This is a genomic window from Mycobacterium sp. ZZG, assembly GCF_054786995.1.
In genome coordinates, this window is the sequence record NZ_JBTBFV010000047.1 from 1 (window position 1) to 43,436 (window position 43,436).

Below are 43,436 nucleotides of genomic sequence, written 5' to 3' on the forward strand. Positions count from 1 at the left end.
GGATCGTCGCCGCGCCCACCCCTCCAACTCGGCCCGCTCGTCAGTGGTCAAGACAATCTTCGCGGCATGAGGTGTCGGCACAACCCAGTCTAACAACTAGATCGCAATTAATGACTCAGGACACTAGCTCAGTGGCTTCAGCTCCTGCAGGAGGGTCGGGATCAGCTCGCTGACCGTCGGGTGGATGTGCATGGTGCGTGAGATCGCGGTGTACGGCAGTTTCGCGCTCATCACGTCGAGGATCGAATGCACCACCTCGTCACCGCCGACGCCGAGGATCGACGCGCCCAGGATCTCCTCGGTGTCGGCGTCGACCACCACTCTCATGAACCCCTGCGTCTCGCCTTTCTCCACGGCCCGCCCGACCCGGGTCATGGGTCGCTCGCCGACCAACGCGCTTCGGCCCGATCTGCGAACCTCGTCGACGGTCATCCCGGCCCGGCCCAGCGGCGGGTCGATGTAGAGCGCGTACGTGGTGACGCGGTCGCTGACGCGGCGCGGATCACCGTCGAGCAGGTTGGCCGCGACGATCTCGAAGTCGTTGTAGGAGGTGTGGGTGAAGGCGCCACGGCCGTTGCAGTCGCCCAGCGCCCAGATGTTGTCGGCGGTGGTGCGCAGCTGGTCGTCGACCACGATGTAGCCGCGGTGGTCGGTCTGCACGCCCGCCGCCTCCAGGCCGAGGTCGTGGGTATTGGGCCGACGGCCCACCGCCAACAACAGATGGCTGCCCGGGATCGGTGCCGCTCCTGCTCTGGGCGTGACGGTGAACCCGTCCGCCTGCTTGGCGAAGCTGATCGCGTCGGCCCCGACGACGACGTCGATGCCCTCGGCCTCGAGGATCTCCCTGATCGCCGCGGACACGTCTTCGTCCTCACGCGCGCTCAGGCGCGGACCCCGCTCGACGACGGTGACCGCCGCGCCGAACCGACGGTACATCTGGGCGAACTCCAGCGCGATGTAGCTGCCGCCGATGATCACCAGGTGCTCGGGAACGACGTCGAGGTCGAGGATCCCGACGTTGGTGAGGTAGTCGATGTCGGCCAGGCCCGGCATGTCCGGGACGACGGCGCGGCAACCGACGTTGAGGAAAATCCGGTCCGCCTCCAGAAGTTCGTCGCCGACCCGCAGCGTGCGCGGCCCCTCGAAGCGGGCGTGCCCACGTATCAGCGTGCAACCCGTCATGCCTTCGAGCCAGGATTCGACGCTCTCACGGTCCCCGACGCTGATGCGGTCCTTGCGGGCCTTGACCGCGGCCATGTCTACGGTCACGGATGCGGTGCGGATCCCGAAGTCGTTGCCGCGCCGGGCCAGATGCGCCACGTGGGCGCTCGCCACGAGGGTCTTGGTCGGGATGCAGCCGTAGTTCACACAGGTGCCGCCGACGAGCTTGCGTTCGATCACCGCGACGGTTTGCCCGGCAGCGGTGAGCCGGCCGGCCAGCGGCGGGCCGGCCTGCCCGGCGCCGACGATGATCGCGTCGAAATGGCGCTGCTGGCTCACCATTGCCCCTAGACCAGGCTCACCAGGAACGCGACCAGGAGCCCACCGCCGACCGCGAGGACGTCCTCGGTGAACGCGCCGGGCCGGTCGTTGCCGCCCTTGGCCCCGGCCAGCCTGCTGCGCAGCGCCGCGCCGGCGAGAGTGCCGAGGACGGCGCCGACGATCCCCGCGCCGGTGGCGCTGAACGTGTGGAAGAACGCGCTGCCGATGACCGCACCGGAGAACCCGCCGGTGAGCAGGCGGGCGATGAACTGCACGGGCACCTTGCGGCTCGGGGTGCTCGGCAGTTGGTCGGTGACGAGCTCACCGAGCGCGAAGATGGTCAGCACGGTGACGGTCACGGGGTGCGCCATCCATTCCGACCACTTGTCCGCGACGTCGATCCAGCCGAACATCGCGCCCCACGCGACGACCGCGGGGGCCGTCAGCGCACGGGATCCGGCGACGACGCCGATCAACAGGGCCAGCACGAGAACGAGAACCTGCGTCATCGGACCTCCGCACGCCGGGTGGACACCCGGACGCTAACACGGCAGACGGCGCGATGAGCGGTGACGATCAGAAGCGGCAGAAGCGGATGTCCGAAGCCAGAATGGCTTTGGCACCGATCGCGGCCAATTCGTCCATGATCGCGTTGACGTCACGGCGGGGCACCAGGGCGCGCACCGCGACCCAGTCCGGGTCGGCCAGCGGCGCGATGGTCGGCGATTCGAGTCCGGGGGTGACCTCCGTGGCCCGCTCCAGCACCGAACGCGGGCAATCGTAGTCCAGCATCAGATACTGCTGGCCGAACACCACGCCCTGCACGCGGCCCGCCAATTGGTCACGTGCGGAAGCGTTCTCCTCGGCGCCGTCGCGCTCGATCAGCACCGCTTCGGAATCACACAGCGGCTCCCCGAACGCCGCCAGGTTGTGCAGGCCCAGCGTGCGGCCGGACCCGACCACGTCGGCGATCGCGTCGGCGACACCGAGCTGCACCGAGATCTCCACAGCCCCGTCAAGCCGGATCACGGTCGCTTCGATCCCCTTGCCCGCCAGATCTTTTCGCACCAGGTTCGGGAACGCCGTGGCGATCCGCTTGCCCTGCAGATCCTCCACCCGCCAGCGCCGGTCGGCGGGCGCGGCGTAGCGGAAGGTCGACGCGCCGAAGCCCAGCGCCAGCCGCTCGCGCACCGGGGCATCGGATTCGCGCGCCAGGTCGCGGCCGGTGATGCCGAAGTCGAGCTGGCCCGAGCCGACATAGATCGCGATGTCTTTGGGGCGCAGGAAGAAGAACTCCACCTGGTTCACCGGGTCGACGACGGTCAAGTCCTTGGTGTCGGTGCGGCGGCGGTATCCGGCCTCGGCGAGGATCTCGGCCGCGGGCTCGCTGAGGGTGCCCTTGTTGGGGACGGCGACGCGCAGCATGTCACAACTTCCCGTACACGTCGTCGAGAGTGAGCCCGCGGGAGAGCATCAGCACCTGCGTCCAATAGAGCAACTGGCTGATCTCCTCGGCAAGCGCATCGTCGCTCTCGTGTTCGGCGGCCAGCCACACCTCGCCGGCCTCTTCGAGAATCTTTTTGCCGATGCCGTGCACGCCGCCGTCGAGTGCGGCGACGGTTCCGCTGCCTGCCGGACGGGTGCGTGCTCGTTCGCTCAGTTCGGCGAACAGCGCATCGAAGGTCTTCACGTTTGGCGATTGTGTCACGTCGGGGCCGCGTAGCCGCGATCGGCCGGGCTCAGCCGGCCCGGCTCGATCGCCGGCTCAGCCGGCCCGGCTCGATCGCCGGCTCAGCCGGCCCGGCTCGATCGCCGGCTCAGCCGGCCGCGGTCTTGTTCTCGCGCAGGATCTCGCCGTGCATGTCCTCCAGTGAGACGCCCTTGGTCTCCATCACCCACCGCCACACGAACACACCGGACAGCACCGCGCACAGACCGTAGAAGCCGTACGCCAGACCGAGGTGGTCGCGCAGGGCGGGGAAGGTGACGGTGATCAGCCAGTTCGCCGCCCACTGGCCCGCGGCGGCCAGGCCGAGCGCCGCGGCGCGGATCCGGTTGGGGAACATCTCCCCGAGCAGCACCCAGACCACCGGGCCCCACGACATGCCGAACGCGACGACGAACAGATTCGCCGCGATCAGCGCGATGACCCCGGAGGCGCCGGGCAGGCTCGGGGTGCCGTCCGGGTTGACCGTCGCGTTGCCGAAGATCACCGCCATCGTGATCAGCGTGACGGCCATGCCCGACGAGCCGATGAGCAGCAGCGGCTTGCGCCCGATCTTGTCGATCAAGGCGATCGCGATCAACGTGGTGAGCACGTTGATCACCGAGGTGATCACGGTGTAGATCGCCGACTCGTCGGCGCTGAAGCCCACCGCCTGCCACAGCACGTTGCTGTAGTAGAAGATCACATTGATGCCGACGAACTGCTGGAAGATCGACAGGCCGAGGCCGACCCACACGACGCCGTACAAGCCTCCCGTCGGCTTGCGCAGGTCGCGCCAGGACGGCTTGTCCTCACGTTCCAGCGTCTCGCGGATCCGGACGATGGTGATGTCCAGGTTCTTCTGCCCCAGCAACCTTGTCAGAACCCGGCGCGCTTCCGGAATTCTGTGGGAGGCAACGAGATACCGCGGCGATTCCGGGATCGTGAAGGCCAGCGCTCCGTACACCACGGCCGGGACCGCCATGGCCAGGAACATCCAGCGCCAGGCGTCCAACCCGAACCACAGCGGCTCGTTCGGGCCGCCGGCCAGCCATTGCAGGATCCAGTTGACCGCGAACGACGCGAAGATGCCTGTCACTATGGCCAGCTGTTGCAGCGATCCGAGCCGACCGCGAATCCCGGGTGGGGAGGTCTCGGCGATGTAGGCCGGCGCGATCACCGATGCCACCCCGACGCCGATACCGCCGACGATGCGGAACAGCACCACGGTCCACACCTCGTGGGCGAAGCCGGTGCCGAAGGCGCTGACCAGGAACAGCACGGCGGCGATCTTCATCACCGCGATGCGGCCGATGCGGTCGGCGATACGTCCGGCGGTCATCGCGCCGGCGGCGGCACCCAGCAACGCCGAGGCGACCGCGAAGCCCAGTTCGGCGTTGCCGATGCCGAAGTCCTCCTGGATGGAGTCCACCGCACCGTTGATGACCGCGCTGTCGTAGCCGAACAGCAGACCGCCGAGCGCGGCCACCGACGCGATCCGGATCGCGGTCTTGCCGGACGAGAAGTCCTGGCCTTTCTCATAGATCTCCGGGCTCTCCCCGACTGGACCACCGTGACCGGCCATGCGACGACCTTTCCCGCAACGACGCGTGATGAGAATCACATTTAATCACTCGAGACTTCCAGCGGTGGGTGTTCCCGGAAGTACGCGGGACTACGCCTGCGGGGTCGCGCTCAGGCGGTTCGGTCAGGCAGTTCTGCGTCGATCTCGTGATAGATCCGGCGCAGTCCGGCCACGTCGAGGGCGGCCAGTGAGTCGACGTGCCGGCGGCGCAACCCGCCGGGGACCGGCACCTCGTTGGGCACGATGAGCACCGCGCACCCCGCGCGTTCGGCGGCGGCGGCACCGGTCACCGAGTCCTCCACGGCCAGGCACTCCGACGGCGGCAAACCCAGCAGATCGGCGGCGCGCAGATACGGGTCGGGCGCCGGCTTGCCGCTCGGCACTTCGTCGCCGCACACCGTGACCGAGAAGTAGTGCCTGCCGATGCTGTCGAGCGCGCGCTCGGCGAGCTGGCGCGCGGTATTGGTCACCAGCGCCGTCGGCATGCGTTCGGCGGCCAGCGCTTCCAGCATCTCCCGGGCGCCGGGACACCACGGCAGGCCGTCGTCGAACAGGTCGGCGGTGTGGTCGTGCAACCAGCGGATCGACTCGGTCATCGCCACCGGGTCGGGATCCAGGCCCAGTTCGGCGTAGGCGGTCTGCATCGTCTCCTCCGCCGACGCGCCCACCAGCGCGGTCCTGGTCTCACGGCTCAGCACCCCGCCGTAGCTCTCATAGAGCGCCGAAAGTGAGACATCCCACAGCTTTTCGGAATCCACGAGGGTTCCGTCCATGTCCCACAACACCGCTCGCACGCCGACCATTCTGGCATGTGCAGGGGAGGTGACGCCAACCGCCGGATACGCGGACCCGCCGGGGAGCTCCAGCACTGCGCACGCGGCCGGCCTCCGGAAAAGACGCGTAGCGTTCCTGAAACGCTTTGCGCTCCTGCACTTTTGGCGGCTCAGTCCTCCGGATTGTAGCCGAGATTAGGCGCGAGCCAGCGTTCGGCTTCCTGCAGGGTCCAGCCCTTGCGCCTCGCGTAGTCGGCGACCTGATCCTGGGCCAGCCGGCCAACCACGAAGTACTGCGACTGGGGATGCGAGAAGTACCAGCCGCTGACCGCGGCACCGGGCCACATCGCCATCGACTCGGTCAGCTCGATGCCGGTGCGCTCCTTGACGTCCATCAACCTGAAGAGCGTCACCTTCTCGGTGTGCTCCGGGCACGACGGGTAGCCCGGCGCGGGGCGGATCCCCACGTACTTCTCCGCGATGAGCGCGTCGTTGTCCAGCCGCTCGTCGGGCTGATAGCCCCAGAACTCCGTGCGGACCCTCTGGTGCATCCGTTCGGCGAACGCCTCGGCCAGCCGGTCGGCGAGCGATTCCAGCAGGATCGCGCTGTAATCGTCGTTGGCCGCCTTGAATTCGGCGATCTTCTCACCGCTGCCGAGCCCCGCGGTGACGGCGAACGCGCCGATGTAGTCGGCCAGACCGGTGTCTTTCGGCGCGATGAAGTCGCTCTGTGACCGGTTGGGGATACCTTCGCGGTGCTCACCCTGCTGACGCAGATTGTGCAACGTGGTCAGCACCTCGGCGCGGGTGTCGTCGGTGTACACCTCGATATCGTCACCGACGGCGTTGGCCGGGAAGAACCCGATCACCGCGTTGGCTGTCAGCCACTTCTCCTTGATCAGGGTGTCGAGCATCTCCTGGGCGTCGTCGTACAACTTGCGGGCGGCCTCCCCCGACGCCGGATTGTTCAGGATGTCGGGGAAGCGGCCCTTCATCTCCCAGGCGTTGAAGAACGGCTGCCAGTCGATGTACTCGCGCAGTTCGGCGAGGTCGTAGTCGCCGAACTCGCGCACCCCGATTCCCTGGGCGGGCACCGGCGGTGTGTAGCCGTCCCACTCGATCGGCGTCCGGTTCGCGCGCGCCTTCTCCAACGTCACCATCGGCCGCTCGTTCTTCTGGGCGTGCCGTTCGCGCAGGGACGCGTAATCCTTCTCGGTGGCCTCCAGTAGGGCCGGTCGCTGCTTGTCGTCCAGAAGCGCGGCCGCGACGGGCACCGACCGGGAGGCGTCCTTGACCCAGACCACCGGACCGCTGCGGCGCGGCGCCACCTTCACGGCAGTGTGGGCGCGCGAGGTGGTCGCGCCACCGATCAGCAGCGGGATCTCCAGCCCCGCGCGTTCCATCTCGACGGCGAAGTTGACCATCTCGTCCAGCGACGGCGTGATCAGCCCGGACAGCCCGATGATGTCGGCGTCATGTTCCCTGGCCGCGTCCAGAATCTTGCTCGCGGGCACCATCACACCGAGGTCGATCACTTCGAAGTTGTTGCACTGCAGGACTACCCCGACGATGTTCTTGCCGATGTCGTGGACGTCACCCTTGACGGTCGCCATCACGATCGTGCCGTTGGTGTCCTTCGCGGCTCGACCATTGCGTGTCGCTTCGCTCGCCCCGCCGTTGGCTTCCTTCTCGGCCTCGATGAACGGCAGCAGGTACGCGACGGCCTTCTTCATCACGCGCGCGGACTTCACCACCTGGGGCAGGAACATCTTGCCGGAGCCGAACAGGTCACCGACGACGTTCATGCCATCCATCAGCGGGCCCTCGATCACCTCGATCGGCCGTCCCCCGGCGGCGGCGATCTCGGCCCGCAGCTCCTCGGTGTCGTCGTCGACGTGCGCGTCGATGCCCTTGACCAGGGCGTGCGTGATCCGCTCCCGGACCGGCAAGGATCGCCACTCGGCAGCCTGCGGGTCCTCCCCCTTGTCGGACTTGTTGAACCGCTCGGCGATGTCCAGCAGGCGCTCGGCCGCGTCCTCGCGACGGTTGAGCACGACGTCTTCGATGCGCTCGCGAAGTTCCGGGTCGATCGAGTCATACGGCACCAGCGCACCGGCGTTGACGATGCCCATGTCCAGGCCCGCCTTGATGGCGTGGAACAGGAACACCGCGTGGATCGCCTCGCGGACCGGGTTGTTACCCCGGAACGAGAACGACACGTTCGAGATACCGCCGGAGATGTGCACCCCGGGCAGATTCGCCTTGATCCATGCGCACGCCTCGATGAAGTCGATCCCGTACGTGGCGTGCTCCTCGATACCGGTGGCCAGCGCGAAGCAGTTCGGGTCGAAGATGATGTCCTCGGGCGGGAAACCGACCTCCTCGGTCAGGATCCGGTAGGCACGCCCGCAGATCTGGACGCGCCGCTCCAGGTTGTCGGCCTGGCCCTGCTCGTCGAAGGCCATCACCACCACGGCGGCGCCGTACTTGCGGCACAGCCGGGCCTCGCGGATGAACTTCTCCTCGCCCTCCTTCATGGAGATCGAGTTCACGATCGGCTTGCCCTGCACGTTCTTCAGTCCGGCCTCGATGACCTCCCACTTGGAGGAGTCGATCATCACCGGGACGCGGCTGATGTCCGGCTCGGCCGCGATCAACTTGGTGAACCGGTCCATCGCGGCGACGCCGTCGATCATGCCCTCATCCATGTTGATGTCGATGACCTGCGCACCGGCCTCCACCTGCTGCAGGGCCACCGAGAGCGCGGTGTCGTAGTCCTGCGCCTTGATCAGGTTGCGGAATCGGGCCGAACCGGTGATGTTGGTCCGCTCACCGATGTTGACGAACAGGGAGTCGTCGGTGATGTTGAGCGGTTCCAGACCGGACAGCCGGGTGGCCACCGGGATCTGCGGCAGTTCGCGGGGCGCCTTGCCGTCGACCACCTTGGCGATCGCGGCGATGTGCGCCGGCGTCGTCCCGCAGCAGCCGCCGACCAGGTTGACGAAGCCGGCCTCGGCGAAGTCGGCGACGTAGCCGGCCTGGCGCTCGGGGGTCTCGTCGTACTCGGCGAACGCGTTGGGCAGGCCGGCGTTCGGGTAGCAGGAGACGAAGGTGTCCGCGATCCGCGACATCTCGGCGATGTACGGCCTCATCTCCGGCGCGCCCAGCGCGCAGTTGAGCCCGACCGCGAGCGGATGCGCGTGCCTGATCGAGTTCCAGAACGCTTCGGTGACCTGACCGGACAGCGTCCGCCCGGAGGCGTCGGTGATGGTGCCCGAGATGATCACCGGCCAGCGGCGTCCGCGCTCCTCGAACAGCGTCTCGATGGCGAACACCGCGGCCTTGGCGTTGAGCGTGTCGAAGATCGTCTCGACGATGATCAGGTCTGCGCCGCCGTCGACCAGGCCATTCGCTGCCTCCAGGTAGGCGGCGACCAGCTGGTCGTAGGACACGTTGCGGGCACCGGGGTCGTTGACGTCCGGCGAGATCGACGCGGTCCGTGTCGTCGGTCCCAGCGCCCCGGCGACGTAGCGCGGCTTGTCCGGGGTGCTGAACTCGTCACAGGCCGCCCGGGCCAGCGCGGCGCCGGCGAAATTCAGTTCGTAGCTCAGTTCCTCCATGCCGTAGTCGCCGAGCGAGACCGCGTTCGCATTGAAGGTGTTGGTCTCCAGGATGTCGGCACCGGCTTCGAGGTACTCGCGGTGGATCGCCTCGATGATCTGCGGCTGCGTCAGATTGAGCAGGTCGTTGTTGCCCTGCAGGTCGCTCGGCCAGTCCTTGAAGCGCTCGCCGCGATAGCCGGCCTCGTCCGGTCGGTCCCGCTGGATGGCCGTGCCCATCGCCCCGTCGATGACCATGATCCGCCGGCGCAGCGCGGCCGTGAGTTCGTCGGTGCAGTCAGGCCGGATGTTCGGCGTGGGCGCAGTCGGCACGGAGGCGTTCGACCCGGAGATGCTCTGCTCAGAGGCGTTCACGTGCGTTCCTTCCGTAGCGGAAGGCGTCCTTGACTCTGCCGAGCGTGGCGGATACCGAAGGGGACCTGGTCCCCCCAGATAACCGTTGCAACGCCTCTCGACCTCAGAAAGTCTACGACGTCACCCGATCGACGTCTGGACGCCCATCTCGTCGTTGTGGTCGACCCCGACCCGCGTGGCGGTCGCGATGCGCTTGACCGGCAGCGCGTAACCAAGGTTAACCGGGTGGCGCCGACGGAATTTCGCTTCGACTCCGAACCCCGTCGACGACACGGCGCGCAGGTCCGTGCGGTACCCGCGGTTGTTTGCGCCAGTCACACCGCCAGGGTAGTCGGGCACACAACTCCCAGCGCGGGTCGATGCCCGTCATCGAGGGCACGCAAGGCTTACGCTGGCCTGGTGACACCCTCGGATTTCGGCGGTCCGAAGCGATCCGACCTGCCCGACCTGCGCGACACGATCGTCGTCGCGGCGTTCGAGGGCTGGAATGACGCCGGCGACGCGGCCAGCGATGCGCTGGAGCACCTGGACGCGATCTGGGAAGCCGAGACCATCGTCGAGATCGACGACGAGTCGTACTACGACTACCAGGTCAACCGGCCGGTGATTCGCCAGATAGACGGCGTCACCCGCGAGCTGGTGTGGCCGTCGATGCGGATCTCACACTGCCGCCCTCCCGGCAGCGACCGCGACATCGTGCTGATGCACGGCGTCGAACCGAACATGCGCTGGCGCACCTTCTGCGCGGAGTTGCTGACGATCGCCGAGAAGCTCAACGTGCATACCGTTGTCATCCTGGGCGCCCTGCTGGCCGACACGCCCCACACCCGCCCGGTTCCGGTGTCCGGCGCGGCGTATTCGGCGGACTCGGCCAAGACGTTCGGTCTGGAGGAGACCCGCTACGAAGGGCCGACGGGGATCGCCGGGGTGTTTCAGGACGCGTGTGTGCAGGCCGGTATCCCCGCGGTGACGTTCTGGGCCGCGGTTCCGCACTACGTCTCGCAGCCGCCGAATCCGAAGGCCACGGTGGCGCTGCTGCGCCGGGTCGAGGATGTCCTCGACATCGAGGTGCCGCTGGACGACCTGCCCGCTCAGGCCGAGGAATGGGAGCAGGCGGTCACCGAGATGACCTCGGAGGACGACGAGATCGCCGAGTACGTGCAGTCGCTGGAGGAACGCGGCGACGCCGAGGTCGACATGAACGAGGCGCTGGGCAAGATCGACGGCGACGCGCTGGCCGCGGAGTTCGAGCGCTACCTGCGCCGCCGCGGTCCCGGCTTCCGCGGCTGACGCGCCCGGCAGGAAGAGGAGCCTGCGTTAGATGCGCTCGGGCTGAGGCGACTTCCAGGTGCCGTTGAGCGCGTCGGGCTTGGGCCAGTACAGGCGCAGCACCAGCGCGAACGGCCCTTTCGGGGCGGGCAGCCAGTTGGCTTCCTTCTCGATGCCCGGTGATTCGTTCTGGATGTAGAACGTGTATCCGCCGTCGCTGTCGGGCACCAGGCTGGGCAGCATCTCCGAATTGATCAGGTAGCGGTTCATCGGGTTGGGCACGAGCCGGCTGGCCGGCAGTTCGTACATGGTCAGCGACCAGAACGAGTTCACCGGGGGCAGTTGGCCGGACGGGAACCGGAACACGTAGTCGTTCGCGCCCGACAGGGGCTGACCGGTGGAGTCGTTGAACGCGCCCGGATAGATGGCCTCGGCGGCGGTGTTGCCGTAGATGCCGAGGACGGCGCCGGCCATCCGGTACAGATAGTTGCCCTTGAGGTCCTCCCGCGTACCGAAGAACTGCGCCGAACCGACCTCGCCGGTGTCGACCTTGGTCTTCTTGAACGTGTCGAACTCGGTCCAGGCCTCGGCCATGCCGCCCTCGATCGCGGTGCGCATCTCGGGGCTCAAGGTGTCGGCGTCGAAATCGCCGTCCGGGCCCACCCCGATCCGCGCGAAGCGGTCCCGCAGCCCCTCCTCGCCGGGCAGCACCGGCGCGTACCGCAGTGCGAAGTTCAAGATCTCGAAGAACTGCGGCGACGTGCGCTGCTGTTCCGGCGGGAGCGGCGGGACGAAGTCGATCGCCGGTGCCGGCTCCGGCGAGGGCTGGTTGAGGTACACCGACAGCGGGGCGACCTGGTAGCCCGCCTGGATCTTGCGGACCTCCTCGATGTCCGACGGTCCAAACAGCTGGGTGCGGTAGAGCACGAAGGCCAACTCGGTGTCCGAGCGGATGACCTCGTCGATGCCCTCGGGTTTCTCGCCCTGCCACCCGGGTCCGGCCAGCAGATACCGTCCGCCGCCGTTTCCGGTGGTGCGGCTGCCCGTGTAGGCGAAGTTGTAGGTGTAGCCGTCGACGAACTGAAGGGAGTAGTAGCGGTCCTGCTGGATCGGCGGCACGGTCAGTACCAGCGGCTCGGTCCGCAGGTCCGCCCCGACGAACGAGTACGGGGTGTCAGAGTTCGGCGTCTGGATCGCCGTGTCGTCGGGCGTATAGACCCGCGCGGTGCTGTGCACCTCATTCCAGCCGCCCTTGTACTCCGGGTCCTGTCGGTCGACGAAGTACGAATACTGCACCCGATAGTTGTCGACCATCGGGAAGCCGTAGACATAGGCCTGTTTGGCGATCGCCCGCGCCTCGGCGGGGCTGACCTGCGCGGCGGGCTCCGGCGCCGGCGACGTCGAGGTGTCCTCGGGTGTGGACGTGTCGGTGCCGCATGCCGCGAGCAGCAGCAAGGCCGCCGCGGCGGCGGTCGGGCGGCGCAGTGACAGCATCAACGGTCCTCCAGTTCCTGGGTGCGGGCGCCCAACGACCGGCCCAGCGCGGCGACCTCGGCGTCCATCCGGGGCAGCAGGTCGGGGATGAACTTGAGCACCTGCTGTTCGCCGAGGCGCGTGGAGAGCAGGGGTTTGAGCCAGCGCAGCAGCCCGACCCAGCCCGGACAGTTGATCTGGCGCCTGCGCTGTTCGATGCCGGCCACGAAGGCCTCCCCGCACGCCTCGACGGAGGTGGTTCTGTTCAGCGGGAACGGCAGCCGGCTGAGCATCTCGGTGAACGTCGACAGGTCGGCCTTGGTGTCGTTGACGAGCGGGGTGTCGATCCAGGACATGTGCGCCGACCCGACGGCGACGCCGCGGAACCCGACCTCCAGGCGCAGCGCGTTGGCGAACTGCTCGACGGCGGCCTTGGACGCGTTGTAGGGCGCCAGGCCCGGTGCGGCCGCGTACGCGGCCAGCGACGACACGATCAGCACGTAGCCGCGCCGCTCCAGCACCGACGGCAGAGTGGCGCGCACCGTGTGGAACACGCCGGTGACGTTGACCTCCATCAGCGTGCGGAAGGCTTTGGGGTCGACCTGTAGCACCGAGCCGTAGGAGGCGATGCCGGCGTTGGCCATCACGATGTCGATACCGCCGAACTGCTCCACGGCACTCGCGGCGGCGCTCTCCATGGCCGAGAGGTCACGGACGTCGGCGACCACGGTGTGCACCCGGTCGGTGCCCAGAGCCTCGCGCAGTGCGGTCAGCGGCGCCTCGTCCAGATCGGTGAGCACGAGGCGGGCACCTCTGGCGTGCAGGCGCCGCGCGACCTCGGCGCCGACGCCGCGCGCCCCTCCGGTGATGAACGCAGTTTTTCCGGCCACCGATGTCATGGCCGAAACCTACTCCCTGACCGCGGGTTTACAGCTGAACGCCGAGGAGCGCGTCGACCGCGGTGGCCACCGTCTGGCCCGCGGTCTCGTCGTGGCCGCCGTAAGACAACGCATCGGTGGCCCAACCATCCAGCGCCGCAAGAGCTTTCGGGGTGTCGAGGTCGTCGGCCAGGTAGCGGCGCACGCGAGCCACCACGTCGGCGGCGTCGGGCGCGCCGTCCAGGGCCGTCGCACTGCGCCACCGGTGCAGCCGCGCCAGGGCCTCGTCGAGCACGTCGGCGCTCCAGAAGCGGTCCTCGCGGTAGTGGCCGGCGAACAGCCCGAGCCGGACGGCGGCCGGGTCGACTCCGTCGCGGCGCAGCTGGGACACCAGCACCAGATTGCCGCGGCTCTTCGACATCTTGTGGCCCTCCCAGCCGATCATGCCGGAGTGGACGTAGTGCCGGGCGAAACGCCGCTCCCCCGAGACGCATTCAGCGTGCGCGGCGGAGAACTCGTGGTGCGGGAAGATCAGGTCGCTGCCTCCGCCCTGGATGTCCAGGCCGGTCCCGATGCGGCTGAGCGCGATCGCCGCGCACTCGACGTGCCAGCCCGGCCGCCCGGGACCGAACGGCGAGGGCCAACTGGGTTCGCCGGGACGCTCGGCACGCCACAGCAGCGCATCCAGCGGATCGCTTTTGCCGGGCCGGTCCGGGTCGCCGCCGCGTTCGCCGAACAGGGCCAGCATGGTGGCGCGGTCGTAGCCGGATTCATAACCGAACTGCACGGTGGCGTCGGCGCGGAAGTACACGTCCGGGTACTGCGCGTCGTCGACCACGTATGCCGCGCCGGAGGCCAGCATCTTCTCCACCAGTTCGATGACCTCGGCGATGGCCTCGGTGGCGGCGACGTAGTCGCGCGGTGGCAGCACCCGCAGGGCCGCCATGTCCTGTCGGAACAGCTCGGTCTCGCGGTCCCCGAGTTCGCGCCAGCCGATGCCGTCGCGCTGCGCCCGTTCGAACAGCGGGTCGTCGACGTCGGTGATGTTCTGCACGTAGTGCACGTCGTGGCCGCCGTCGAGCCACAGCCGGTGCACCAGGTCGAACGTCAGGTAGGTGGCGGCGTGCCCGAGATGGGTGGCGTCATACGGGGTGATCCCGCACACGTACATCGTCGCGGTGGCGCCGGACGCCACCGGCCGCACCTGACGATCCGCGCTGTCGTAGAGCCGCAACTGCGGCCCTCGCCCAGGCAGCGCCGGCACGTTCGGCGCGGACCACGATTGCATAGCCTCGACTCTAGACATCGTCGAAACCGACAATTCCGACGGCTGTTTCATTCCCGGTTGGCCGACCAGATCCCCTCCAGCAGGACCCGGGCCAACTCGGGTCGGCACATCAACAGATCCGGGAGGTAGGGATCGCGTCGGTTGTAGATCAGCGGTGAACCGTCGATGCGGGAGGCGTGCATCCCGGCGGCCCACAGCACACCGGCGGGCGCGGCCGAATCCCACTCCCACTGACCACCGGCGTGCAGGTAGGCGTCGACGTCGCCGCGCACCACCGCCATCGCCTTGGCACCGGCCGAGCCGATCCGGACCAACTCGATGTCGAGGTGTTCGCGCAGCCGCCACAGCACCGCGGGCGGGCGGTTGGAGCTGGCGGTGACACGGATGGGGCCCTCGCGGCGCGGCGGCGGCGGGCTGACCGTGTCGGTGCGGTAGACCTCGCCGCGGGCGGGCAACGCGACGGCGGCGTCGGTGATGGTGGGCGTGCCGTGCGCCGACGAGCGTTGCCACAACGCGATGTGCACCGCCCAGTCGGTGCGGCCGGGCATCGAGTACTCATAGGTGCCGTCGACGGGATCGACGATCCACACCCGGTCGGCGTCGACGCGCGACACGTCGTCGACAGCCTCCTCGGACAGCACCGCATCGTGCGGACGGGCCTCGTGCAGCCGGTCCAGGATGAGCGTGTTGGCGCGCATGTCCCCGGCGTCGCCGAGGTCGTACGGGTCGTAGAACGCTCCGGACCCGAACTGCTCGCGCGTCGCCAGCAGCAGCTCACCGGCCTCTTCGGCCACCGCGGCGGCCAGTGCTGCGTCGGTGAGAGTCACCCGGCAAGTAGATCACGTCAGAATGCCGGCCATGGGATCGGCCGTCGCCGGTCGGGTGTCGGCATCACCGGATTGCGCAGCAGGCCAACGACTCTGGACCGCAAGGCGGCAACCTCACGGGGGGTGATCAGCCCGCACAGCTCGGCCCCGAGGTCGCCGTCGAGTTTCCCGCCCAGAACCGCGATGTCGGCGAGCATGTCGTCGTCGACCGGTTTGCCCGCCCACCCCCACAACACGGTGCGCAATTTGTCCTCGACGTGCAGCGTGACGCCGTGGTCGACGCCGTAGACGCATCCGTCGACACCGTGCAGCACATGGCCGCCCTTGCGGTCGGCGTTGTTGACCAGCACGTCGAACACCGCGATGCGGCGCAGTCGCACGTCGTCGGCGTGCACCAGGGTGACCTCGTCGCCGGCGTAGTCGTAAGCCTGCAGCACGGGCAGGAACCCCGGCGGGATCTCCCCCGCGGGCAGCAGGTCGATCAGGTCGGGACCGGCATCGGCCTCGGCGTCCGGGTCTTCGTCACCGGGCTGGTCGACCCAGCGCTGCAGCATGCCGGACCCGGCCGGACCGTCCCGAATGATGGTGTAGGGCACCACGTTCCAGCCCAGTGCCGCCGACACCAGGTACGAGGCGACCTCGCGTCCGGCCAGGGTCCCGTCGGGAAAGTCCCACAGCGGGGCCTCACCGCGGACCGGCTTGTAGACGCAGTGCGTGACGATCTCGCCGAGGGTGGCCTCGCACAGGAACGTGGCGTTGCTCGCCGATCGGATCCGGCCGAGCACGGTCAGCTCGCCGCGCTGCAGGACCTCAGAGCTCGTCATCGTCGGGACCGGAGAGTGCACCGCGCCGGTAACCGTTGGTTCGGACGCAGATGTGGCCCTCGGGGTCCAGCGGTTCCTCGCACAGCGGGCATGGCGGGCGCCCGGCCGAGATCACCCGGTTGGACCGGGCGGCGAACTGGCGGGCCGACTCGGGGGTCAGGAACACCCGCACCGCGTCGGGTCCCTCCTCGGCGTCGTCGAGGACGACGGAGGCGTCGAATTCCGTCTCCGAGACGGCGAGCAGCTCGACGACGACGGTCTGGGCCTCCGAATCCCAGCCCAGCCCCATGGTGCCCACCCGGAACTCCGCGTCCACGGGGGTGATCAGCGGGCTGAGGTCGTCGACCTCGCCGGTCTCGGGCGGGATCGGGGTGCCGAAGCGGCGGTTGATCTCCAACAACAGCGCGGCGATGCGCTCGGCGAGCACGGCCACCTGCTGCTTTTCCAGCACCACCGACACGACCCGCTTGTCGTGGACGGCCTGTAGGTAGAACGTCCGGTTTCCCGGTTCGCCGACCGTCCCAGCCACGAAGCGGTCGGGTGTGCGGAAGACGTGGATTTCGCGGGCCATGGCAGTTTCCAAAATACCGTCAGCCGGTGGATCCGCCGACCACGGCGTCTCCGCTGGGAACCTCGCCGGCGTCGGGCTTGTCGGCAGCAGGTGGGGCCGACAGCGTGGCGTTCAGCGCCACACCGGTGTGATTGACGTGGATGACGAACGGGCGCAGCGGGGTGTAGCGCACGACGCTGACCGACGCCGGGTCGGCGTTGATGCGCTGGAAGCTGTCCAGGTGGCTGCCCAGCGCGTCGGCCAGGACGGACTTGATCACATCGCCGTGGGTACAGGCGATCCACAGCGCGTCACCGCCGTGTTCGTCGGCGAGCCTGCGGTCGTGTTCCCGCACCGCGGCGACCGCGCGTGCCTGCACCCCGGCCAGCCCCTCGCCGTCGGGGAACACCGCGGCGCTGGGCTGCTGCTGCACCACCGCCCATAGCGGCTCCTTGACCAGGTCGCCGATCTTGCGGCCGGTCCAGGATCCGTAGTCGACCTCGGTGATGCGTTCGTCGACGACAGGCTCCAGGCCGAGCGCGGCGGCCAGGGGTTCGACGGTGCGTTCGCACCGCAGCAGCGGCGAGCGCACGATGGCCCGGATCGGCAGCTCACCGAGCCGCTCGACCAAGGCCGAGGCCTGTTCGCGGCCGCGGTCGTCGAGGTCGACGCCCGCGGAGCGCCCCGCAAGCGTGTGTGCGGTGTTCGAGGTCGAGCGGCCGTGCCGCAGTAGCAGGACAGTCATGTCGCGGCCACCACCCCCGTGGAGAGCAGGATCAGCACCACGCTGCCGAGCAGCACGCGGTAGCCGACGAACCAGTACATGCTGTGCCGCACCAGGAACCGCAGGAACCACGCCACCGCGGCGTATCCGACCACGAACGCGATCACGGTCGACACGAGAAGCTGAGCTCCGCTGGCGCTCATGCCCTCTCCAGCAGGGTTGAACGCGTCGGGCAGCGAGAACAGCCCCGAGGCGAACACCGCCGGGATGGCGAGCAGGAACCCGAAACGGGCGGCGAGCTCGCGTTCCATGCCGAGGAACAGGCCCGCGCTGATCGTGGCGCCCGACCGCGACACCCCGGGTACCAGGGCCAGGCACTGCGCGAGACCGACGATCACGCTGTCCTTCCATGTGAGTTGCTCGACGCGCCGGGTCTGCCTGCCGGCGTACTCGGCGGCAGCGATCACGAACGAGAACACGATCAGTGCCGTGGCCACCAGCCACAGGTTGCGCGCGCCGGTACGGATCTCGTCCTTGAACAGCAGCCCGACCACGCTGATCGGGATCGTGCCGATGATCACCCACCAGCCCAGCCAGTAGTCGGCGTTGCGCTCGCCGGCGCGGAACAGTCCCGCGAACCAGGCCTTGACGATCCGCACGATGTCGCGCGCGAAGTAGACGAGCACCGCGGCTTCGGTGCCGAGCTGGCTCACCGCTGTGAAAGACGCCCCCGCGTCACCGTCGAAGAACACCTTCGACGCGATCGCGAGGTGTCCCGACGAGGACACCGGCAGGAATTCGGTGAGTCCCTGCAGCACTGAGAGGACGACGACCTGCAGCCACGACATCTCCGCCAGCCCCGTCACGACGACGACCGTACCGTGGCGCGGGCCGGGCCGCGCTCAGCGGCCGTTGCGGTTGACCGGCTGCGCGTCGGCGACCGCGTCGCGCACGGCGGCGATCACGCTGCGCTCGTCGGTCATGTCGATATCGGTGAGCTTGCGGGTCGCGACGGCCACCACGTCTTCGGCTTGCGGGACCGGATTGCGCAGGCGGGGTCGGTACACCTCGACGACCAATGTCACCTGACGGTCCGAGTGGGACGCGCAGAAAGCGAAGCTGCGCCCGTCGCCGAGTTCGCCGAAACCGCTGGCGTGCACGCCGGTGGTGATGACTTCGACCGTGAAGCCCCGGCCAGTGACGTCGCTGTCAGCTGTGAGGGTCATGGTATGGACCATACCGCCGTTGGATGCACCGAGGAGCCCCGACGCCACCGGACCACCGTTACGACGTTGCATACACTGACTCTCCGAATCGATCCCCGCCGAACCCGAACCGAGAGCTACCCGTTGTCGCGCCACATAAACTCACCAGGTCACCTGGTTCGTCTGGGGATCGCTGCGTTGGCGTTGACGCTGGTGACCGGCTGTTCGTCGAATCCGGTGGACGCGCCTCCCCCGACGATCGAGCCCGCGCGCGCCGCGGACTCGCCGCCGGTCACCACGGCACCGCAAGGACAGGTGTCACCCCTGGCCGCCGACGCGCTGACCGCCGCCTTCGACGCAGCGACCGGGTCGCTGCTGGTGCTCTCTGCCGGCTCGGACGGTGCGACGCTGACCGTGGTCGGGCGCTCCGGCGCGCAGACCCCGGTCACGCTGGCCGGCCCGGCGACGGCGGTGACCACCGACGGCGAGGGCCGGGCGTTCCTGTCGACCCGGGGCGGCTACTACCGGTTCGACATCGCAGCCGGCGCGGCCACCAAGGTGGACGTCGAAGGTCACGACGGGGTGGACTTCACCGCGATCGCCCGGCGCTCCGACGGCCGGTTGGTGCTGGGCAGCGCCGACGGGACGGTGTACACGCTGGCCTCCGAACGTTCGGTCGGCGCGCAGCTGAAGATCTTCGCCCGGGTTGATGCCCTTGTCACCCAGGGCGATACCGCGGTGGTGCTCGACCGCGGCCAGACCTCGGTGACGAGCCTGAACGTCGAGGGCACCAAGTCCGAACACGCGCTGCGCGCCGGTGAGGGCGCCACCACGATGGCCGCCGACGGCGCCGGACGCGTGCTGGTCACCGACACCCGCGGCGGCGAGCTTCTGGTGTACGGCCTGAACCCGCTGATCCTGCGGCAGCGCTACCCGGTGCCCGGTTCCCCGTACGGGGTGGCCGGCTCAGCGGGCCGCAACGGTCTGGCCTGGGTGGCGCAGACCGCGACGAACACCGTCGTTGGATACGATCTGGCAACCGGCATCCCCGTCGAGAAGGTGCGATATCGAACCGTGCGGCAACCGAACTCCGTGGCATTCGACGACACGTCGAACACCCTCTACGTGGTGTCCGGCGCGGGAGCCGGTGTGCAGGTGATCCCGGAGGCCGCGCCGTGAGCGCCGCACGCGGCCGGATGCCGGCGGCGTGGAGCAAGGCGGTGGCCGAGGATCCGGGCGATTACGAGTGGATCCCGCTGAAGTTGCCACCGGAGGTCACGCGGGTCACGGCTTCCACGCGGCTGGCGATCGAGGCGGAGTACCGCGGCTGGGAGCTGACCCGGGTCCGGCTCTACACCGACGGGTCGAGGCGCGTGCTGCTGCGCCGCAAGAAGCGCCCCGATGCCGCCCCCGGGCCCGACCAGCCGGGGCTGTAGATGTACACCGCACTGCGCAAGGCGCTGTTTCTGGCGCCGGCCGAACGCATCCACACGATCGTGTTTCGCGGTCTGCGGGCCGCCACCCGGCCCGCACCGCTGCGCCGGCAGCTGACCCGCCGGCTGGCCCCGCACGATCCCGTTCTGGCCAGCACCGTGTTCGGGGTGCACTTCCCCGGACCCGTGGGCCTGGCGGCCGGATTCGACAAGGACGGACTCGGGCTGCACACCTGGGGCGCACTGGGTTTCGGCTTCGCCGAGATCGGCACCGTGACGGCGCAGGCGCAGCCCGGGAATCCGTCTCCGCGGCTGTTCCGGCTGCCCGCCGACCGGGCGCTGCTCAACCGCATGGGATTCAACAATCACGGGGCCGGTGAGCTGGCGACCCGGTTGGCACGCCATGCGCCCGACGTGCCGGTCGGCGTCAACATCGGCAAGACGAAGGTGACCCCGCCCGAGCGCGCCGCCGAGGACTACGCCGAGAGCGCGCGACTGCTCGGCCCGCTGGCGTCCTACCTCGTGGTCAACGTCAGCTCGCCCAACACCCCCGGTCTGCGCGATCTGCAGTCCGTGGAGTCGCTGCGGCCCATCCTGTCCGCGGTGCTCGCCGAGACGTCGACCCCGGTGCTGGTCAAGATCGCACCTGATCTGGCCGATCAGGACATCGACGAAATCGCAGATCTCGCAGTCGATCTCGGGCTGGCCGGTATCGTCGCGACCAACACCACCGTGTCGCGTGACGGCCTCGCCACACCCGGAGCGGCCGAACTCGGCGCCGGCGGGGTCTCCGGCCCTCCGGTGGCGCGCCGCGCGCTGGCGGTGCTGCGCCGCCTGTACGCGCGCGTCGGCGACCGTCTGGCACTGGTCAGCGTGGGCGGCATCGAGACGGCCGACGACGCCTGGGAGCGCATCACCTCCGGCGCCTCACTGCTGCAGGGCTACACCGGGTTCGTCTACGGCGGTGGGCTGTGGGCCAAGACCCTCAACGACGGCATCGCCGCCCGCCTCCGCGAGAACGGATTCTCCTGCCTCACAGAGGCGGTCGGCTCGACGATGGGCAAGTGAACCGGCACGAGGGCACGTCAGGTCCCACAGGCCCCACCTATCCACGCTTTGCAGGCGTTCTCTCGCACTTTCCCTGCAAAAGGTGGATAGGTGAAACGACTGTGGTCCGGAGCGCTCTGCGTCAGTTCTGTTCGTAGGTGCCGGTGACCAGCGCGCGGGCGATCGCATGCCCGAACAGGTTGAACCCGAGGTAGGCCGGGGTGGCGTCGGCGGGCACATCGAGCTTCTCGACCCCGACCGCGTGGACGGCGACGATGTAGCGGTGCGGGCCGTGCCCGGCCGGCGGGGCGGCGCCGATGAAGCGCTTCAGCCCGGCGTCGTTGGCCAGAGTGACCGCGTCACCGGGGAATCCGCTCGCGCTGCCGTCGCCGACACCTGCGGGCAGGTCGGTGACCGTCGCGGGCAGGTTGAACACCGCCCAGTGCCAGAACCCGGAGACCGTCGGGGCGTCCGGGTCGAAGACCGTGACGGCGAAACTGCGGGTCTCCTCGGGGAACCCGGACCAGCTCAGCTGCGGCGAGATGTCGGACCCGCCGGCACCCATGATGCCGCTGACCTGATCCTTGCCCCAGGGCTGACCGTCGTCGAACGACTGCGAGGTGACGGTGAAGGTGGGCAATGGGGGAAGGAACGAGTACGGGTCGTAGTCGAACGCCATGGCGGAGGATCCCTTTCAGTCGGATTACTACGAGTGCAGCAGGAAGTGCTCGAGCACCTGCGCGCCGAACTTCAGCGCATCCACGGGTACCCGTTCGTCGACGCCGTGGAACAGGGCGGCGAAGTCCAATTCGGGCGGCAACCGCAGCGGGGCGAAGCCGAAGCAGCGAATCCCCAAGCGGGCGAAGTGTTTTGCGTCGGTGCCCCCGGACAGCATGTAGGGCACGGTCCGCGCATCCGGGTCGGTGGCCAGGATCGCGTCGTTCATCGCACCCAGCAGTTCACCGTCGAACGGCGTCTCATACGACGGCAGGTTGGTGATCCACTCGCGTTTGACGTCGGGGCCGATCAGCTCGTCGACCTCCCGCTCGAACTCGGCAAGCCGGCCCGGCAGCACCCGGCAGTCGATGACGGCTTCGGCGGTGCCCGGGATGACGTTGGCCTTGTAACCGGCCTTGAGCATCGTCGGGTTGGCGGTGTCGCGCAGCGTGGCGCCGACGATGCGGGCGATCCCGCCGAGTTTGGCGACCGTGCCCTCGATGTCGGGTGACGCGGGATCGAAGGTGTAGCCGGTCTCCTCACCGACCGCGGTGAGGAACTGCTCGACCGATTCGGTCAGCACGATCGGGAACCGGTGCCTGCCCAGCTTGGCGACCGCCTCGGCGACGGCGGTGACGGCGTTGTCGTCGTGCACCATCGAGCCGTGCCCGGCGCGGCCGCGCGCGGTCAGGCGCATCCACAGCATCGCCTTCTCGGCAGTCTCGATCAGGTACAGCCGCCGCTCGCCGCCGTCGCGGCGCGGCACGGTCAGCGAGAACCCGCCGACCTCGCCGACCGCCTCGGTGACGCCGTCGAACAGGTCCGGCCGGTGGTCCACGAGCCATTTGCAGCCGTAGTTGCCGCCGGCCTCCTCATCGGAGACGAACGCGAACACCAGGTCACGCGGAGGCACGATGCCGTGGCGTTTGAAGTGCCGGGCGACCGCGATGATCATCCCGACCATGTCCTTCATGTCGACCGCGCCGCGGCCCCAGACGTAGCCGTCCTCGACGGCGCCGGAGAACGGGTGCACGCTCCAGTCCGACGCCTCGGCGGGCACCACGTCCAGGTGGCCGTGCAGCATCAGCGCGCCTCGGGAGCGGTCGGCGCCTTCGAGCCGGGCGAAGACGTTGGCCCGGCCCGGCGCGCCCGCCTCGACGTACTCGCAGGTGTATCCGACCTCAGCGAGCTGATCGGCCACCCAGCGGGCGCATTCGGCCTCGCCCCTGGTGGTGGCCGGCTCCCCGGTGTTGGAGGTGTCGAACCGGATCAGCGTGCTGACAAGGTCGACGACCTCGTCGGCCGGCGTGACGCCACCATCGGAAAGTCCGCTCACATGTCCCTTTCTAACACTGCCGTGCTCGGCTGGTTTGGGCCCGGGGCGGCTCATCCGTTAGCCTTAAGCGCCGCACAGCAGGTCCGAGTGGCGGAATGGCAGACGCGCTAGCTTGAGGTGCTAGTGCCCTATTAACGGGCGTGGGGGTTCAAGTCCCCCCTCGGACACTCTTCTCCAGCTCCCCCACTTGTGGGGGCCGCACCCGCAGAATGGGCTGCGATGGACACCACCCGAGCCCAGGCACCGGCGCGCGAGCTCGCGCTCGACCTCTACCGATCCGCAGCGGTCATGATCGTCGTCATCGGGCACTGGCTGCTGTCGGTGATGACCTACCGCGACGGCGAGTTCGGCCGGGACAACCCGCTGGTCCTGATGCCGTGGACACAGTGGCTCACGTGGGGCTTCCAGGTGGTGCCGGTGTTCTTCGCGGTCGCCGGCTACGCGAGCGCGGTGTCATGGGCGCGCCGGGACACCGGGATGACGTCACGCCAGGAATGGGTGCGCCGCCGAGTCGCGCGCACGCTCGGGCCCACCGCGATCTACGCCGGCTTCGTCGTCGTGGTGATGGCGGCGCTGCTGGCCGCGGGCATCGACGGGTCGGTGCTCGCGCTCGGCGGCTGGGCGGTGGCCATGCATCTGTGGTTCCTGGCGGTGTACCTGATGGTGGTGGCCTTGACCCCGGTCGCGGTCGCCGCGCACCGCCGCTTCGGCCTCGCGGCCCCGGCCGTCCTGGCCGCGGGCGTGGTGATCGTCGACGTGATCGGGATCAGCACCGACCACCCACAGATCCGGACGCTGAACTACTTCTTCTGCTGGGCGGCGATCTACCAGCTCGGAATCGCTTGGCACGGCGCACTTCTGCGGCGCAGGGTACTGGTCGCGATGGCGGCTGCGGCCGCGGCCGCGCTGCCACTGCTGGTCACCTGGGGTCCGTATCCGATCGCGATGATCGGCGTGCCGGGCGTACGGGTGGAGAATTCCGCGCCGCCGTCGGTGGCGCTGCTGGCGCTGGCGACCGTGCAGATCGGGCTGCTGCTGGCCCTGGTGCCGGTGATGAACCGGGTGCTGACCCGCGGTGCGTGGCCACGCCTCATCGGGATCGCCAACGACAACGTGATGGCGCTGTACCTGTGGCACATGCTGCCGGTGATCGTGGTGACGCTGGTCGGCTACCCGACGGGACTGCTGCCGCAGCCGCCGATGGGCTCCGGTGCCTGGTGGCTGGCCCGGCTGGAGTGGGAGCTGGTGCTGGCGGTGGTGACCGCGGCGCTGCTGTGCCTGCTGTTCTGGCAGCGGCGGATCTTCGCGGCGCCGGTGCCCACCATCGCGCTCCCGCTGCCCCCGCGGGTCGGCGAAGCGCTGCTCTACGCCGGCACCGCGTCGTGCGCGCTGGCGCTGGCGCTGCTGTCGGCCGACGGGTTCGCGCCCGGCGGTGGGCTGCCGGTGGTCGCGATGGCGTTGTTCGTCGGCGGCACCCTGTGCGTCGCGGCGCGTCCCCGCGTCTCTCAGTACACGTCCCTTACGTAACGCTTCTCGGCGACCATCTCGCGTTTGTACTCGCGGGCAGCCTCACCTTTCATGCGGCCGTGGGTGCGGATGATCTCGGTCAGCGCGTCGTCGACGTCCCTCGCCATCCTCGTGGCGTCGCCGCAGACGTAGAAGTGTGCGCCGTCGTCGAGCCAGCGCCACAGCTCGGCGCCCTGGTCGAGCATCTTGTGCTGTACGTAGACCCGCTTGGCCTGGTCCCGCGAGAAAGCCAGCTCCAGCCTGGTGAGGAAGCCGTCGTCAGCCATGTCCTCCAGGTCTTCGCGGTAGTAGAAGTTCTGCGCGCGATGCTGGTCGCCGAAGAACAGCCAGTTGGGTCCGCGGTGGCCGAGGGCACGCCGCTCCTGCAGGAAGCCCCGGAACGGCGCGATGCCGGTGCCGGGGCCGACCATGATCATCGGAGTGTGTGGGTCCTGCGGCGGACGGAAGTGCGGGGAACGTTGCAGGAACACCGGCACGGGCGTGCCGTCCGGCAGGTCGGCCAGATAGGTCGAAGCGACGCCCCCACGCGGACCTCCGTCGGTCCCTCGGTACCGCACCACCGACACGGTCAGCTGCACCTCGTGCGGACTTACCAACGGGCTCGACGAGATCGAGTACTGACGCGGGGTCAGGCGCACCAGCACCTCCTGCCACAGCTGCGGGTCGGCGCGGACGGTGAATTCGCCGACCAGGTCGAGGCCGTTGCGGTTCACCAGCCACTTGTCGAGTTCCCCGCGGTCGTTTCGCAGCCGCTTGGCGGTCGCGGCGTCCGGACAGTGTTCGGCGACGAACCGCACCAAATCCGACGTCACCTTGCAGACGTCGTAGTGTGATGTGACCGCGTCACGCAGCGCCAGCTCGGCACCGTCGATGACGACCGCTTCCTCACCGGTGAAACCGGTTGCAGTAAGCCATGTTTCGACCACGAAGTCGGTATTCACCACGTGTACGCCCAACGAATCGCCGACCGAGTAGGTGACATCGTGCTCACTGATGTCGAAGCCGAACTGGCGCACCTCTTTGGCCGAGCCGACGGAGGTCAGCAGCGAGTTGCGGCACAGCGGAGCCCGGATCGGCTTCGCCCTGGTGAACAACGTTGAGGTTGCAGGCTTTTCAGAAGCCAGGCCGGGGGCCCCGACGAGCCCGGCGACCGCGTCGGTCCACTCGGTCAGTGGCTCATCGTCGTAGGCCTCGCATTCGGCGCGCTCGAGCATCCGGGTGGCGCCCAGGTCGGCCAATCGCGTGTCGAGGGATTTGGCGTGCCCGCAGAAGTTGCCGTAGGAGCGGTCGCCGATGCCCAGCACCGTATACCGCACGCCCTCCAGTGACGGAGCCTCAGGGGACGCGAGACGTTCCCAGAAGGCGGCGCCGTTGTCGGGCGGTCCCCCGTCGCCGAACGTGCTCGTGATGATGACGACCTCGCCGGCCCCGGGCAGTTCGGCCGGGTCCACGTCGTCCATGGCGCGTAGCGTGGCGCCCGGCAGTCGCTCACCCACCCGCCCGGCGAACTCCTCGGCGTTGCCGGTCTGCGACGCCCACAGCACCAGGGGCGCGTCCGCCGGCGCGCTCTCGGTGGTGATGTCCATCCGGGAGTACCGACCGGCCAGCACGCCGTCGACCCACAGCCGGACCCGCGGTCCCAGCGGAGCTTTCGCGGGCAGCACCGGCACGCCGGGCAGACCCTCCTCGATGCCGGCGAAAAAGCCGGAGAGGTAGAGCTTTTCGTCATCGGTGAGTTCGGGTGCACCGAAGGGAACCGCGACCAGCCGCACTGCGCACACCTTGAACTCGGGCTGCAGGGAGTCCGGATCGACGGCGTCGTTGGTCAGCGCGTTGATCGTCAGGTTCTCGCCGTGTTCGTCGTTCCAGTGGAACGGCACCCAGGTGCAGCCCGGCCGGACGCGTTCGGTGACGACGGCGGGCAGCACCGCCCGCCCACGCCTGCTCACCAGCTCGACGTCCCCGCCGTCGGAGATCGACAGCGCGGCGGCGTCGTCCGGGTGGACCTCGACGAACGGCCCGGGGTTGAGTTTGTTCAGTTTGGCCACTTTGCCGGTCTTGGTCATGGTGTGCCACTGATGCTGCAACCGGCCGGTGTTGAGGACCATCGGATAGTCGTCGTCGGGAAGTTCGGCGGGGTCCATGTGGGGCCGTGGATGGAACACCGCACGCCGCGACGGCGTCGGGAACGCCAGCCGGGGACGGTGACCGTCGGCTGCGACGAACAGCTCTTGCGAGATGCCGTCGTTGAGGTAGCGGATCGGGTTGCGGTCGGACACCTCGACCGAGGCGCACGGCCATTGCACCGGGGTGTCCCGCAGCCGCTCATAGGTGATGCCGCGCAGGTCGTATCCCGTCCGGGGATTGTGGAATCGGCGGATCTCGTCGAAGATCTGCTCGCTGGATTTGTAGTCGAACGCGTCACCGAACCCCAGTTGTTGGGCCACCCCGCAGATCAGTTCCCAGTCCGGGCGGGCGTCACCGGCCGGCGGGATCGACTGCGCCAGCAGCGTGAGGTTTCGGTCGGAGTTCACCATCACCGCGTCGGCCTCGGCCCACAGCGCGGCGGGCAGCACGATGTCGGCGTAGCGGTTGGTCGCGGTATCGGCGTAGACGTCCGAGACGATGACCAGTTCAGCGGACTTCAGACCCGCGATCACGTTATCCCGATTGGACACGCTCGCAACGGGATTGGTACAGATGACCCACACCGCCTTGATGTCCCCGGCGCCGATGCGGCGGAACATCTCGACAGTCCCCGGCCCGACGTCGGCCCGGATGGTGCCCGGCGCCAGATTCCACTGCTCTTCGACGAAGGCACGGTCCTCGGCCGACAGCACCGCCCGCTGACCCGGCAATCCAGGTCCCATGTAGCCCATTTCGCGACCGCCCATCGCGTTGGGCTGTCCGGTCAGCGACATCGGGCCGCTGCCGGGGCGGCAGATGGCGCCGGTGGCCAGGTGCAGATTGCAGATCGTGTTGGTGTTCCAGGTGCCGTGGGTGCTCTGGTTCAGGCCCATCGTCCAGCAGGACACCCAGTTTCCCGCCGCGGCGATCATATCCGCGGCGGCGTGGATGTCAGCCTCGGCCAGGCCGGTGATGGCGGCGACCCGGGCCGGCGGGTAGTCGGCCAGGAAGGCCGGCATCGCCTCCCAGCCCTGCGTGTGCTCGGCGATGAAGTCGTCGTCGATGGCTCCCTTTTCCACAAGCAGGTGCAAGATGCCGTTGAGCAGCGCCAGGTCGGTACCGGGCCGGATCTGCAGGAACAGGTCGGCGTTGTCGGCGGTGGAGGTCCGGCGCGGGTCGACGACGATCAGTTTGGCGCCCGCCTTGAGCCGGTCGGCCATCCGCAGGTACAGGATCGGATGGCAGTCGGCCATGTTGGATCCGATGACGAAAAACAAGTCGGTGCAGTCGAAGTCGGTGTACGAGCCGGGCGGGCCGTCCGCCCCGAGCGACTGTTTGAAGCCGGTGCCCGCGCTGGCCATGCACAGCCGGGAGTTGGACTCCAGGTGCACGGTGCGCAGAAAACCCTTGGCCAGTTTGGTCGCCAAATATTGTGCTTCCATCGACATCTGCCCCGACACGTACAGTGCGACGGCGTCGGGGCCGTGCTTGTCGACGATGGCGCGCAGCCGCGCCCCGGCCTCAGCCAGCGCGTCCTCGACGTCGACGGCGACGGGGTCGGCGTCGCGCGACGGCCGCAGCAGGGCCGTCGTCAACCGCCCGTCGGTGGCGGCCATCAGCTCGGCGTGCGTGGCGCCCTTGGTGCACAGCCGGCCGAAGTTGGTGGGATGCAGCTTGTCGCCAGACACCCGGGCGATCACCGGGACGCCCGTAGCGGGGTCGGCGCGGGTCTGCACCGAGATGCCGCACCCCACCCCGCAATAGGAACAGGCGGTTCGGATCATGCCTAGCCGACGGGTACCGGAGCGGAGTCGCGGCCGATGTGCTCACCGCTGTGGGTACGGTGCTCCTGCAGCCTCAGGAACACGAACCACGTCACGAACGCGCACACCACGTAGAAGGCGAGGAACACCCAGAACGCGTTGGTGGCCGACTTCGCGTCGCTGACGTAGGACGCGCGCAGCACGACGTTGATGAACACACCTCCCAGCGCGCCCACCGCACCGGCGAACCCGATCAGCGCGCCCGACATCGCGCGCGACCAGGCGGCTTTCTCATCACGGCTCAAGTCGTCGCGGCCCTGGGCCTTGGCCTCGAAGATCGACGGGATCATCTTGTAGGTGGAGCCGTTGCCGAGACCCGACAACACGAACAGCAGGATGAATCCGGCGACGTAGCCGATCATCTGCGCGCCCGTCGGGGCGCCGGGCGCGGCGTCGTCCATCATCCCGGTGGTCACGAGGACGCCCGCGGAGAAGATCATTGCGACGAACACGTACAGCGTGATCTTCCCGCCGCCCACCCGGTCTGCCAGCCTGCCGCCGAACGGGCGTGAGATGGAGCCGAGCAGCGGACCGAGGAACGCGATCTGCGCGGCGTGCAGAGAAGCCTGCGCGGCGGTGTCACCGGAGGCCAGGTAATTGATCTGCAACACCTGCCCGAACGCGAACGAGAACCCGATGAACGAACCGAAGGTGCCGATGTAGAGGAAGCTCATGACCCACGAATGCTTGAACCGCATGGCCTCGACGAGCGCGCCGAGGTTGGATTTCTGGTTGCGCAGGTTGTCCATGTACACCGCCGCGCCCACCGCGGCGACGCTGATCGCGACAAGGTAAATCGCACAGACGATTTCGGGCCGGGTGTTGCCGATGGTGGCGATGACGAGCAGGCCGATCAGCTGGATGACGGGAACACCGATGTTCCCTCCGCCCGCGTTGAGTCCCAGCGCCCAGCCCTTGAGCCGCTGCGGATAGAACGCGTTGATGTTGGTCATCGAGGACGCGAAGTTACCGCCGCCGAGTCCGGCGAACGCGGCGATCACCAAGTAGGTGGTGTAGGACGCCGGGTTCTTCATGTAGTACAGCGTCAGCAGGGCCGGAATCAGCAGCAGCAGCGCACTGGCGATGGTCCAGTTCCTGCCGCCGAACTTCGCGGGCGCGATGGTGTACGGGATCCGCATGAATGCCCCGACCAGGGTGGGCACGGCGACGAGGTAGAACTTGCCCGCCGCGTCGATCCCGTACACGTCCTGCGGCATGAACAGCACCATCACCGACCAGATCGACCACACCGAGAAGCCGACGTGCTCGGCCACGATCGACCAGATCAGGTTCCGTTTCGCGATCGCCTTGCCACCGGACTCCCAGGCCTCGATGTCCTCAGGATCCCAGTGCTGGATGTCGCGCCTCCGGCGCGGGCGCTCGATGTCGCGCGTTCGTTTCGCCATGGACCCAGTGAAAGGCCAGGTCATTCCGCATCCGTTGCACCTCGATGACCGGGGTGAAAACTCGCCCTCACACCGCGGCAGCACTCACGGTGAGGGGTTCGGGTTGTGATCGCAGGGATTCACAGGTGACCCGTGGGAGAAACGATCCCGAAACACGGCGCTCTTAACTTTCAAGACATGACCGACGAGCGCTCGTGCGAGGAGCAGAGATGACCGACGGAAGCACGCCACGATTCCTGCAAGGCGCATTCGGCTTCGACGGCAACGGCTACGACAAGCCGGTACCGCTCGACGACGCGCTGCGCTACGTGGTCCCGGCCGGGTCCACGACGCAGCCGGTCTACTTCCGCGGCGGAAACTCGACCAAGCAGATGGTCACCGTCGTGTTGTTTCGCGACGGAGTCCCGATGCGCTACTTCCCGATCGCGGCCAAGGGCGCCACTCATGTCGCGCTGCGCGTCGTGGAGGACCTGCTCGCCGACACCGTGCTGGAGCTGTACGTCGCCGCGCCAGAGGGGCTGAAAGGCACGGTCATCGTGGACCTGGGCCTGGTGGAGGTGTAGCGGTGGCGCAGCGTCTGGTGGTCGTCGGCAACGGCATGGCCGGCGTCCGCGCCCTCGAGGAAGTGCTGGCACGCGGCGGCGGCGACACCTTCGCAATCACCGTGTTCGGTGACGAACCCTACGGCAACTACAACCGCATCCTGTTGTCGAATGTGCTTGCCGGAATGGACGATCCCGGGGAGATCTATCTCAACGCGCTGGACTGGTACACCGACCACGGCATCGACCTGCGTGCCGGTGTGCGCGTGGTGCGCCTGGACACGTTCGCCCATCTGGTGCACGCCGACGACGGCACCACCCTGCACTACGACAAGCTGATCCTGGCCACAGGCAGCCGTTCCTTCTTCCCACCGATGGCCGGGCTGTGGGCCGACAACAAGACGCTGGCCGACGGGGTGTTCGGCTTCCGCACTCTCGACGACACCGCGGCCATGATCTCCGAGGCCGCCAACCGCACCAAAGCCGTGGTGATCGGCGGCGGGCTGCTGGGCCTGGAAGCCGCGCGCGGGTTGCAGAAGCGCGGGCTGACCGTCGACGTGGTGCACGCCGGACCCACCTTGATGAACGCCCAGCTCGACGACCCGGCCGGCGCGATCCTGCGAAAGTCGGTGGAGGATCTCGGAATCGGGGTGCACACCGACAAGCGCACCACCGAGGTGAGCATCGGTGAGGACGGCAGGCTGCGGGGTGTCCTGTTCTCTGACGGCACGCGACTGGACTGCGACATGTTGGTGATCGCGGCCGGCATCCGCCCCAATGTCGGGCTGGCACAGCGGGCCGGGCTGACCGTCGAGCGCGCCATCGTCACCGACGACCACATGCGCTCGATCGACGACGACGACGTCTACGTCGTCGGCGAGTGCGCCCAGCACCGCGGCCAGGTGTACGGGCTCGTCGCGCCGCTGTGGGAGCAGGCCAAGGTGCTGGCCGACCATCTCACCGGGGCCAACCCCGCCTCGGCCTATCACGGGTCACGGGTGGCGACGAAACTCAAGGTAGCCGGTGTCGACGTCGCGTCGATGGGCGTGAAGGCGCCGGAACGCCCGGACGACGAGTTCGTGCAGTACGCCGAACCCCGGCACGGCGTCTACAAGACCGTCGTGATCCGTGACGGCAAGCTGGTGGGCGCCACCCTCGTCGGCGACGTGTCGAAGGTGTCGTTCCTGACGCAGGCGTTCGACAGCGGGCTGCCGCTGCCTGACGAGCGGGTGTCGTTGATGTTCGACATCGGCACGCCGGAGGTGGGTGTCGGGGTGGCCGAACTGGCCGACGACGCGCAGGTGTGCAACTGCAACGGCGTGTCCAAGGGCGCGTTGGTGTCCTGCGTTCGCGGCGGCGAGACGTCGGTGAGTGGCGTGATGGCCAAGACCAAGGCGGGCAAGGGTTGCGGCTCGTGCAAGGAGCTGGTCGGCCAGGTCGTGGAGTGGGCCGCCGGCGGTGCGGTCACCGAGGATCCGTCGGCGTCGTGGTACGTGCCCGGCATCCCGTACGACAAGCCGACACTGATGCGACACATCCGGGAGCTCGGATTGCATTCGGTGTCTTCGGTGTTCGCCGCCCTCGCGCCGGACGGCAAGGAGGACGCGGGATCGAAGATGGCGCTGGCGTCGCTGCTGGAAACGATGTGGGCCGACGAGTTCGTCGACGAACGCGACGCCCGCTACATCAACGACCGTGTGCACGCCAACATCCAGCGCGACGGCACGTTTTCGGTGGTGCCGCAGATGAAGGGTGGGGTGACCAGCGCCGCGCAACTGCGAAGGATCGCCGATGTCGCCGAGAAATACGAAATCCCGATGATCAAGTGCACCGGCGGCCAGCGCATCGACCTGCTGGGCGTACGCAAGGAGGACCTGCCGGCGGTCTGGGCGGACCTCGACATGCCGTCGGGGTATGCGTACGGCAAGAGCTTCCGGACCGTGAAAACCTGTGTGGGCAGCGACTTCTGTCGATACGGGGTCGGTGACTCGACGGCATTGGGCATCGCGATCGAGGAACGGTACAAAGGGCTGGCGAGTCCGGCGAAGATGAAGCTCGCTGTTACGGGGTGTCCGCGCAACTGCGCCGAGGCGTTGTGCAAGGACCTCGGTGTCGTGGCTGTCGACGGTGGGCGCTGGGAGATCTACGTCGGCGGCGCGGCAGGGGCGCACATCCGCAAGGGCGACCTGCTCGCGACCGTCGACGACCCGCAGACGGTGATCACGCTGACCGGCCGGTTCCTTCAGTACTACCGCGAAAGCGCGAACTGGCTTGAGCGCACCTACAAGTGGGTGCCCCGGGTGGGTATCGATCACATCCGCGCGGTGGTCGTCGACGATGCCGAGGGTCTGGCCGAGGGGCTCGACGCGCGGATGCAGAAGTCGGTGGACGCCTACCGTGATCCGTGGCAGGACGGCCGGGAGCCGGTGTCGGCCGGTCAGTTCCGGTCATCGCTGCCGTTACTGCCGCTCCCCCAGGTTCCGGTGCGATGAGCGTCGGGGCCGGCAGCGCCATCGGTCGCGTCGACGAGATCCCGGTCGGCGAAGGCCGCACGTACTCCATCGACGGGACCCAGATCGCAGTCTTCCACCTGCGGGACGGATCCTTGCGTGCCGTCGACGCGGTGTGCCCGCACCGGGGCGGGCCACTGGCCGACGGCTTGACCGATGACTGCGTGGTGGTGTGCCCTCTGCACGGCCACACCTTCGACATGGCTTCGGGTGCCGAGGTTTCCGGCACCGACTTGTCCGTGCGCAGCTATCCGGTCGAGGCCGTGGACGGCATGATCCAGCTGACCCTTCGCTGACGAGTTACGCAGGTCGGCCACCCGACGGCGGCTGAGCCAGGATCGCGCCCCCGAGCCAGCGTTTGAGGAAGCGGCGTAGCTCGTCGGTCGGACGCTGCGCGTGGTTGGGCGCGACGAAGAACGACAACATGATCCGCAGGGTGAACTCGACCAGGTCACTCAACGCCGCGTCGTCGTAACCGTAACGCGCCCAGTCGACGTCGAACCGGGTGATCATGCGCATGCCGAAATCCCGCGCAAGATCCGAGGCGACCTCGCTGGGCCGCGCGGCCGAGCTCGGCGCCGACAGCAGGATCGCCAGGTGCGGGATTGTGACCACGGCGTCGAGGGTGAACATGACGCCTTCGGTCATCGCGTCCGCGGGATCGTGTATTCCGCGCACGTGTGCGGTGAGCTGATCGAGGAACCCGTCGACGGAGGCGATCGCAGCCGCGCGCATGAGCTCGTCGGCGGTCGGGAAGTACCGGTACACCGTCTGCCGGATCACCCCGAGCGACTCGGCGACCTCGGCGATGGTGATGGCGGCGCCGGTCTCGGCGATCAGGTCGACGGCTGCGGCGACGATGCGCTGCGCGGCTTCGGAGTCGCTGGCGGGCGGATCACCGCCCCAACCTCGGCGTTTGCGTGCCATCGTGGCACCGACGCTAGCACAGGCGTTGACGCCGGACCGGCAATGCAGTAATCATACAAACAGCCTGACAAATGTATGATTACTCCAGAATTGCCGAGGACCGGGATGACCGACCTGATCGTGCGCAAGCTGCGCTTCGCCTTCGCCAACCATCACGTCCCGTTTCTGTGGAATGAGGCCAACCCGGCGTTCTCGTCGATGGCCAACGCCGTGTCGTTCCTGGCGGTCGGATTCGAGAAGATGATCGGCGCCATGATCCCGGAGGCGATGCCGCTCATCGGCGATCCGGCCGTCGCCGAGGAAGCCGACGCGTTCGTGCGCCAGGAGGGCCAGCACTCGATGGCCCACCGCCAACACGTCAAGGGATTGATCAAGGCCTATCCGGGGTTGAAAGGCACCCTCGACAAGGTGATCGACGCCTACGACGACCTGACGGCGAACACGCCGCTAAAGTACCGGCTGGCCTACACCGCCGACCTGGAGGCGACCTTCACCCCGGTCTTCAAGCTCATGCTCGACCACGACGACACGCTGTTCGCACCCGGCGACGACCGGGTCGCGTCGCTGTTCCTGTGGCACTTCGTCGAGGAGGTGGAACACCGCAGCTCGGCGCTGATCATCTACGACGCGGTCGTCGACGATCCGTGGTACCGGATGCGGGTGGCGCCGTCGATCTTCAAGCACGTGATGGGGATCATCCGGCTGGTCTCCGAAGAGTTCAACCAGCACGTGCCGCTGGCGGAGCGCACGGTCGACGCAATGTCGACGTTCCGTCTCCACCGGCGCAAGAAAGCGCTGCTGCAACGTCTTCCGTTCATCGACGCACCCTATGACGGCCCGTTCGCGAACGCGTTCAGCCATCTGCCGCTGCGTGAGCAACTCGTCGCGCTCAACGGTGTCATCCGCAGTCAGATCCCCGGCCACGATCCGGCCCACGAGAAGTTGCCCGAGCTCGCCCAGGAGTGGTTCGACCGCTACGACGCCGGCTACGACGTGACCCAGTGGTACACGGCCACCGAGCGCGAGACCGTCAAGGAGGCCGCCGATGTCTGACCTGTGCACCCCCACCTTCGCCGATCTGGCGGCCCGGCTGGGGTTCTCGTGCGACACCGCGGGCGGGCTCGTCGAACTCCGCAATCCGTTCGCGCTGGAAAACTGGACACTGCCGGTGCTCGAGGTGACGATCGTCGTCGGCGCGGTGCTGGCGCTGCTGTACGCGGTTGCGCGACTGCGCAGGCACAACGACCCGACCAACCTGGTGCTGTGGTTCGGCGCGATCGCCTATCTGCTCATCATCGAGCCACCGCTGTACTTTCCCGGCGCGTTCGGAATCGCCGAGCACGTCGACACCATGTTCGCGCACAACGTGTTCACCGTTGAGTTCCTCTGGGGGCGGCTACCGCTCTACATCATCGCGATCTATCCGATGATGGCGACGGTGGCGTTCGAGATCGTGCGGACGCTCGGAGTGTTTCGCCGCTACGGGACGCTCGTCGGCGCTGTCTGCGTCGGCTTCGTCCACCACGCGTTCTACGAGATCTTCGACCACCTCGGTCCCCAGTTGCGCTGGTGGGAATGGACATTGGAGCATCCGTTGAACCAGCCGTTCTTCGAAGCGGTGCCGCTGCCGAGTGTGGTGGTGTTCGCGACGCTGTGGCCGATGTCACTGGCGCTGTGCGTGCAGTTCTTCGTCGGCCGCCATGTGGACCAGGGGCGGCGGTTGCGGCCCTCACAGATCGTCCTGCGCACGATCGTGGTCGGCATCCTCGCCTCCGTCGGCACCGTGATCCTGCCGCTGCCCGCCACGCTGGCGGCCGCGATCTCGGGCAGCACCACCGTGGGCGGGGTGGTCTACGCCCTGGAACTGGTCGTCATCAGCGTCGTCGCGATCCCGGTGCTGTTGGTTCAGTGGCGCCGGCGCGGCGACACTGCAGCGGTGCGCGCGGATGCTCCTCACCTGATGTTCGGTTACGCCGCAGCATATCTGGTGGTGATGGCCGCGCTGTGGGCTGCAGCGCTGCCCGCCTACCTGTCGGCCGGTGCCGGGGTTACCGCAGCCGGCGACCCGACCGGGAGCCTCTGGTACACGGTGCTGTGCTTCGTGATCGCCGGGCTGAGCCTTGCGGCGGCGTGGAGTGCGACTCGGCGCGGCACGTCGGTGAACCAGTCGACGACTGTGCCGGCGAAACAGCGCCGGGTCCTGACCGTGATCACACCTCGTCGGGCTTAACCGCCAGCACCGGCTTCGGGCACTCGAGGATCACCTTCTGCGCGACGCTGCCGAGCAGCAGCTTCCCGACCGGGTTGCGGTTACGGATGCCTACTACCAGCAGCTGTGCGTCGTCACGTTCCACCGCGGTCAGCAACTCCTCGGCCGCGTCCACCCCGACCGGCTGGCGCAGCTCGTAACGCACTCCGCACTCGGCGAGCCGGGTTTGGACGTCCTGCACCTCGGATCGGCCGGCGAATCGCGCGTCGACGTAGGACTCCCCCGAGGTGGCGTTGATGACGACCACGCTGGTGTCACGAAGTCTGGCCTCGGCGATGCCGTGTTCCAGTGCCGCGTGACCGAACGGGTCGGCTGTGTATCCCACGATGACCGTCATTGCTGGGCCGCCTTCTCCCTCTGATCCCTGTCGTCTTCGACCACCAGCAGCGTCTCCTCGCTGCGATGCATGAGCCGCAGCACCAGGGGAGCGGCGAGCAGCAGGATCATCAGCACGTAGGTGATGATCGCGACGGGCTCGGTGAACAGGCTGCCCCAATCGCCGCCGCCGAGCTGCAGACTCTGGCGCAGCTGACGCTCGATGCGCGGACCGAGGATGACACCGATGATCAACGGCAACACCGGCAGTCCGAAGCGGCGCATCATCAGGCCCATCAATCCGAAGATCAGTAACAGCGCCAGATCCAGTGGTTGCAGATTCACTGCGAACGCGCCCAGTGTGGCGAAGAACAGGATGCCTGCATACAGGTATGGCCGCGGCGTGCGGAGCAGCTTGGCCCACAGGGGCGCCAGCGGCAGGTTGAGCACGAGCAGCAGGAAGTTGCCGATGAACAGGCTCGCGATCAACGTCCAGATCAGCAGTGGTTCCTTGTCGAACAGCGTGGGACCCGGCTGGATGCCGTACGAGACGAACGCGGTCAGGATCACCGCGGCGGTGGCGTTGGTCGGCAGACCCAGAGACAGCATCGGCACCAGAGTCCCTGCGGCCGAGGCATTGTTCGCCGCCTCCGGTCCCGCCACCCCCTCGATGGCACCCTCGCCGAACTCCTCGGGGTGCTTGGACAACTTCTTCTCGGTGATGTAGCTGAGGAACGTCGGCAGTTCGGCGCCGCCGGCGGGCAGCGCACCGAACGGGAACCCGAACGCGGTGCCGCGCAACCACGGCTTCCACGACCGGCCCCAGTCCTGCTTGCTCATCCACGGGCGGCCGACCGGAATGACGTCGGCGGGCCGGCGCCGTAGATGTGCTGCGACCCAGAGCGCTTCGCCGACGGCGAAGACGGCGACGGCGATGACGACGATGTCGATGCCGTCGCTCAGAAGCGGGATTCCGAAGGTGGCACGGGGCTGCCCGGTCAGCGAGTCGATGCCGACGATGCCGATGCCCAGACCGAGCAGCAGCGAGGTCAGGCCGCGCATCTTCGACGAGCCGAGGACCGCGGTGACCGCGACGAGGGCGAACAACATGATGGCCAGGTAGGACGGCGCGCCGAGGGTGACCGCGAACCGCGAGATCACCGGCGCGAATGCCGCGAGCAGCGCGGTGCCGATGGCGCCGGCCACGAAGGATCCGATCGCCGCCGTGGCGAGCGCCTGCGCGGCCCGGCCGGCTTTGGCCATCTTGTTGCCCTCGATCGCGGTGATGACCGACGACGATTCGCCTGGTGTGTTCAACAGGATCGACGTCGTCGACCCGCCGTACATCCCGCCGTAGAAGATGCCTGCGAACATGATGAACGCCGAGCTGGGGCTGACGTTGTACGTGATCGGCAACAGGAGCGCGACCGTCATCGCCGGCCCGATGCCGGGCAGCACGCCCACAGCGGTGCCCAGCAGGACGCCGATCACGGCGTACAGCAGGTTCATCGGGGTGGCGGCTTCGGCGAACCCCTGCATGAGCCAGTCGAAATTCTCCATTACAGAATCCCATCCAGAATGCCTGCGGGCAGCGGGATGCCGAGCCCGGAGTAGAACGCGTAGAAGCTGCCGACGGCCAACACGGCGCCGATGACGACGTTGCGTAGGTAGTGCCTGCTCCCGAGCACGGTCGCGCAGCCGGCGAAGAAGAGTGCACCGGCGATCGCCCAACCCAGCGGCACGACGAGCACGATCAGCATGACGAACAGGCCGACGAGCAGGCCGACGGTGCGCCAGTCGCTGGGCATGTCAGGGTCGATGTCCTCCCCCGCTTCGGCCTCGCCTGTCAACCCGCGCGGGATGGCGATCGCGAGCACGACCGCCATCACCAGCAGACCGACGCCGATGACGATCGGAAACAGGCGTGGGCCAACAGGATCGACCTCGGCGTAACCGCCGGGGATGGACAGCGCGTCGTAGATCAGGAACGCGCCGACCGCGACCATCACCGCGCAGACGACATATTGGGCGTAGTCGGGGCGGCGCGACGTCGCGGTCTCGGTTTCGATTTCGGTGCTCATACCAGCCCCAGGTCTGTCAGGGTCGTCTCGACACGTTGGTCCTGTTCTCTCAGAAATGCCTCGAACGGCTCCCCGGTCATGAACGCATCACTCCACCCGTTCGTCACCAGCGCCTCCTTCCACGCATCCGTGGCGTGCAACTCCTCGAGGATTCTGACCATCGCAGCCCGGTCCTCGTCTGAAATCCCCGGCGGGGCAATCACTCCGCGCCAGTTCGTGAACGTGAGGTCGATGCCGGCCTCGGTCAGCGTGGGCGCGTCGACACCCTCGACACGCTCGTCGCCGGAAACGGCGAGCACCCGCACCTGGCCGGACTCGATCTGGTCGACGTACTCCCCGAGCCCCGAGGTGCCCGCAGCGATCTTGTTGCCCAGCAATGCGGTGAGCAGATCACCGCCGCCGTCGTAGGACACGAAGTTGACCTTCGTCGGGTCCACCCCGACCGCCCTGGCGGTCTCCATGGGGAACAGGTGGTCGGGACCGCCCGGGCTGGACCCACCGCCGACGGTCACCTTCGCGGGGTCGGCCTTCCACGCGGAGACGAAGTCCTGCACCGTCCGGAACGGCGAATCGGCCGGGACCAGGATCCCCTCCTGTTCCTCGACCATCTTGGCCAGCGCCGTCGCGTCCGACGCCCGCGCCGCCGAACCATTGGTGAACGTGGCCCCGACGACGCCCAGGCCCATCATCATCATCAGGTCGCCGTTGCCGCGTTCGTTCATCAATCGGGCCATGGCCACCGTGCCGCCGGCGCCGATGACGTTGAACACCTCGACGCGGCCCGTGATCTCCTCGTCCTCCATGATCTTGACCGCGGTGCGGGCGGTGAGGTCATAGCCGCCGCCCGGACTGTTGGGCACCATCATTCGCAGACGGTGCAGACTGGTCTGCTCGCCGCGGGTGACCCCGCAGCCGGACAGCAGCAGCGCGGTGATCACGGCGACGACCACGCCGACGATCGCGCCGCGCCGGCTGGATGCGAACATGTCGTCCCCCATCGCTTGGTTGTGGTGCTCGGCAATACTGGACCCCGGACGTGACCCACGTCACCGATATGAACGCAAAGGAAGTAGTGGTCATTAAGAACATGCCGTCAGCGGTCGCCGGCCTGGTGCGGGGACGTAGCCTCGCCGGGCAGTTCCTGGTGTTCCAGCTGATGGTGGTGGCCGTGGTGCTCGTCGCCGTCGCCGCGGTGTCGGTCGCGCAATCCGAGCGCGAATTCCGTGATGTGCGCGGGCAACGGATGATCGCCGTCGCCGAGAACATGGCGTCGACGCCGATCGTGCGAGAGCGCAGCGAACAACACCCGGACGACCCGTTCGCCGCCCGCACCCTGGCCCCGGAGGTGGACCGGGCGGTCGCGCTGTCCGGCGCCACGCTCGCCGAGATCCTCGGACCCGACGGCACCGTGCGGGCATCCTCGGATCCGTCGCGGATCGGCGCGCGGGTCGATCTGGGCCCCAGCCGCGCCGACGAGGGGCGAGCCTGGTTCGGCGATGCCGACGTCGACGGCACGCACAGCCTGGTCGGCCAGGTGCCTGTACTGTCCACCGACGGCGGCGTGCTGGCCATCGCGTCGGTGAGCCAACGGTATCCGTCGACATGGGCACTGCTCAGCGGCGCCGGCGAGCGCCTGCTGGTCTATCTCGGGCTGGGGGCGGCGCTGGGGTTGGTGGCGTCCTGGCTGCTGTCGCGGCGGATCAAGCGGCACACGCGCGGGCTGGAGGTGGCCGAGATCGCCAACCTGGCCGACCACCGCGAAGCGCTGCTGCACAGCATCCGGGAGGGCGTCATCGCGGTGAACAACGACGGCGAGATCACGCTGCTCAACGACGGCGCTCGGGATCTGCTCGACGTACCCGAGCACGCGGTCGGGCAACGGGTGGACACCGTCGGGATCGACCCGGCGGTGGTGTCCTTCCTGGTCTCCGCGGACACCGAGCAGGACACGGTCATCGCGACCAGGACGCGGGTGCTGGCGTTGAGCCGTCGGCCGGCGACCAGTCAGGGCCGGCGGATCGGGACGGTGATCACCATGCGGGACAGCACCGAACTCGCCGCACTGCAGGGACAGCTGTCGTCACACAAGAGCGTCACCGACACCCTGCGCGCCCAGACCCACGAGTTCGCCAACCAGTTGCACACGATCTCCGGTCTGGTGCAACTCGGCGAGTACGACGCGGTCCGTGACCTGGTGGGCACGTTGACGCGACGGCGCGCCGAGATCAGTGACGCCGTCACGCAACGGATCTCCGATCCGGCGGTGGCGGCGCTGCTGATCGCCAAGACATCGCTGGCCGCCGAGAGCGGGGTGTCGTTGCGGCTGGCCCCGGACTCGCACCTGCAGGCGCTCGACCCGGCGCTGGCGACCGATGTGATCACGTTGCTGGGCAACCTGATCGACAACGCCGTCGATGTGTCGGTGGGCGCACCGGAGGCCACCGTGACCGTGTGCATCGACGATCGCGACGGGCTCGTGGTCTCGGTGCTCGACTCCGGACCCGGTGTGCCCGAGCATCTTCGCGAAGCCATCTTCGCCCGCGGGGTCACCTCCAAACCCGAGGTCCCCGGCGGCCGGGGCATCGGCCTGGCACTGGTGCGGCTGGTGGCCGCGCAGCACGGCGGCACGATCGAGGTCGGCGACGCCCCGGCCGGCGGGGCCCGCTTCCTGATACGGCTGAAGGCGGTGGCGCCCCATGCGTGATGTGCTGGTCGTCGATGACGATTTCATGGTGGCCGAGATCCACCGCCGCTTCGTGGACCGGGTGGACGGGTTCCGCGCCGTGGGTGTCGCCCGCACCGGAGCAGAGGCGTTGACCGCGACGCGGGAGCTGCGTCCGCAGCTGATCCTGCTCGACGTGTACCTGCCGGACATGACGGGACTGAAAGTGCTGCAGCGCTTGCGATCCGAGGGAGATCGCGTCGACGTCATCATGATCACGGCGGCGCGGGAGCTCGACACCGTGCGGGGTGCGCTCGACGGCGGCGCGACCGATTACCTGATCAAACCGTTCGAGTTCCCGCAACTGGAGACCAAGCTGCGGGCCTATGCCGCACGCGCCGACGCACTGCAGTCGGCGCGCGGGGCCGACCAGACGCTCATCGATGCGCTGTTCGGCGGGCCGGCTGTCGCGGCGGCCAAGGCTCTCCCGAAGGGTCTGGGCGCAGAGACCGGCGAGATGGTGCTGACCGCCGTACGCGACGCCGGTGAGGTGTCGGCGGCCGAATGCGCCGACCTGGTGGGGATCTCGCGGGTCAGCGCGCGCCGCTACCTGGAGCATTACCTCGGCACCGGAGTGCTGGAACTGCGACTGCAGTACGGGGTGGGTCGGCCGGAGCGCCGGTACCGCATCGTCGGCTAGACGATCACCCGGTCGACGCTGGTGCCGGTCCCGGTTGAAGTAGGCCCGTTGACGACGAAGTTGGTGGCCGTCGCCGAGGCACCACCCGGGGACGCCTGGAAGCCGAAGCTGACGGTCTGGTTCCCCGCCACCTTGGGGTTCCAGGAGGCGTTGCGCACCACGTAGTGATTGCCGACCCTGCTGACGATCTCGGCGTTCCAAATGTTGTTGATTCGCGCCGGGGTGTCGAATTCCACTGTCCAGCCGTCCAGTCCGGCCGACCCGGCCGTCACGGTGACGGTCGCGGTGAAGCCCGAACCCCAGTTTTCGTTGACCACCAGAGTCGCCGACGAGGTGCCCGGCGTCGGGGTGGTGGCCACATCGTCGTTGGTGACGGTGCCGACCGCCCAGCCGTCGGCGATGGTCACCCCGTTCGGGTTCGACAGGGTCAGCGCGAACGTCTCGTCCTGCTCGACGACCGTGTCGCCCAGGATCGGGACCGTGATCTGCGCGGTGGTCGCACCGGCGGCGAACGTCAATACACCTGATGTCGCGGTGAAGTCGCTTCCGGCGGTCGCGGAACCGTTCGACGTCGCATAGGCGATGCTCACCGGCGACCCCGACGCCTTGTCCAGAGTCACCACAAACACCATGTTCTTTGTACCGCTGTTGGATTCGGTGACACTGGCATCGGCGATCGAGACCTTCGGCAGCACCACCGGAGCCGGGCCCTGACTGCCGGCGGGCATCCCGTTGACCACGAAGTTGGTGGCCGTCGCCGTGGCGCCGCCCGGGGATGCCTGGAAGCCGAACTCGACGGTCTGACCGGCGGCGACCTTGGGGTTCCACGAGGCGTTGCGCACCACGTAGTGATTGCCCACCTGGCTGACGATCTCGGCGTTCCAGATGTTGCTGATCTGCGCCGGTGAATCGAATTCGACAGTCCAGCCGCTGAACCCGGATGTTCCGGCGGTCACGCTGACGGACGCGACGAAGCCCGAGCCCCAGTTGTCGTTGACGACGTACGTCACCGAGGAATTGCCCGGGGTCGGGGTGGTACCCCCGTCGTCGTCGGTGATGGTGCCGGTGGCGGTCCCGTCGGCGATGGTCGCACCGGTGGGACTCGACAGTGTCACGGTGAACGTCTCGTTCGATTCGGCAACGGTGTCACCCACGATGTCGACGTGCACGGTGCGCGACGTGACACCCGGGGCGAACTCGATGACACCCGAGGCCGCGGTGTAGTCCACGCCGGCGGTCGCGGTGCCGTTGGCGGTGGTGTAGCGCACCGTGACCGCCTCGGTGGACGCCTTGTCCAGGGTCACGACGAACATGAAGTGGGCGTGACCTCGGTTGCGTCCAGCAGAGTGGTGTACGAGTCGGACCTGATCAGCGGTACCGGCGTGTCGTTGCCGAATGATTGAAGGTCATCGCGTGATTCTTCGAGAGACCCGTCAAAGTCACTCGAGCAAAGGAAT

At 68.2% G+C, this 43,436-nt stretch carries 39 protein-coding genes and 1 tRNA gene; 13 read left to right on the forward strand and 27 right to left on the reverse strand.

The features are described 5' to 3' along the window. Positions 1 to 123 precede the first annotated feature (123 nt). The 8 genes from ACXMYJ_RS21655 to ACXMYJ_RS21690 form a co-directional block, all read right to left on the reverse strand. Entirely contained in the window at positions 124 to 1,500 is a 1,377-nt protein-coding gene (locus tag ACXMYJ_RS21655) for an FAD-containing oxidoreductase (protein ID WP_460358828.1), read from the reverse strand. Between the two features lie 8 nt (positions 1,501 to 1,508). Then, a complete protein-coding gene (locus tag ACXMYJ_RS21660) occupies positions 1,509 to 1,991 on the reverse strand; it encodes a DUF4126 family protein (RefSeq protein WP_260753401.1) in 483 nt (160 codons plus the stop codon). Between the two features lie 67 nt (positions 1,992 to 2,058). Next, positions 2,059 to 2,907 carry an ATP phosphoribosyltransferase gene (hisG, locus tag ACXMYJ_RS21665; RefSeq protein WP_260753402.1) on the reverse strand — a complete coding sequence of 283 codons (849 nt, stop codon included), beginning with the start codon at positions 2,905 to 2,907 and terminating at the stop codon, positions 2,059 to 2,061. 1 nt (position 2,908) lies between these two features. After that, on the reverse strand, positions 2,909 to 3,190 hold the full coding sequence (locus ACXMYJ_RS21670; RefSeq protein WP_260753403.1) for a phosphoribosyl-ATP diphosphatase: 282 nt from the start codon (positions 3,188 to 3,190) through the stop codon (positions 2,909 to 2,911). Between the two features lie 109 nt (positions 3,191 to 3,299). Beyond that, entirely contained in the window at positions 3,300 to 4,772 is a 1,473-nt protein-coding gene (locus ACXMYJ_RS21675; protein WP_460358830.1) for a sugar porter family MFS transporter, read from the reverse strand. Between the two features lie 110 nt (positions 4,773 to 4,882). Continuing rightward, positions 4,883 to 5,566, reverse strand: coding sequence for an HAD family hydrolase (locus ACXMYJ_RS21680; protein WP_260753405.1), 684 nt, complete (start codon positions 5,564 to 5,566; stop codon positions 4,883 to 4,885). Positions 5,567 to 5,715: 149 nt separating this feature from the next. Then, entirely contained in the window at positions 5,716 to 9,519 is a 3,804-nt protein-coding gene (metH, locus tag ACXMYJ_RS21685; RefSeq protein WP_460358831.1) for a methionine synthase, read from the reverse strand. A gap of 120 nt (positions 9,520 to 9,639) precedes the next feature. Then, positions 9,640 to 9,837 carry a hypothetical protein gene (locus ACXMYJ_RS21690; protein ID WP_460358832.1) on the reverse strand — a complete coding sequence of 66 codons (198 nt, stop codon included), beginning with the start codon at positions 9,835 to 9,837 and terminating at the stop codon, positions 9,640 to 9,642. Positions 9,838 to 9,918: 81 nt separating this feature from the next. Between ACXMYJ_RS21690 and ACXMYJ_RS21695 the strand changes: the two genes are divergently transcribed. Continuing rightward, positions 9,919 to 10,809 carry a PAC2 family protein gene (locus tag ACXMYJ_RS21695; RefSeq protein ID WP_443187098.1) on the forward strand — a complete coding sequence of 297 codons (891 nt, stop codon included), beginning with the start codon at positions 9,919 to 9,921 and terminating at the stop codon, positions 10,807 to 10,809. A gap of 27 nt (positions 10,810 to 10,836) precedes the next feature. Here ACXMYJ_RS21695 and ACXMYJ_RS21700 read toward each other — a convergent pair whose 3' ends face one another. Genes ACXMYJ_RS21700 through ACXMYJ_RS21740 form a run of 9 tightly spaced genes read right to left on the reverse strand, consistent with a single transcriptional unit; the run spans position 10,837 to position 18,578 of the window. Beyond that, positions 10,837 to 12,282: a DUF1254 domain-containing protein gene (locus ACXMYJ_RS21700; protein WP_460358833.1), complete on the reverse strand. Its 1,446-nt coding sequence runs from the start codon at positions 12,280 to 12,282 to the stop codon at positions 10,837 to 10,839. Beyond that, positions 12,282 to 13,160, reverse strand: coding sequence for an SDR family oxidoreductase (locus ACXMYJ_RS21705; protein WP_443187096.1), 879 nt, complete (start codon positions 13,158 to 13,160; stop codon positions 12,282 to 12,284). Before ACXMYJ_RS21705 ends, ACXMYJ_RS21700 begins: the two co-directional genes overlap by 1 nt. Positions 13,161 to 13,188: 28 nt before the next feature. Continuing rightward, positions 13,189 to 14,427, reverse strand: a complete 1,239-nt coding sequence (mshC, locus tag ACXMYJ_RS21710; protein WP_443187095.1) for a cysteine--1-D-myo-inosityl 2-amino-2-deoxy-alpha-D-glucopyranoside ligase — start codon at positions 14,425 to 14,427, stop codon at positions 13,189 to 13,191. 47 nt (positions 14,428 to 14,474) lie between these two features. After that, positions 14,475 to 15,254, reverse strand: coding sequence for a 3'(2'),5'-bisphosphate nucleotidase CysQ (locus ACXMYJ_RS21715; RefSeq protein WP_460358834.1), 780 nt, complete (start codon positions 15,252 to 15,254; stop codon positions 14,475 to 14,477). A gap of 17 nt (positions 15,255 to 15,271) precedes the next feature. Further along, positions 15,272 to 16,078, reverse strand: a complete 807-nt coding sequence (locus tag ACXMYJ_RS21720) for an SCO1664 family protein (protein ID WP_260753414.1) — start codon at positions 16,076 to 16,078, stop codon at positions 15,272 to 15,274. After that, positions 16,065 to 16,649: a DUF3090 domain-containing protein gene (locus tag ACXMYJ_RS21725; protein ID WP_260753420.1), complete on the reverse strand. Its 585-nt coding sequence runs from the start codon at positions 16,647 to 16,649 to the stop codon at positions 16,065 to 16,067. The genes ACXMYJ_RS21720 and ACXMYJ_RS21725 overlap by 14 nt, the downstream gene beginning before the upstream one ends. A 19-nt stretch (positions 16,650 to 16,668) precedes the next feature. Then, positions 16,669 to 17,373, reverse strand: coding sequence for a histidine phosphatase family protein (locus tag ACXMYJ_RS21730; RefSeq protein WP_460358836.1), 705 nt, complete (start codon positions 17,371 to 17,373; stop codon positions 16,669 to 16,671). Beyond that, positions 17,370 to 18,200: an undecaprenyl-diphosphate phosphatase gene (locus ACXMYJ_RS21735; RefSeq protein ID WP_260758150.1), complete on the reverse strand. Its 831-nt coding sequence runs from the start codon at positions 18,198 to 18,200 to the stop codon at positions 17,370 to 17,372. The genes ACXMYJ_RS21730 and ACXMYJ_RS21735 overlap by 4 nt, the downstream gene beginning before the upstream one ends. A gap of 54 nt (positions 18,201 to 18,254) precedes the next feature. After that, entirely contained in the window at positions 18,255 to 18,578 is a 324-nt protein-coding gene (locus ACXMYJ_RS21740; RefSeq protein WP_260753424.1) for a hypothetical protein, read from the reverse strand. A 123-nt stretch (positions 18,579 to 18,701) separates the two neighbouring features. On the opposite strand from ACXMYJ_RS21740, the gene ACXMYJ_RS21745 reads away from it, so the two are divergent. Genes ACXMYJ_RS21745 through ACXMYJ_RS21755 form a run of 3 tightly spaced genes read left to right on the forward strand, consistent with a single transcriptional unit; the run spans position 18,702 to position 21,058 of the window. Beyond that, positions 18,702 to 19,736, forward strand: a complete 1,035-nt coding sequence (locus ACXMYJ_RS21745; protein WP_443187092.1) for a YncE family protein — start codon at positions 18,702 to 18,704, stop codon at positions 19,734 to 19,736. Positions 19,737 to 19,753: 17 nt separating this feature from the next. Next, positions 19,754 to 19,993 (forward strand): DUF5703 family protein, encoded by a 240-nt coding sequence (locus ACXMYJ_RS21750; RefSeq protein ID WP_260758152.1) that lies wholly within the window; start codon positions 19,754 to 19,756, stop codon positions 19,991 to 19,993. After that, positions 19,994 to 21,058: a quinone-dependent dihydroorotate dehydrogenase gene (locus ACXMYJ_RS21755; protein WP_443187091.1), complete on the forward strand. Its 1,065-nt coding sequence runs from the start codon at positions 19,994 to 19,996 to the stop codon at positions 21,056 to 21,058. Between the two features lie 121 nt (positions 21,059 to 21,179). Here ACXMYJ_RS21755 and ACXMYJ_RS21760 read toward each other — a convergent pair whose 3' ends face one another. Together ACXMYJ_RS21760 and ACXMYJ_RS21765 are read right to left on the reverse strand one after the other, a co-directional pair. Further along, a complete protein-coding gene (locus tag ACXMYJ_RS21760) occupies positions 21,180 to 21,716 on the reverse strand; it encodes a YbhB/YbcL family Raf kinase inhibitor-like protein (protein ID WP_460358838.1) in 537 nt (178 codons plus the stop codon). A gap of 27 nt (positions 21,717 to 21,743) precedes the next feature. Further along, positions 21,744 to 23,090: a M20/M25/M40 family metallo-hydrolase gene (locus ACXMYJ_RS21765; RefSeq protein ID WP_443187089.1), complete on the reverse strand. Its 1,347-nt coding sequence runs from the start codon at positions 23,088 to 23,090 to the stop codon at positions 21,744 to 21,746. An 81-nt stretch (positions 23,091 to 23,171) separates the two neighbouring features. On the opposite strand from ACXMYJ_RS21765, the gene ACXMYJ_RS21770 reads away from it, so the two are divergent. Together ACXMYJ_RS21770 and ACXMYJ_RS21775 are read left to right on the forward strand one after the other, a co-directional pair. Beyond that, positions 23,172 to 23,257 (forward strand) — tRNA-Leu (locus ACXMYJ_RS21770). A 52-nt stretch (positions 23,258 to 23,309) separates the two neighbouring features. Continuing rightward, positions 23,310 to 24,617: an acyltransferase family protein gene (locus ACXMYJ_RS21775; protein WP_460358840.1), complete on the forward strand. Its 1,308-nt coding sequence runs from the start codon at positions 23,310 to 23,312 to the stop codon at positions 24,615 to 24,617. Here the strand turns inward: ACXMYJ_RS21775 and ACXMYJ_RS21780 are convergent. Both ACXMYJ_RS21780 and ACXMYJ_RS21785 read right to left on the reverse strand, forming a co-directional pair. Further along, positions 24,596 to 28,528, reverse strand: coding sequence for a molybdopterin-dependent oxidoreductase (locus ACXMYJ_RS21780; RefSeq protein WP_460358842.1), 3,933 nt, complete (start codon positions 28,526 to 28,528; stop codon positions 24,596 to 24,598). The two genes, ACXMYJ_RS21775 and ACXMYJ_RS21780, sit on opposite strands and share 22 nt — an antisense overlap. A 2-nt stretch (positions 28,529 to 28,530) precedes the next feature. Continuing rightward, positions 28,531 to 29,973, reverse strand: coding sequence for a nitrate/nitrite transporter (locus ACXMYJ_RS21785; RefSeq protein ID WP_460358844.1), 1,443 nt, complete (start codon positions 29,971 to 29,973; stop codon positions 28,531 to 28,533). 209 nt (positions 29,974 to 30,182) lie between these two features. Here ACXMYJ_RS21785 and ACXMYJ_RS21790 point away from each other — a divergent pair, with 209 nt between their 5' ends. Genes ACXMYJ_RS21790 through ACXMYJ_RS21800 form a run of 3 tightly spaced genes read left to right on the forward strand, consistent with a single transcriptional unit; the run spans position 30,183 to position 33,321 of the window. Next, a complete protein-coding gene (locus ACXMYJ_RS21790) occupies positions 30,183 to 30,536 on the forward strand; it encodes a molybdopterin oxidoreductase (RefSeq protein WP_460358846.1) in 354 nt (117 codons plus the stop codon). 2 nt (positions 30,537 to 30,538) lie between these two features. Further along, entirely contained in the window at positions 30,539 to 33,007 is a 2,469-nt protein-coding gene (nirB, locus tag ACXMYJ_RS21795) for a nitrite reductase large subunit NirB (RefSeq protein WP_460358848.1), read from the forward strand. Next, positions 33,004 to 33,321: a Rieske (2Fe-2S) protein gene (locus tag ACXMYJ_RS21800; RefSeq protein ID WP_260753441.1), complete on the forward strand. Its 318-nt coding sequence runs from the start codon at positions 33,004 to 33,006 to the stop codon at positions 33,319 to 33,321. The genes nirB and ACXMYJ_RS21800 overlap by 4 nt, the downstream gene beginning before the upstream one ends. Before the next feature lie 4 nt (positions 33,322 to 33,325). On the opposite strand, the gene ACXMYJ_RS21805 is transcribed toward ACXMYJ_RS21800, so the two are convergent. After that, positions 33,326 to 33,952 carry a TetR/AcrR family transcriptional regulator gene (locus ACXMYJ_RS21805; RefSeq protein ID WP_260753443.1) on the reverse strand — a complete coding sequence of 209 codons (627 nt, stop codon included), beginning with the start codon at positions 33,950 to 33,952 and terminating at the stop codon, positions 33,326 to 33,328. Positions 33,953 to 34,057: 105 nt separating this feature from the next. On the opposite strand from ACXMYJ_RS21805, the gene ACXMYJ_RS21810 reads away from it, so the two are divergent. Continuing rightward, a complete protein-coding gene (locus ACXMYJ_RS21810) occupies positions 34,058 to 35,005 on the forward strand; it encodes a metal-dependent hydrolase (RefSeq protein WP_260753444.1) in 948 nt (315 codons plus the stop codon). Further along, the gene (locus ACXMYJ_RS21815) at positions 34,998 to 36,182 is read left to right on the forward strand and encodes a hypothetical protein (protein ID WP_460358851.1); all 1,185 of its coding nucleotides are present in this window, start codon (positions 34,998 to 35,000) and stop codon (positions 36,180 to 36,182) included. Before ACXMYJ_RS21810 ends, ACXMYJ_RS21815 begins: the two co-directional genes overlap by 8 nt. On the opposite strand, the gene ACXMYJ_RS21820 is transcribed toward ACXMYJ_RS21815, so the two are convergent. Genes ACXMYJ_RS21820 through ACXMYJ_RS21835 form a run of 4 tightly spaced genes read right to left on the reverse strand, consistent with a single transcriptional unit; the run spans position 36,163 to position 39,603 of the window. Next, entirely contained in the window at positions 36,163 to 36,558 is a 396-nt protein-coding gene (locus ACXMYJ_RS21820; protein ID WP_443187068.1) for a universal stress protein, read from the reverse strand. The two genes, ACXMYJ_RS21815 and ACXMYJ_RS21820, sit on opposite strands and share 20 nt — an antisense overlap. Further along, positions 36,555 to 38,096: a tripartite tricarboxylate transporter permease gene (locus ACXMYJ_RS21825; protein WP_460358852.1), complete on the reverse strand. Its 1,542-nt coding sequence runs from the start codon at positions 38,094 to 38,096 to the stop codon at positions 36,555 to 36,557. The genes ACXMYJ_RS21820 and ACXMYJ_RS21825 overlap by 4 nt, the downstream gene beginning before the upstream one ends. Beyond that, positions 38,096 to 38,617: a tripartite tricarboxylate transporter TctB family protein gene (locus tag ACXMYJ_RS21830; RefSeq protein ID WP_260753449.1), complete on the reverse strand. Its 522-nt coding sequence runs from the start codon at positions 38,615 to 38,617 to the stop codon at positions 38,096 to 38,098. The genes ACXMYJ_RS21825 and ACXMYJ_RS21830 overlap by 1 nt, the downstream gene beginning before the upstream one ends. Beyond that, on the reverse strand, positions 38,614 to 39,603 hold the full coding sequence (locus ACXMYJ_RS21835) for a Bug family tripartite tricarboxylate transporter substrate binding protein (RefSeq protein ID WP_460358853.1): 990 nt from the start codon (positions 39,601 to 39,603) through the stop codon (positions 38,614 to 38,616). The genes ACXMYJ_RS21830 and ACXMYJ_RS21835 overlap by 4 nt, the downstream gene beginning before the upstream one ends. A gap of 101 nt (positions 39,604 to 39,704) precedes the next feature. Here ACXMYJ_RS21835 and ACXMYJ_RS21840 point away from each other — a divergent pair, with 101 nt between their 5' ends. Both ACXMYJ_RS21840 and ACXMYJ_RS21845 read left to right on the forward strand, forming a co-directional pair. Continuing rightward, complete coding sequence (locus tag ACXMYJ_RS21840) at positions 39,705 to 41,321, forward strand: sensor histidine kinase (RefSeq protein ID WP_460358854.1); 1,617 nt, start codon at positions 39,705 to 39,707, stop codon at positions 41,319 to 41,321. Next, positions 41,314 to 41,979 (forward strand): response regulator, encoded by a 666-nt coding sequence (locus tag ACXMYJ_RS21845; protein WP_460358855.1) that lies wholly within the window; start codon positions 41,314 to 41,316, stop codon positions 41,977 to 41,979. The genes ACXMYJ_RS21840 and ACXMYJ_RS21845 overlap by 8 nt, the downstream gene beginning before the upstream one ends. Here ACXMYJ_RS21845 and ACXMYJ_RS21850 read toward each other — a convergent pair. Beyond that, positions 41,976 to 43,379: a cellulose binding domain-containing protein gene (locus tag ACXMYJ_RS21850; RefSeq protein ID WP_460358856.1), complete on the reverse strand. Its 1,404-nt coding sequence runs from the start codon at positions 43,377 to 43,379 to the stop codon at positions 41,976 to 41,978. The genes ACXMYJ_RS21845 and ACXMYJ_RS21850 overlap by 4 nt on opposite strands. Between the last annotated feature and the right edge of the window lie 57 nt (positions 43,380 to 43,436).

What these genes read in the sequence shown, in the direction of transcription:
- ACXMYJ_RS21725 (WP_260753420.1), bottom strand. Translation starts at nt 16,649, where the DNA reads ATGGCCCGCGAAATCCACGTCTTCCGCACACCCGACCGCTTCGTGGCT.
- ACXMYJ_RS21750 (WP_260758152.1), top strand. Translation starts at nt 19,754, where the DNA reads ATGCCGGCGGCGTGGAGCAAGGCGGTGGCCGAGGATCCGGGCGATTAC.
- ACXMYJ_RS21800 (WP_260753441.1), top strand. Translation starts at nt 33,004, where the DNA reads ATGAGCGTCGGGGCCGGCAGCGCCATCGGTCGCGTCGACGAGATCCCG.
- ACXMYJ_RS21700 (WP_460358833.1), bottom strand. Translation starts at nt 12,282, where the DNA reads ATGCTGTCACTGCGCCGCCCGACCGCCGCCGCGGCGGCCTTGCTGCTG.
- ACXMYJ_RS21820 (WP_443187068.1), bottom strand. Translation starts at nt 36,558, where the DNA reads ATGACGGTCATCGTGGGATACACAGCCGACCCGTTCGGTCACGCGGCA.
- ACXMYJ_RS21730 (WP_460358836.1), bottom strand. Translation starts at nt 17,373, where the DNA reads ATGACTGTCCTGCTACTGCGGCACGGCCGCTCGACCTCGAACACCGCA.
- ACXMYJ_RS21720 (WP_260753414.1), bottom strand. Translation starts at nt 16,078, where the DNA reads ATGACGAGCTCTGAGGTCCTGCAGCGCGGCGAGCTGACCGTGCTCGGC.
- ACXMYJ_RS21755 (WP_443187091.1), top strand. Translation starts at nt 19,994, where the DNA reads ATGTACACCGCACTGCGCAAGGCGCTGTTTCTGGCGCCGGCCGAACGC.
- ACXMYJ_RS21835 (WP_460358853.1), bottom strand. Translation starts at nt 39,603, where the DNA reads ATGTTCGCATCCAGCCGGCGCGGCGCGATCGTCGGCGTGGTCGTCGCC.
- ACXMYJ_RS21810 (WP_260753444.1), top strand. Translation starts at nt 34,058, where the DNA reads ATGACCGACCTGATCGTGCGCAAGCTGCGCTTCGCCTTCGCCAACCAT.
- ACXMYJ_RS21705 (WP_443187096.1), bottom strand. Translation starts at nt 13,160, where the DNA reads ATGACATCGGTGGCCGGAAAAACTGCGTTCATCACCGGAGGGGCGCGC.
- ACXMYJ_RS21840 (WP_460358854.1), top strand. Translation starts at nt 39,705, where the DNA reads ATGCCGTCAGCGGTCGCCGGCCTGGTGCGGGGACGTAGCCTCGCCGGG.
- ACXMYJ_RS21780 (WP_460358842.1), bottom strand. Translation starts at nt 28,528, where the DNA reads ATGATCCGAACCGCCTGTTCCTATTGCGGGGTGGGGTGCGGCATCTCG.
- ACXMYJ_RS21785 (WP_460358844.1), bottom strand. Translation starts at nt 29,973, where the DNA reads ATGGCGAAACGAACGCGCGACATCGAGCGCCCGCGCCGGAGGCGCGAC.
- ACXMYJ_RS21815 (WP_460358851.1), top strand. Translation starts at nt 34,998, where the DNA reads ATGTCTGACCTGTGCACCCCCACCTTCGCCGATCTGGCGGCCCGGCTG.
- ACXMYJ_RS21845 (WP_460358855.1), top strand. Translation starts at nt 41,314, where the DNA reads ATGCGTGATGTGCTGGTCGTCGATGACGATTTCATGGTGGCCGAGATC.
- ACXMYJ_RS21775 (WP_460358840.1), top strand. Translation starts at nt 23,310, where the DNA reads ATGGACACCACCCGAGCCCAGGCACCGGCGCGCGAGCTCGCGCTCGAC.
- ACXMYJ_RS21790 (WP_460358846.1), top strand. Translation starts at nt 30,183, where the DNA reads ATGACCGACGGAAGCACGCCACGATTCCTGCAAGGCGCATTCGGCTTC.
- ACXMYJ_RS21675 (WP_460358830.1), bottom strand. Translation starts at nt 4,772, where the DNA reads ATGGCCGGTCACGGTGGTCCAGTCGGGGAGAGCCCGGAGATCTATGAG.
- ACXMYJ_RS21825 (WP_460358852.1), bottom strand. Translation starts at nt 38,096, where the DNA reads ATGGAGAATTTCGACTGGCTCATGCAGGGGTTCGCCGAAGCCGCCACC.
- ACXMYJ_RS21830 (WP_260753449.1), bottom strand. Translation starts at nt 38,617, where the DNA reads ATGAGCACCGAAATCGAAACCGAGACCGCGACGTCGCGCCGCCCCGAC.
- mshC (WP_443187095.1), bottom strand. Translation starts at nt 14,427, where the DNA reads ATGCAATCGTGGTCCGCGCCGAACGTGCCGGCGCTGCCTGGGCGAGGG.
- ACXMYJ_RS21660 (WP_260753401.1), bottom strand. Translation starts at nt 1,991, where the DNA reads ATGACGCAGGTTCTCGTTCTCGTGCTGGCCCTGTTGATCGGCGTCGTC.
- ACXMYJ_RS21735 (WP_260758150.1), bottom strand. Translation starts at nt 18,200, where the DNA reads ATGTCGTGGCTGCAGGTCGTCGTCCTCTCAGTGCTGCAGGGACTCACC.
- hisG (WP_260753402.1), bottom strand. Translation starts at nt 2,907, where the DNA reads ATGCTGCGCGTCGCCGTCCCCAACAAGGGCACCCTCAGCGAGCCCGCG.
- ACXMYJ_RS21740 (WP_260753424.1), bottom strand. Translation starts at nt 18,578, where the DNA reads ATGACCCTCACAGCTGACAGCGACGTCACTGGCCGGGGCTTCACGGTC.
- ACXMYJ_RS21805 (WP_260753443.1), bottom strand. Translation starts at nt 33,952, where the DNA reads ATGGCACGCAAACGCCGAGGTTGGGGCGGTGATCCGCCCGCCAGCGAC.
- ACXMYJ_RS21760 (WP_460358838.1), bottom strand. Translation starts at nt 21,716, where the DNA reads ATGGCGTTCGACTACGACCCGTACTCGTTCCTTCCCCCATTGCCCACC.